45 protein-coding genes, 1 tRNA gene, 1 other RNA gene and 3 riboswitches are annotated in these 52,969 nt (G+C 61.1%); of the genes, 20 read left to right on the top strand and 27 right to left on the bottom strand.

Annotated features, from left to right (window positions below; genetic code table 11):
• Positions 1-427 (top strand): PKD domain-containing protein (locus HMPREF3160_RS02420; RefSeq protein ID WP_370977371.1); only part of this gene is annotated, 427 nt, incomplete at its 5' end.
• Positions 428-864: 437 nt separating this feature from the next.
• On the opposite strand, the gene HMPREF3160_RS02415 is transcribed toward HMPREF3160_RS02420, so the two are convergent.
• From HMPREF3160_RS02415 to HMPREF3160_RS02395, 5 genes are all read right to left on the bottom strand, one after another.
• Positions 865-2,001 carry a DUF8083 family protein gene (locus HMPREF3160_RS02415; RefSeq protein WP_070506877.1) on the bottom strand — a complete coding sequence of 379 codons (1,137 nt, stop codon included), beginning with the start codon at positions 1,999-2,001 and terminating at the stop codon, positions 865-867.
• A 24-nt stretch (positions 2,002-2,025) separates the two neighbouring features.
• Positions 2,026-2,829 (bottom strand): exodeoxyribonuclease III, encoded by an 804-nt coding sequence (locus tag HMPREF3160_RS02410; protein WP_070506874.1) that lies wholly within the window; start codon positions 2,827-2,829, stop codon positions 2,026-2,028.
• Between the two features lie 67 nt (positions 2,830-2,896).
• Complete coding sequence (locus HMPREF3160_RS02405; RefSeq protein ID WP_070506871.1) at positions 2,897-4,627, bottom strand: AMP-binding protein; 1,731 nt, start codon at positions 4,625-4,627, stop codon at positions 2,897-2,899.
• 224 nt (positions 4,628-4,851) lie between these two features.
• Complete coding sequence (gene nadE, locus HMPREF3160_RS02400) at positions 4,852-5,679, bottom strand: ammonia-dependent NAD(+) synthetase (RefSeq protein WP_070506869.1); 828 nt, start codon at positions 5,677-5,679, stop codon at positions 4,852-4,854.
• A 53-nt stretch (positions 5,680-5,732) separates the two neighbouring features.
• On the bottom strand, positions 5,733-6,431 hold the full coding sequence (locus HMPREF3160_RS02395) for a hypothetical protein (protein WP_141739792.1): 699 nt from the start codon (positions 6,429-6,431) through the stop codon (positions 5,733-5,735).
• 126 nt (positions 6,432-6,557) lie between these two features.
• Between HMPREF3160_RS02395 and pyrE the strand changes: the two genes are divergently transcribed.
• Complete coding sequence (gene pyrE, locus HMPREF3160_RS02390; RefSeq protein ID WP_035756624.1) at positions 6,558-7,112, top strand: orotate phosphoribosyltransferase; 555 nt, start codon at positions 6,558-6,560, stop codon at positions 7,110-7,112.
• 305 nt (positions 7,113-7,417) lie between these two features.
• Here pyrE and HMPREF3160_RS02385 read toward each other — a convergent pair whose 3' ends face one another.
• The 4 genes from HMPREF3160_RS02385 to HMPREF3160_RS02370 are packed head-to-tail and all read right to left on the bottom strand — an operon-like array spanning position 7,418 to position 11,008.
• Entirely contained in the window at positions 7,418-8,188 is a 771-nt protein-coding gene (locus tag HMPREF3160_RS02385; protein ID WP_070506864.1) for a hypothetical protein, read from the bottom strand.
• Positions 8,189-8,956, bottom strand: coding sequence for an ABC transporter permease (locus HMPREF3160_RS02380; protein WP_070506861.1), 768 nt, complete (start codon positions 8,954-8,956; stop codon positions 8,189-8,191). It abuts the gene before it with no gap.
• Positions 8,953-9,912, bottom strand: a complete 960-nt coding sequence (locus HMPREF3160_RS02375; RefSeq protein ID WP_070506859.1) for an ABC transporter ATP-binding protein — start codon at positions 9,910-9,912, stop codon at positions 8,953-8,955. Before HMPREF3160_RS02375 ends, HMPREF3160_RS02380 begins: the two co-directional genes overlap by 4 nt.
• A 16-nt stretch (positions 9,913-9,928) precedes the next feature.
• On the bottom strand, positions 9,929-11,008 hold the full coding sequence (locus HMPREF3160_RS02370; protein WP_141739791.1) for a hypothetical protein: 1,080 nt from the start codon (positions 11,006-11,008) through the stop codon (positions 9,929-9,931).
• A gap of 495 nt (positions 11,009-11,503) precedes the next feature.
• Here HMPREF3160_RS02370 and HMPREF3160_RS02365 point away from each other — a divergent pair, with 495 nt between their 5' ends.
• The 5 genes from HMPREF3160_RS02365 to HMPREF3160_RS02345 all read left to right on the top strand — a co-directional run bounded on the left by HMPREF3160_RS02365 (position 11,504) and on the right by HMPREF3160_RS02345 (position 16,157).
• A complete protein-coding gene (locus tag HMPREF3160_RS02365; protein ID WP_070506854.1) occupies positions 11,504-12,667 on the top strand; it encodes a CE1758 family FMN-dependent luciferase-like monooxygenase in 1,164 nt (387 codons plus the stop codon).
• Between the two features lie 27 nt (positions 12,668-12,694).
• Entirely contained in the window at positions 12,695-13,378 is a 684-nt protein-coding gene (locus tag HMPREF3160_RS02360) for an FMN reductase (RefSeq protein WP_070506851.1), read from the top strand.
• 423 nt (positions 13,379-13,801) lie between these two features.
• Complete coding sequence (locus HMPREF3160_RS02355; RefSeq protein ID WP_256173826.1) at positions 13,802-14,479, top strand: TrmH family RNA methyltransferase; 678 nt, start codon at positions 13,802-13,804, stop codon at positions 14,477-14,479.
• Between the two features lie 242 nt (positions 14,480-14,721).
• On the top strand, positions 14,722-15,744 hold the full coding sequence (gene fbaA, locus HMPREF3160_RS02350; RefSeq protein WP_070506849.1) for a class II fructose-bisphosphate aldolase: 1,023 nt from the start codon (positions 14,722-14,724) through the stop codon (positions 15,742-15,744).
• The gene (locus HMPREF3160_RS02345; protein WP_070506846.1) at positions 15,744-16,157 is read left to right on the top strand and encodes a DUF3151 domain-containing protein; all 414 of its coding nucleotides are present in this window, start codon (positions 15,744-15,746) and stop codon (positions 16,155-16,157) included. The genes fbaA and HMPREF3160_RS02345 overlap by 1 nt, the downstream gene beginning before the upstream one ends.
• 172 nt (positions 16,158-16,329) lie before the next feature.
• On the opposite strand, the gene HMPREF3160_RS02340 is transcribed toward HMPREF3160_RS02345, so the two are convergent.
• Positions 16,330-17,556, bottom strand: coding sequence for an acyl-CoA dehydrogenase family protein (locus tag HMPREF3160_RS02340; RefSeq protein WP_070506844.1), 1,227 nt, complete (start codon positions 17,554-17,556; stop codon positions 16,330-16,332).
• Between the two features lie 324 nt (positions 17,557-17,880).
• Here HMPREF3160_RS02340 and HMPREF3160_RS02335 point away from each other — a divergent pair, with 324 nt between their 5' ends.
• The 4 genes from HMPREF3160_RS02335 to HMPREF3160_RS02320 all read left to right on the top strand — a co-directional run bounded on the left by HMPREF3160_RS02335 (position 17,881) and on the right by HMPREF3160_RS02320 (position 22,840).
• The gene (locus tag HMPREF3160_RS02335) at positions 17,881-19,041 is read left to right on the top strand and encodes a CaiB/BaiF CoA transferase family protein (RefSeq protein ID WP_070506840.1); all 1,161 of its coding nucleotides are present in this window, start codon (positions 17,881-17,883) and stop codon (positions 19,039-19,041) included.
• Positions 19,013-20,434 (top strand): MFS transporter, encoded by a 1,422-nt coding sequence (locus tag HMPREF3160_RS02330; RefSeq protein ID WP_070506838.1) that lies wholly within the window; start codon positions 19,013-19,015, stop codon positions 20,432-20,434. Before HMPREF3160_RS02335 ends, HMPREF3160_RS02330 begins: the two co-directional genes overlap by 29 nt.
• A gap of 158 nt (positions 20,435-20,592) precedes the next feature.
• Entirely contained in the window at positions 20,593-21,894 is a 1,302-nt protein-coding gene (locus HMPREF3160_RS02325) for an adenylosuccinate synthase (RefSeq protein WP_070506835.1), read from the top strand.
• A gap of 145 nt (positions 21,895-22,039) precedes the next feature.
• Complete coding sequence (locus tag HMPREF3160_RS02320) at positions 22,040-22,840, top strand: carbon-nitrogen hydrolase family protein (RefSeq protein WP_070491551.1); 801 nt, start codon at positions 22,040-22,042, stop codon at positions 22,838-22,840.
• 42 nt (positions 22,841-22,882) lie between these two features.
• Here the strand turns inward: HMPREF3160_RS02320 and HMPREF3160_RS02315 are convergent, their stop codons facing one another.
• The 3 genes from HMPREF3160_RS02315 to HMPREF3160_RS02305 all read right to left on the bottom strand — a co-directional run bounded on the left by HMPREF3160_RS02315 (position 22,883) and on the right by HMPREF3160_RS02305 (position 25,985).
• Complete coding sequence (locus tag HMPREF3160_RS02315) at positions 22,883-23,989, bottom strand: magnesium and cobalt transport protein CorA (protein ID WP_035756584.1); 1,107 nt, start codon at positions 23,987-23,989, stop codon at positions 22,883-22,885.
• A 167-nt stretch (positions 23,990-24,156) separates the two neighbouring features.
• Positions 24,157-24,669 carry a CoA-binding protein gene (locus HMPREF3160_RS02310; protein WP_035756582.1) on the bottom strand — a complete coding sequence of 171 codons (513 nt, stop codon included), beginning with the start codon at positions 24,667-24,669 and terminating at the stop codon, positions 24,157-24,159.
• Positions 24,669-25,985 (bottom strand): O-acetylhomoserine aminocarboxypropyltransferase/cysteine synthase family protein, encoded by a 1,317-nt coding sequence (locus tag HMPREF3160_RS02305; RefSeq protein ID WP_070506834.1) that lies wholly within the window; start codon positions 25,983-25,985, stop codon positions 24,669-24,671. Before HMPREF3160_RS02305 ends, HMPREF3160_RS02310 begins: the two co-directional genes overlap by 1 nt.
• Before the next feature lie 12 nt (positions 25,986-25,997).
• Positions 25,998-26,102: riboswitch (SAM riboswitch) on the bottom strand.
• A 111-nt stretch (positions 26,103-26,213) separates the two neighbouring features.
• Between HMPREF3160_RS02305 and HMPREF3160_RS02300 the strand changes: the two genes are divergently transcribed.
• On the top strand, positions 26,214-26,903 hold the full coding sequence (locus HMPREF3160_RS02300; protein WP_256173830.1) for a histidine phosphatase family protein: 690 nt from the start codon (positions 26,214-26,216) through the stop codon (positions 26,901-26,903).
• 76 nt (positions 26,904-26,979) lie between these two features.
• Positions 26,980-28,269: a M20 metallopeptidase family protein gene (locus tag HMPREF3160_RS02295; RefSeq protein WP_083285309.1), complete on the top strand. Its 1,290-nt coding sequence runs from the start codon at positions 26,980-26,982 to the stop codon at positions 28,267-28,269.
• Between the two features lie 40 nt (positions 28,270-28,309).
• Here the strand turns inward: HMPREF3160_RS02295 and HMPREF3160_RS02290 are convergent, their stop codons facing one another.
• The 3 genes from HMPREF3160_RS02290 to acs form a co-directional block, all read right to left on the bottom strand.
• Positions 28,310-29,251 (bottom strand): HpcH/HpaI aldolase/citrate lyase family protein, encoded by a 942-nt coding sequence (locus tag HMPREF3160_RS02290; RefSeq protein ID WP_052048547.1) that lies wholly within the window; start codon positions 29,249-29,251, stop codon positions 28,310-28,312.
• Positions 29,252-29,260: 9 nt separating this feature from the next.
• Complete coding sequence (locus HMPREF3160_RS02285) at positions 29,261-30,718, bottom strand: amino acid permease (protein ID WP_083285308.1); 1,458 nt, start codon at positions 30,716-30,718, stop codon at positions 29,261-29,263.
• 186 nt (positions 30,719-30,904) lie between these two features.
• Positions 30,905-32,947, bottom strand: coding sequence for an acetate--CoA ligase (gene acs, locus HMPREF3160_RS02280; RefSeq protein ID WP_083285306.1), 2,043 nt, complete (start codon positions 32,945-32,947; stop codon positions 30,905-30,907).
• An 8-nt stretch (positions 32,948-32,955) separates the two neighbouring features.
• A riboswitch (SAM riboswitch) is annotated at positions 32,956-33,053 on the bottom strand.
• A gap of 58 nt (positions 33,054-33,111) precedes the next feature.
• On the opposite strand from acs, the gene HMPREF3160_RS02275 reads away from it, so the two are divergent.
• Together HMPREF3160_RS02275 and HMPREF3160_RS02270 are read left to right on the top strand one after the other, a co-directional pair.
• Positions 33,112-33,384, top strand: a complete 273-nt coding sequence (locus HMPREF3160_RS02275) for a hypothetical protein (RefSeq protein ID WP_070491557.1) — start codon at positions 33,112-33,114, stop codon at positions 33,382-33,384.
• A 5-nt stretch (positions 33,385-33,389) separates the two neighbouring features.
• Positions 33,390-33,503, top strand: a riboswitch (SAM riboswitch).
• Positions 33,504-33,533: 30 nt separating this feature from the next.
• Positions 33,534-34,964: an LLM class flavin-dependent oxidoreductase gene (locus tag HMPREF3160_RS02270; protein ID WP_070506828.1), complete on the top strand. Its 1,431-nt coding sequence runs from the start codon at positions 33,534-33,536 to the stop codon at positions 34,962-34,964.
• A 183-nt stretch (positions 34,965-35,147) separates the two neighbouring features.
• Here HMPREF3160_RS02270 and purL read toward each other — a convergent pair whose 3' ends face one another.
• The 5 genes from purL to HMPREF3160_RS02245 all read right to left on the bottom strand — a co-directional run bounded on the left by purL (position 35,148) and on the right by HMPREF3160_RS02245 (position 40,792).
• Positions 35,148-37,454, bottom strand: coding sequence for a phosphoribosylformylglycinamidine synthase subunit PurL (gene purL / locus HMPREF3160_RS02265; RefSeq protein ID WP_070506824.1), 2,307 nt, complete (start codon positions 37,452-37,454; stop codon positions 35,148-35,150).
• Positions 37,451-38,212: a phosphoribosylformylglycinamidine synthase subunit PurQ gene (gene purQ / locus HMPREF3160_RS02260; RefSeq protein ID WP_070491560.1), complete on the bottom strand. Its 762-nt coding sequence runs from the start codon at positions 38,210-38,212 to the stop codon at positions 37,451-37,453. The genes purL and purQ overlap by 4 nt, the downstream gene beginning before the upstream one ends.
• Positions 38,212-38,469 carry a phosphoribosylformylglycinamidine synthase subunit PurS gene (purS, locus tag HMPREF3160_RS02255; protein ID WP_035756569.1) on the bottom strand — a complete coding sequence of 86 codons (258 nt, stop codon included), beginning with the start codon at positions 38,467-38,469 and terminating at the stop codon, positions 38,212-38,214. The genes purQ and purS overlap by 1 nt, the downstream gene beginning before the upstream one ends.
• A gap of 112 nt (positions 38,470-38,581) precedes the next feature.
• A complete protein-coding gene (gdhA, locus tag HMPREF3160_RS02250) occupies positions 38,582-39,922 on the bottom strand; it encodes an NADP-specific glutamate dehydrogenase (RefSeq protein ID WP_070506822.1) in 1,341 nt (446 codons plus the stop codon).
• A gap of 132 nt (positions 39,923-40,054) precedes the next feature.
• Positions 40,055-40,792, bottom strand: coding sequence for a DUF3159 domain-containing protein (locus tag HMPREF3160_RS02245; protein WP_070506819.1), 738 nt, complete (start codon positions 40,790-40,792; stop codon positions 40,055-40,057).
• Positions 40,793-40,862: 70 nt separating this feature from the next.
• Here HMPREF3160_RS02245 and HMPREF3160_RS02240 point away from each other — a divergent pair, with 70 nt between their 5' ends.
• Positions 40,863-42,338, top strand: coding sequence for an FAD-binding oxidoreductase (locus HMPREF3160_RS02240; RefSeq protein WP_083285304.1), 1,476 nt, complete (start codon positions 40,863-40,865; stop codon positions 42,336-42,338).
• A gap of 29 nt (positions 42,339-42,367) precedes the next feature.
• Here HMPREF3160_RS02240 and HMPREF3160_RS02235 read toward each other — a convergent pair whose 3' ends face one another.
• On the bottom strand, positions 42,368-43,270 hold the full coding sequence (locus HMPREF3160_RS02235) for a 3-methyladenine DNA glycosylase (RefSeq protein WP_070506816.1): 903 nt from the start codon (positions 43,268-43,270) through the stop codon (positions 42,368-42,370).
• A gap of 146 nt (positions 43,271-43,416) precedes the next feature.
• On the opposite strand from HMPREF3160_RS02235, the gene HMPREF3160_RS02230 reads away from it, so the two are divergent.
• Entirely contained in the window at positions 43,417-44,859 is a 1,443-nt protein-coding gene (locus HMPREF3160_RS02230) for an aspartate ammonia-lyase (protein ID WP_070506814.1), read from the top strand.
• A 181-nt stretch (positions 44,860-45,040) separates the two neighbouring features.
• Here the strand turns inward: HMPREF3160_RS02230 and HMPREF3160_RS02225 are convergent, their stop codons facing one another.
• Positions 45,041-46,486 (bottom strand): ATP-binding protein, encoded by a 1,446-nt coding sequence (locus HMPREF3160_RS02225; RefSeq protein WP_070506811.1) that lies wholly within the window; start codon positions 46,484-46,486, stop codon positions 45,041-45,043.
• A 126-nt stretch (positions 46,487-46,612) separates the two neighbouring features.
• Positions 46,613-47,899, bottom strand: a complete 1,287-nt coding sequence (locus HMPREF3160_RS02220) for an aspartate kinase (protein ID WP_070506809.1) — start codon at positions 47,897-47,899, stop codon at positions 46,613-46,615.
• Between the two features lie 378 nt (positions 47,900-48,277).
• Between HMPREF3160_RS02220 and HMPREF3160_RS02210 the strand changes: the two genes are divergently transcribed.
• On the top strand, positions 48,278-48,574 hold the full coding sequence (locus HMPREF3160_RS02210; protein ID WP_035756554.1) for a hypothetical protein: 297 nt from the start codon (positions 48,278-48,280) through the stop codon (positions 48,572-48,574).
• Between the two features lie 95 nt (positions 48,575-48,669).
• On the opposite strand, the gene recR is transcribed toward HMPREF3160_RS02210, so the two are convergent.
• Complete coding sequence (gene recR, locus HMPREF3160_RS02205) at positions 48,670-49,269, bottom strand: recombination mediator RecR (RefSeq protein WP_070491574.1); 600 nt, start codon at positions 49,267-49,269, stop codon at positions 48,670-48,672.
• A gap of 33 nt (positions 49,270-49,302) precedes the next feature.
• Positions 49,303-51,888, bottom strand: coding sequence for a DNA polymerase III subunit gamma and tau (locus HMPREF3160_RS02200; protein WP_070506806.1), 2,586 nt, complete (start codon positions 51,886-51,888; stop codon positions 49,303-49,305).
• Between the two features lie 179 nt (positions 51,889-52,067).
• On the opposite strand from HMPREF3160_RS02200, the gene HMPREF3160_RS09570 reads away from it, so the two are divergent.
• Positions 52,068-52,238, top strand: coding sequence for a CsbD family protein (locus HMPREF3160_RS09570; protein WP_083285302.1), 171 nt, complete (start codon positions 52,068-52,070; stop codon positions 52,236-52,238).
• Between the two features lie 198 nt (positions 52,239-52,436).
• Here the strand turns inward: HMPREF3160_RS09570 and ffs are convergent.
• An RNA gene (gene ffs / locus HMPREF3160_RS02195) (signal recognition particle sRNA small type) lies at positions 52,437-52,533 on the bottom strand.
• 131 nt (positions 52,534-52,664) lie between these two features.
• On the opposite strand from ffs, the gene HMPREF3160_RS02190 reads away from it, so the two are divergent.
• A tRNA-Ser gene (locus HMPREF3160_RS02190) sits at positions 52,665-52,749 on the top strand.
• The last annotated feature ends 220 nt before the right edge of the window (positions 52,750-52,969 follow it).

Below are 52,969 nucleotides of genomic sequence, written 5' to 3'. Positions count from 1 at the left end.
TGGTGGTGTGGTGCGGGAAACCATCGACGTCCTCGACGAAAACGTCACCGTCGAGCTGACCCCGATCAAGTATCGGTGGAAATACGGAGACGGGGAAGCCCGTACTTCCAGAACCGCGGGGAAAATGCTGCCCACTAAAGCGGATGTGTGGGAGAAAGAAACCCCGACCTCTCACATGTACCAGAAACGAGGAACCTACCGGGTGGAAGCCACCGTGACCTATGCCGGGAAGTACTCCCTGGATAACGGTGAAACCTGGGACACCATCCCAGGAACCTTAGAAACCCAAGCCACACCCCTAGACATACGGGTGTGGAGCATGAGGTCCGTCAACGTCTCCGGCCCCTGCCAACCAGGCAACCCCAACAACGATCCGACCTGCAAAATACAAGACTTCACCATCTTCAAACCCCGCCAAACACGCTAACCCCCACCACAACACGACACGGACGAAATGAGGCACCTTCATGCCAGAAAGAATTCTGGGACATCACCTCACCAAAGTGTCAATACTGTAAAGCCGAGGACGAAGTTTTCTCGCGCATGAAGAAAGACAAAGCCTGGGTGGTCGGCGGAAAGGTGCGTTTAGAAGACGTGCGCATACCAAATAAAAGCTCAAGAACGGGAACTATTACGTGACGTTCACTTGGCCTGTCGAGAAACAATCCTTCTACAGGCCCGGGAAAACAAAACCAGTCCAAAAAATAGAGGCGGCTTGGACTGACGATGCCGCTCTGGTCTTGGAGCGCAAAGCAGACGGTTGGAGAATATGCGGGTTTTACGCAATCGAAGATTTGCCGCGAGGGAAGTAAGCATACCTCGCAAGCGTGGGGTAGCGACTAGCCCTACACAATGTGGGGGTCGCTAACCCGCGTGCGCCCACATCGAAATCGAATCCCACCGCCGCCGCAAACGGAAATAAGCAGCCACGGCACCAGCCATGTCCGCGTCCATCAACGCATCCAACCCATCGGCGACATCCAAAACCGAATCATCCGGCCACGCCCTAGCCGTCAACAAACCATAATCCAACTCAACAACCGAATCCGGATGGAACTGCTGCAACCAGTCATGCAACTCCACAGCCGAAGCCAACAACCCAGTCGGGTCCACCGCATCGACATCATCCATGCCAGAACCGTCGACGAAACCAGTGGCATCGACGTCCTCGTCCGCTTCCCCGTCCTCTGCAGGACTGCCGCCCCATGGATCACCCTCGCCGAAGCCATCATCGTCGGTGACCATCGAAATCGAAGACAACGCGGCAACGGCATACGCCGCCCGCTCCAGAGCCAACACCAAAGGAACCCGAACCGCAACCGAGAGCGGCTGCGAATCCTCGCCCTCGACGACCTCCTCCTCATCGCCGGAACGGAACAACGCGAACCAACTCAACGGGATCCGCCACGTAGACATCCGCGTGTACAACGGCGACTCAGCAAGCCACATCCCGTGTTCCTGCAAACGCTCACTATGCGCCGCGGCCGAAGCCGGAGGGAACCACACATCTAAAGCGTCCTCAGGCACGTAGTCCTCCAGCAAAGACGCAGCGATACCCGCACGCAACGGCTCCTGCGCCGGGCAAAACATCACGACATCGCCATGCTCCCTATCGAGCACAATCATGCGATACTGCTCAACAGTCCCATGCGGAAACGGATCCACCCGCGGACGCGAAATACGCGCCAAAGAACGCCACAACGTAGCCTCGTCATCAGACGATGCATCCAACGTGTGCCCTGGCGTAGCAATCAACAACTGCTCAGCATCATCAAAACTAGCCAACGGCGAATACACGCGCAAATATGCGGTGGGAGGCATGTTGCGACGCGCGCCCACCGGCATACGCGGAAACCCGCCCGCGCCGCCGTTGTCGCCAGAGTTGCCGGCGCTATCAGTGCCGCCAGCACCAGCGCTGTTGCTCGCGCCGGCCCCGCTGGCGCCGTTCCCATCCATGCCGCCAGTGCCGCCGCCCGCATTGTCGTCTGAGAAAGTCCCCATCAGAGAGCTAGACCTAGCAGGACCTCAAGCCAACGTCACGACGACCGGCGCGTGGTCCGATGGGCCCTTGCCTTTGCGTTCTTCACGGTCGACTGCCGCATCCGTCACCCGCGCCGCCAAGGCGGGGGAGAGCAGCTGGAAGTCAATCCGCATCCCCTCACCTTTAGGGAAACGTAGCTTCTGGTAATCCCAGTAGGTGAACACGCCGGGGCCGGGGTGGCGCTTCCGCATCGGATCAACAAACCCCGTGTCCAGGAACGCATGGAAAGCGTCGCGTTCAGGCTGTGACACGTGCGTCAACTGGTTGTCGAGGAAATACTGCATATCCCACACGTCCTCATCACGCGGGGCGATATTCCAGTCGCCCGTCAAAGCGATCTGAGCCTGCGGCTCCTCCGCCAGCCAGCCGGCCGCTTGACGGTTCAGCTCCGCAAGCCACTCCAACTTATACGGCATGTGTTCATCGTCCAGGGCGCGCCCATTCGGCACGTACAGGCTCCACACGCGCACACCGTTACAGGTCGCGGCGATCGCACGAGCCTCCTGAACAGGATCCACCCCACCCTTACCGAAAGCGGGCTGGCCAGGGAACGTCCGCTCAACATCCTCGAGCCCCACACGGGACGCGATCGCAACACCATTCCACTGCGAAAAACCGAAATGCGCCACATCATAGTCGAGCGACTCGAACAGCTCCCATGGGAAGTTCTCGTCCTTGCATTTGGTTTCCTGGATGGCCAGAACATCAACATCATTCTGCTCAAGCCACGCCTCAACACGGTCAGCGCGGGCCCGCAGCGAATTCACATTCCACGTTGCAATCTTCACGCACACAACCGTATCAACGCCCGCGCGTGGCGCGCCCGACTTTCACCGGGCGCGACCGCATCGGCATCTACTTAGACCGGACCGACTTTAGCGCCGGGAAGTCTCGTTCGGTGTATTCGGTGCCTTGCGCGTCAGGTAGCAGCTGCCCGTCGGGGCCGCGTTTCTCGGACTCTTCGTTGCGCAGGTCAACGCGGCGGATCTTGCCGGACACTGTCTTCGGTAGATCCGCGAACTCGAGGCGGCGGATCCGGCGGAACGGCGGCACGTTTTCCTTGCAGTAACGGAAGATCGCCTCCGCGGTTTCCGGGGTCGGTTCATGCCCGGCAGCGAGGATGATGTAGGCCTTCGGGACGGACAAACGGATCGGGTCCGGCGACGGCACTACCGCGGCTTCTGCGACGGCCGGATGCTCAACCAGGACAGACTCCAGTTCGAACGGTGAAATACGGTAGTCCGAAGACTTGAACACATCGTCAGCGCGCCCCACATACGTGTAGATGCCGCGCTCATCGACCTCAGCGATGTCGCCCGTATGGTAGATGCCGCCGCGCATCGCCCGCTCGGTGCGTTCCGGCTCGTTATAGTAGCCGGCCATCAAACCGCCGGGGCGGGGATCCAGCCGCAGGCACAGCTCACCCAGCTGCGCCTCTTCACCGGTGGTCGTGTCGATCAAGACCGGCTCATAGCCCGGCATCGCACGCCCCATCGCGCCGATCTTGACCGGCATACCCGGAGGGTTCGCCACCTGGACCGTGGATTCGGTTTGCCCGAAGCCGTCGCGGATCGTCTGACCCCACGCCTTCGCGACCGTATCGATCACTACGGCGTTGAGCGGCTCACCCGCGGAAACCAGCTTCTTCGGCGGGTTCGTCAGGCGCGTCAAATCAGCCTGGATCAGCATGCGCCACACGGTTGGCGGTGCGCAGAAACTCGTGACCGACTCCTCCGACATGTGCTCCATCAACTTGATCGCATCGAAACGATCATAGTTATAGATGTACACAGTTGCTTCGCCGATCCACGGCGCGAAAACATTCGACCACGCATGCTTACCCCAGCCCGGGGAGGCCACGTTCAAATGCACATCGCCCGGCTCAATCCCGATCCAATACATCGTGGATAGATGCCCCATCGGGTATGAATAGTGCGTGTGCTCAACCAGCTTCGCTTGCTGTGTGGTGCCCGATGTGAAGTACAGCAGCATCGAATCGTCACGGGTGGCTTTGTGTTCCGGAACGAACGATTCCGGCGCGGCATCCGCATCGGCCCAATGATGAGCCCCAGCGAACACCGAATCAACATCGATCAGTGAATACTCGCCCTCGATGTCCGCGAACTTCTCCAAATCGTTGTGGTCAGCGATGACCCAACGCGCACCGCCACGCGTAATACGGTCCTGAAGATCAGCCCCCACCATCTGGGTAGTGGTCGGGATCAAAACCGAACCGAGCTTCACCGAAGCCAAAACCGACTCCCACAACTCGACCCGGTTCCCGAGCATCAAAATGATCTTGTCGCCAAACTTCACACCCAGCTGCGCCCACCATGACGCCACCTGATTCGAGCGTGCCGAAAGCTCAGCCCACGTGCGCGTGGTGCGCGTCTCATCGTCCTCAACGATGATGAGCGCTGGGTCATTCGCGCGCTCGCCGGACGCGATCTGATCGAACCAGTCGAACCCGAAGTTGAAGCCCGGGATGTCCGGCCACGTGAACGTTTCACGCGCTTTTTCGTAGTCCTCCCGGTAGGTCAGCAACTGGTCGCGTGCGGCCTTGTACTGCTCAAACGGTTGCGACATGGGTTCCTCCCGGGTGGTTCGTCTATGCCTGCTGCCGCATATGTGGGTGGTTGCCCTGCGCGGCTGGCAGTTGACGAGGTTGGTATTGATTGGATTGTTGTTGTTTAGATTATCGATAAAAACAGTACTGGGGGTGGAAAGATACGGTCCATGACGGGGCTCAGTTTCGCCGCCGCTCTAGTTCCACTAGAGGTTCAGTCCTGGACCGGCTGAGTCCCGCCGCCTCATTCCTTCCACCATGTGTCCGATGGGGTGGTTGGGGTGCGGCGCTTATGTCGGCTACGTAGGTAGGCGGCCTCGATGCGTTCCGCGGTCTCGTCGGGGACGGTTTCGCCGCGTAGATAGGCGTCAAGGTGGGCGTAGGAGACGCCCATTTCGTCCTCGTCGAGCCGGCCCGGCTGGCCGTCCAAGAGGTCAGCGGTTGGGACCTTGTCCACCACGCGTCGCGGGGCACCCAGGTGGCGCAACAGTTCACCGACCTGCCCCTTCGTCAGCCCCGCCAACGGAAGCACATCGGCACTGCCGTCACCGAACTTAGTGAAGAACCCCATCGTCGATTCAGCCGCCTGATCCGTACCGACCACCAGCTGGCCGCGCTCACCCGCGAGCGCATATTGGGTCGCCATCCGCATGCGAGCCTTCAGATTGCCGCGGTTGAAATCCGTGAGCGGGACGCCCGTGGTGGCTTTGATCTGCTCCTCAAGACCAACGACCCCCGGCGCGATGTCCACTGTGTGAGGGTCATCGGGCTGTATGAAATCCATCGCCGCTTGCGCATCAGCCTCATCAGCTTGAACCTCGAACGGCAACCGAACCGCAGTGAAGGTGGCGTCAGTGTTGTGCTCGGCGCGAAGCCGCTCCACCGCGAGCTGCGCTAGACGGCCCGCGAGCGAGGAATCAACCCCGCCTGAAATACCTAGAACATAGCCGCGCGCATGAGCCGAGCGGGCATAATCCACCAAAAACTGGACGCGATCCTCAACCTCCTGAGCCGCATCAATCTTCGGCTTCACACCCATTTCAGCGATGATTTGTTGCTGCAGAGACCTCATAAACCCAGCTTAGTCCGTGGGGTGCAGGTGTGGATGGGGTGGCGGTGCTGGGTTTACGATGCCGGTGGCGCCGGTGGCGGCGGCAGGAAGCCGCGCGGGGCTGAACCTTCCTGTGCAGTGTTCTCTGGCGGTGTTGTGTTTTCTGCTGGCTCTGCGACCGCGGATGTTGCGGTGTCCGCTTCCGGTGTCGCGTTCTCTGGCGGGGCCGGCGGAGGAGGCAACGTGACGGGCGATGCGGGCGCTGGGTCCGGAACGTCAGCTTGGTCCGAGTGAGGGACCGCGGGGGCTGGGTCCGCATCGGGAGCCGCTGGCGCATCGGGAGCCGCTGGCCCATCAACCGAGCCGGCGTCAGACCCAACTGTGCCGTGGGCGATCTCCTGCCCAACCTCGGCAGCGGCGGCCTCAACCACGCCGCGCATCGAAACCTTCTCCGAAACCGGGGCATCCAGGCCGACCTCGTCGGGAACCTGCGGCGCGGGAATCACCGGTTCAGCCGCGCGAACATGCGGATCCGCGATCGCATCAGCCTGCTGCTCAGCGGCACGAACAGCCGCATAAATGTCCTCAGAATCCACACCGAGACGTTTCGCGATAGCGGCATCAACCGCATCGGAATCAGGTTCCCAATCAGTCGGTTCCCAGTCCGTGGGCTCCCACGAAGACTGCGGCGCAGGAACATCAAGCTCGGCAGGAGCCGCGTCAAACGGTTCCACATCCTGACCGGCAGGCCCAGGAGGAGTAGGAAGAGACATCGAAGACCCCCAAAAACGGAACGAATCCCAGAATCGACTAACCCAAGAAACAACTAACCCCAGAATACGGGGAATAAGGCGTGAGGGAAATGAGCAAAAACCGGTGCAGCACCTAAACTAAGGAACATGACCAGCAACGAACGCGCACGCCTGCAGCAGCTCATCAGCGACCTCGCCGTGGTGCGAGGCAAAGTGATCCTCTCTTCCGGGAAAGAAGCCGACTACTACGTCGACCTACGCCGGGTGACGCTGCATCACGAAGCCTCGATCTTGATTGGCCGCCAACTGTTGGCAGCATGCGACGACGCCGGTGTGAGCTTTGCGGCAGCCGGTGGGCTCACCATGGGTGCTGACCCCGTAGGTACCGCGATCATGCACGCGGCACGGGAAGCCGGGCGTGAGATTGATGCGTTCGTGGTGCGGAAAGCCGCGAAAGACTACGGCATGGGTCGGCAGGTTGAAGGGCCGGGCGTTGAGGGGCGCGACGTGCTGATCGTCGAAGACACATCCACGACCGGCGGCTCCGCCCTCACGGCAGTGGAAGGGGTGCGGAAAGCGGGCGGCAACGTGGTCGCGGTAGCGGTGATCGTTGACCGGGACACCGGCGCGGCCGAACGCATCAAAGAAGAAGCCGGCGTGCCGTACATTGCGCTGTTCAGCAAACACGACCTCGGCCTCTAAACCTTTAGCAACAAGAGTGTCGAAAAACGTTAAGACCTGTAAGTGCTGAATAACCTTTAGCATCGAGAGTGTCGAAATAAAACGTGGCTGCCGCCCCTTTGCCGGGGCGGCAGCCACGTTTTATGTGCCGGTTATATGCGCGGATGGTTACGGCAGAAAAATAACAGCACTCACGATGCCGAAGGTTAAACACGGGGCGGGGCTGGCCGTGGAATAACAGCACACATGTTGCCGAAGGTTATTTCGGCACTCAGTCGGCTTGATGTTATTTCAGCAATTTCGTTGTCCAAGATTAAAAGGCTGGGCTAGATGACGCTGAACTTATGGCCTCCACGCAACCGCGAACGAGCGATCTGCACCATCAGCAAACCTAAAACAGCCCACGCCAAGCCGCGAGCCACATCGAACGCAAGCACAGACCACGCCACACTCGAGTTCAAGCTGCCTACCGCATCGACCACACCAGTCAGCGGGATCACCGCACTCAACGGTGCCAGCCATTGCGGGAACAACGCGACTGGCACAATCACACCCGCCAAAACCGGGACAACGGCGCCCGCGAACGCAGCACCTTGATACGGGTCAGACAACGCCAAGCCAACACCCGACATCGAAATCCCCAACAAGCCGCCCACCAGCACAGCGCACACCACCAACAAGGCCAGTCGCGCCACCACCGCAAAGCTAGCGTGCCCGGACATCACGGTGATCACCGCAAGAGAGGCCACACCTGCCGGCAACGCGAGTAGTACCGGCATCACCAGCGACGCCAGCCAGTACGCGAGATCCACCCGCCGGTATTCATGCACAACCTGGAAGACTCCGAGGTTCCGGTCGGTCGCGGTTTTGGAAACCACCCCGGAACACACGCCCAAACCGATGCCCACCAGCGTGGACGCATACGCGGTACGCAGCACATCCATGGACCCGACGTCTTTGGCGAGCAGAACACTGAACAGAATCTCTAGCAACGGGATCGCAAGCATCGAGACCAGCAAGGTTCCGACGGTCGCGTACGCAATCGATGACGCCAAAGAAACCCGGAACGCGGCTCCAAAACGAGATGTGAAACTCATCTAGATCACCGCCAATGTGCCAGCGGAACGGGCCTTGCGGATAGCTGATTTGCCGAGCCAGTGCGATGCGGCGAACCAGCACGCTGTCACGCCCAGGCCAATCAGCAGACGGATCATGACCTCACCTTCCGGGATTTGGCCCAACAAAACCTGGGTTGGTGCTGACAGCGGAATGATGTAGCTCAGCTCGTGTAATACCGGTGGCGCGTCTGTAGAAGTGAAAACAAGACCGGAAAGAATGAAAACAGGAATCAGAAGAAGTTCCTCATATGCAATGGCGTTCGGAGTTAGCACGAAAAGCGCTGCAATCACAAAAGAAATACTGAGGCACGAAACCCACAGCAACAGGATGCTGACCGCAACTGACGCCCCTGAAACCGGGGGAGTGCCGTGGCCTACGTCAGTCGCAATCCACAGTAGGCCCCACGCGAGCCAAGCGACCGCGAAGGATAAAAGCCCGAAAACCGAGGCCGCAGACACAACCGCGGCCGCCGGGGAAAGAACGCTGATGCGTGCACTGAATAGGTGGACAAGCGTGCCTTTGAACCGTTCGAATCCAAGGATTCCCGCGGCAACAGTTGTTGTGGTCCACATGCCAACGATGCCGCTACGCATCCACGCAACCCACGCGTCGCCACCCCACGCATAGTATGCAAGCGCTTGAATAGCGAGAATGCCGAGGGTCGATGTGGCCATGAGTGAAACGAAAAACGGAACCCGAGCGAACTCGCCCAGGTGGAAAGCAACCATACGGAAGTAGCGCATCATGGGCGTTTGAGCTCACCTGCCAATGACAAATAGGCTTCCTCAAGCGTGGGTTGCCTCGTTACTAAATCGTTCGGTATTTCGATGCTGTGTTCCCGGAAAATACGCTGCACTTCAGCTTGAATCTGTGCGGGCGTTTGGCTGCTTTCCCAGAAAACAGTGAGTCCCCAACGTGCACCTTTCGGGGACTGACGCAGCTCCTTCACATGCGGCTGGGAGCGCAGCGTCTCAACAATGTCCTTGTTGCGCGCGTGGATCGTTGCAGTGGTTGTAGCGGTGACACCTGCGTAATTCACGACTTCCGTGAGTCCGCCCGTGAAGTGGATGCGGCCGGCACCGATGACCGAAATGACATGGGACACGTCCTCGATTTCAGACATCGTGTGGCTGGTGAGAAAGACGGCGTGCCCGTTGTTCGCGAGATCCTTCAGTAGGGTACGGATGGAAAGCGCGATGTCTGGGTCGAGTCCGTTCGTTGGCTCATCCATGACAAGCAGGGCCGGGTGCCCCAGAAGTGCGCGGGCGATATGAAGACGCTGCACCATTCCTCGCGAGAATGAATTGACTTTCTGGTTACCATTTTTAGATAAACCGACAGCCTCAAGAACTCTTTCAGTCTCTGCAGGAATGTTTTTCGATGGGATGCCTGCGACGTTGGCGAAGAAACGCAAGTTCTTGATAGCGCTCGCCCTAGGGTAGAAGCCGAGTTCGCCGCCGAGGGCGAGTCCGACGTCGCGGCGGGCCTGCTGTGAATGTGTTGTGGCGTTGTGGCCGTTGACGATGACCTCACCCTGGCTTGGGTCCAGGATGGAAGCGGCCATCTTCACCAAGGTGGTTTTTCCTGCGCCGTTCGGCCCGATGAGTGCATGGATCTGGCCAGGTTCAACGGTGAGTGAAACCTCGCTGACCGCAGTGAACTTCCCCTTGTCATACGTCCGCGAAACGTTGCGGAACTCCAGAGCGGGAACTTTTGAATCAGTAGAAATGTTCTTCTCCTATGTTTACTTCGCCAAGCCCAAAATCTAAGAAACCCAGAGGGTCTCTTTCTAGTGTTCGTGCGACTGCCTCTGCAGCTTCTTCGGCGCCAAGGGAATGATAGGATGCGACGACGATCTTCCGTAAGGTGTTCATTGAGTTGACTGCACCAAGGAAGAAAAGCCTACCGAATGCATGTCCGGCGACAGATATCGCGCCGCGGTAATCTCCCGAGTAGTAGAGGGCGCACGAAAGTTCAGATAATGCCTCTGCGAGATACTCCGGAGCCGTTTTCGCGACGAATCCGCAGTTATCTCGAAGTTTCTTGACTGCGCCAGCAAAGTCGTCCTGCAGCACACGAATTTGAGCGGCGTTGATGGCTATTTGGCTTGCATAGCGGGCACCCATCGACACTTCAAGTGGGCTGGCCGCACTTGTTGAGAGAAATTGCTTGAGTAACTCCTCCGCTTCTTGTAAAAGCGAAAGAGATTTCGAGTAGTCAGGTCCTTTCAGTTCGACCAGCGCTAATAGGTTCAGCTTAAGAGCTCTCTCCAGAGGCCGAGGCCGCTCTGGAATGCCTTCCACGGCTAGGGACATGTCTAAAGCTTCGGTAGCTTTATCGACATGGCCAAACCTTTTGAACTGAGAAGCGGCTAACCGGTGGTTTGCCAAGTAGCGTTGGGTTGAGTCTTCCGCTCTCCGTGCGCTTAGTGCAAAATAGTCGGTTGACTCCGCTTCGCTTAATGCTGCAAGTATGGTTCCGGACAGTAGGAGGTCATGGTACGACCCGTGCTCTTTGAGCCACTCGCCAATATCAGTTATCGCTTTTGCCACGCAAGCGTAATCGCCGAAAAATGTAATAGCCGCATCTGCTCGAGTGCTAAATCTCTTCCTGTCTTCCGTTATCCATGAAGTGATTGTGTCACCCTCTATCGGATCAACGGAAGCGATTTTGCAATGTTCTAAATAGAAAATCCTGAAGTCACTGAACCGCCGGACACCCAGATCATTACTGATTACTGGCGTTGCAAGACTCCTCCATTGAGGTGCACGCGGTTCCGGCGGTTGCAGTGAGTCCAAGATGAGATTTGAGCGCTCGAGGAAAGCGGGTGAATGGCGTCGATATTTGAGGGCTTGCCTAAGTTCCGCAATGTGATCGGAAATGCTAATCAACGTTTCACCGCGGCTTTTACTGAGGGCTATTTGATCCGTGGTTCCAAGCTGTCATTAGTTGCGCAAAAGTGCGGAGCTTGTTGTTTGCAAGTTGTGCTGCAATTTCTGCTGGTTTGCTCATTTGTATTCTCCTCAAGATTACTGCCACATAAATCGACTGTGCTATGTCTCACAGCGATAAGTAAATAGTTGCATAGGGGGCATCTCAGGTCAAGGTTTTATTGCCATGGTTTGAGAAAAGTTGTCCGGCCCCTCGGGCTGACCCGAGGTAGCCTCCTTGGTTGTGCTGCCGTTGACGTGAATCTGAGCGTAGCGGGAATGAAAAGGGATGCCCGACGGTTGATATATTTGACACGTCAACAAAGTTCGGGGTTTGAACCCCGGCACCTAGGAGAAACCACCATGGAATTCGGTATCTTCACCGTCGGAGACCTCACCCCGGACCCAACCACCGGCACAACCCAAACCGAGCACGAACGGCTCCGGTCCATCCAGAAATACGCAATCAAAGCCGAAGAAGTCGGCCTCGACTTCTTCGCACAAGGCGAGCACCACAACCCACCCTTCGTCGTGTCATCACCAACCACCACCCTCGCCTACATCGCCGCGAAAACCGAACGCATCAAACTCACCACCTCAACAACCCTCATCACCACCAACGATCCCGTCCTCATCGCCGAGGACTACACGATGCTGCAGCACGTCTCCGGCGGCCGCATCGACCTCATGATGGGCCGCGGCAACACCGGCCCCGTCTACCCGTGGTTCGGTAAAGACATCCGACAAGGCATCCCACTCGCGATCGAGAACTACCACCTGCTACGCAAACTCTTCCGCGAAGAAACCGTGAACTGGGAAGGGAAATTCCGTACACCACTCCACGGCTTCACGCTCGCGCCCCGCCCGCTCGACGACACCCCGCCGTTCGTGTGGCACGGCTCCATCCGCTCCCCAGAAATCGCCGAACAAGCAGCCTTCTACGGCGACGGTTTCTTCCACAACAACATCTTCTGGACCATGGAACACACCGCCTCCATGGTCCAGCTCTACCGCGAGCGCTACGAACACTACGGTCACGGCGGAGTCGAGCAAGCCATCGTAGGCCTGGGCGGCCACATCTTCGTAGGCGAAACCGAGAAGAAAGCCAAAGAGTTCTTCCGGCCATACTTCGACAACGCGCCGGTTTACGGGTACGGGCCGTCCCTTGAAGAGTTCACGCGGGATACACCGCTGACCGTCGGCACCGTGGAGCACGTGATCGAACGGACGCTCGGATTCGCCGATGCGGTGGGCGACTACCAGCGGCAAGGTTTCCTGATCGACCACGCAGGCCTGCCGGAAGAGGTGGTCCTGGAGCAGATCGAGATCCTCGGCCGCGAGATCGTGCCCGTGCTCCGCCGTGAATTCGAGACGCGCCGCCCCGCCGGTGTTCCGTCCCGCGCGCCAAGCCACGAAGAGCTCGCCGCCCTACCGAAGGATCATGACTACCACCAGGTGATTTCCTCGCCGGTGGCCCGCGCGGCGGAAGCTGCGAAGCGGGAACACGCGGCAGAGAACGACAGCTAGGAAGACAGACGTGGCAGAGGGGGAGACATGGCACTGAAACTCGTTGCAGTAACAGCTGGGCTATCGCAGCCATCGAGCACCAGGCTTTTGGCCGATCAGATCGTCAACGCCGTCCGTGCCGCGGTGACCGCGCGCGGCGAGGACGTTGAGGCGGAGGTCATCGAGGTTCGTGAGATCGCCCAAGACCTCACGCAGACGATGCTGACCGGCGGGATGCTGACGCCGAAGCTGGCTGAAGTTCGCGAAAAGCTTGCTGCGGCCGATGGGGTTGTTGCGGTGACGCCGGTGTTCACCGCGAGCATGTCGGGGCTGTTCAAGATGCTGTTTGATTCGCTCGATGTGGATACGCTGCGGGGCGTGCCGGTGCTGGCGGCGGCGACGGCGGGGACGCCGCGGCATCAGCTGGTGATCGACCACGCGATGCGCCCGATGTTCGCCTACCTGCACGCCACAGTGGTCCCGACCGGTGTGTTCGCGGCGACCGAAGACTTCGGGACGGAAACGGGGAAGGGCCTTGCCGGACGTATTGCGCAGGCAGCGGATGAGCTCACCCAAGCGATGATGAGTTTCGGCAACACAGTTGCTGGTTTCACGGCAATGCAACAGCCAGCTGGGAAGCGCGGACGTCAACGGACATCCGGGAATGAGCTGACCCACGTGGTGGACTTCGCGACCCTGCTCGAGGGGCACGACGGTAACCCCAACGTCTAAGGCGTAACGGACGAACATCTAAGGCTTAACGACCGAGAGATTAACCTTCGGCACAAGAATTGTAGTTATTTCGCCAGACGGTGTGTGCCAGCCGGCGCCGGAAGGGTGGCGGCTGGGGCGGCCGCCACGGCCGCTGGTGGCAGCGGTGCCGGAGGGCAACGGCAGCGGAGGGCAGGGCGACGCAACCGTGGGGGAGCGCGACGGGCGCACCGCAACGGAAGCGGCCGCGAGAAATAACAACACTAGTGATGCCGAAGGTTAAACCATGCGGGCAGGGGCATCGAAATAGCAACACTGGTGTTGCCGAAGATGCAAATAGCAGCACTCACGTTGCTAAAGGTTATGTCAGTAGCTGCGCCGGGGAACGTTATTTCAGCAATTACGTTGCCCAAGATTAAAACTGGGGACGTACAGTTGTGTTTCGTGAGCGAGAACCAAACCCCGAGCGAAAACAGCACCCCGAGCCAGAACAACAGCCCCGAAACACCTGAGCACGTCGTCGGTGTCGGCCCGTGGGAAGGTCCCCACCCTAAAGGCGCCCACTGGGACCCCGAACTCCTCGCTCACGGCGACCGCCGCAACGTTCTCGACCAATACCGGTACTGGAAGCACGACGCGATCGTCGCCGACCTCAATTCTCGCCGCCACCCACTCCACATCGCCATCGAAAACTGGCAGCACGACTTCAACATCGGCACCGTGGTACGCAACGCCAACGCGTTCAACGCGGCCGCCGTGCACATCGTAGGCCGCCGCCGCTGGAACCGCCGCGGCGCCATGGTCACCGACCGCTACATGACCGTCATGCACCACCCCACCGTCGAAGACTTCGTGACCTGGGCCCGGCAAGAAAACATCCCGATCCTCGGGATCGACATCTTCCCCGACTCCGTCCAACTCGAAACCTACAGCCTCCCGGAACGATGCGTGCTCGTGTTCGGCCAAGAAGGCCCGGGACTCTCCGAAGAGATGCGCACCGCCGCGGTCGACACCCTCTCCATCGAACAATTCGGTTCAACCCGCTCCATCAACGCCGGAGTCGCCAGCGGTATCGCGATGCACGCCTGGATCCGCCAACACGTCTTCAACCAACACCCCTAACCGCCAGCCCGTGCCGCAAACAGTAACCCGCCCCGCGGTGCGGCACCTGCCCCCGCACCGCGGCCGCAACCCCTCAACACAGCGCACGCAACACCGCGGGTCGGTAGCATAGAGGAAGACGGCGGCACCGCCTACCAGCGGAACCGTTACGTGCGCGCACGCTAGCCGGCACGCAAGACCACGCTGGCCTGCGCATCGCACGCCGAACCAGCCGCGCCAGCCCCTATATAGAAGGAGCCCACATGGGTGTTGCAACACCGGACCAGTACAACCAGATGCTCGACACCGCCAAAGCCGGCGGATTCGCTTACCCTGCGTTCAACGTGACCAGCTCCCAGACGGTTTCCGCGGCGCTTGCCGGTCTCGCGGAAGCAGGTTCTGACGGGATCCTGCAGATCTCCACCGGTGGCGCGCAGTACTTCTCCGGCTCCACCGTGAAGGACCGCATCGCAGGTTCCCTCGCTTTCGTCGCGTACGTGCGTGAGGTTGCGAAGAACTATCCGATCACCGTCGCGCTGCACACCGACCACGCGCCGCGTGAGCAGATCGATTCGTGGGTTATGCCGCTCATCGAAGCCTCCAAGGCAGAAGTTCAGGCCGGCCGCGACCCGCTGTTCAACTCCCACATGTGGGACGGCTCCGCTGAGATGCTGAGCGAAAACCTGCGCATCGCGCGTGAACTGCTCCCGTTGACCGCCTCGAATAAGCAGATCCTCGAAGTTGAGATCGGCGTTGTTGGTGGCGAAGAAGACGGCGTTGAAAACGAGATCAACGAGAAGCTCTACACAACCATCGAAGACGCCGCAGAAACTGTTGAAGCGCTCGGCTCCGGCGAATACGGCCGCTACATGACGGCGTTGACCTTCGGTAACGTCCACGGTGTTTATAAGCCGGGTAACGTCAAATTGCGCCCTGAGCTGTTGAAGGAAATCCAGGACGAAATCGGCAACCGTCTGGGCAAGGATAAGCCGTTCGACCTCGTGTTCCACGGCGGTTCCGGCTCCACCGAACAGGAGATCGCTGACGCGGTGTCCTACGGCGTGATCAAGATGAACATCGACACCGACACCCAGTACGCGTTCACTCGCCCCGTGGTTGAGCACATGTTCCGCAACTACGATGGCGTGCTCAAGATCGACGGCGAGGTCGGCAACAAGAAACTGTATGACCCTCGCTCGTGGGGTGCCGCGGCAGAGAAATCGATGGCGGCCCGCGTGGTTGAGGCGTGCCAGGACCTCGGTTCCGCCGGGAAGGCGATCAAGTAATGATCGGCCGTAACTTGCTGGGGATCCCGGAGACGCGGATCCCTGAAAACCCTGAGCTGGTTGCCCGCTACGATGCCGGCGATGAGGCCGAGGATTTGGTGCGTCAGTTCCCTGCCGAGCAGCTTCCGTGGGCTTTGCTCGCTGAGGATGCTGCTGCCGATGGCCGCGATATTGAGGCGTATGCGTTCGCCCGGGTGGGTTATCACCGTGGCTTGGATGCGTTGCGTCGCGCTGGCTGGAAGGGTCAGGGCCCGGTTCCTTATGAGCATGAACCGAACCGTGGATTCTTGCGCTGCTTGTACCAGTTGAAGCTCGCTGCCGAGCGGATTGGCGAGGTGGACGAGGTTCAGCGTATCGGTGACTTCTTGCGGGATGCCGACCCCGAAGCGGAAGCGAAACTCGCCGCCGAATAACCGCCTTTCTCACCTTCGGCACCGAAATTGCTGCAAATTTATGCGATGGCATTAATTTTTTTACAGCAATTTCGGTGCCGAAGATGCTTAAACCAGGTGGGGCGGCGCCGTACAGCGCCGCCCCGCCGGCTACTGTCCCGGCCGCCCTGGTCCGGCCGCCCCGCTCAGCTCGCTAGTTCGCGAATGCGCTGATTCCGGTGAGCTTTTGACCGATGATGAGCGTGTGCACCTCGTCGGTGCCTTCGTAGGTGCGCACTGATTCGAGGTTGTTCGCGTGGCGCAGCGGCGAATAATCGAGCGTGATCCCGTTGCCGCCACACACGGTGCGGGCCTCGCGTGCGATCTCGATCGCGGTCTTGACGTTAGCGAGCTTCGCAACCGAAATCTGGTGGAACTCCAACGTCCCCTCATCCTTCGCCCGCCCCAACTGCAACGCCAGCAACTGGCCCTTATTCAGCTCGACCGTCATCCGGGCGAGCTTCTCCTGCGTCAACTGGAACGCCGCGAGCGGCCGCCCGAACTGTTCACGCTCCAACGCATACCCCAGCGCAGCCTCAATCGAATCCCTCGCGGCCCCCATCGCGCCCCACGCGATCCCGTACCTCGCCTCGTTCAGGCACGCGAGCGGGCCACTCAACCCCTGAGCGCCAGGCAGCAAAGCATTCGCGCCAACCCGCACCCCATCCAGGGTAATGTCGCACTGAAGTGAGGCGCGCATCGAAAGCTTCTGCGTGATCGGGGTCGCCACAAACCCATCGGAATCAGTCGGCACAATGAATCCGCGCACCATCGAGTCCACCCCCGGCTTCACGCGGGCCTCATCCAAAACGCCAGCGGCCGCGGCGTCCTCGTTGCTCACGTGCGCCCAAATCACTGCAACCTGCGCTAGGGATGCCAAACCGATCCACCGCTTAGCGCCATCCAGAACCCACTCGCCATCAACCCAGCGGGCACGGGTGAGCATCGAAACCGGATCAGACCCCGCGGTCGGCTCCGTCAACCCGAAGCAGCCGATCACCTCACCCGCGGCCATTCGCGGTAGCCACTGCCGTTTCTGTTCCTCGGAGCCGTGCTTATAGATCGCGGACATCGCAAGCGAACCCTGCACCGAAACCACAGTGCGCAAACCAGAATCCCCGGCCTCTAGCTCCTGCATCGCAAGCCCGTACTCGACCGCGGACCTCCCCGCGCACCCGTAACCGTTCAAGTGCATCCCGAACAGGCCTTCCGCCGCCATCTTCGGCAACAACTCCACCGGAAGCGTAGCCGAATCGAACCACTCAGCAATGTTCGGCCGGATCTCGGCGTCCACAAAAGCTGCCACGCGGTCGCGGGTTTCACGTTCGGTTTCACTCAGCATCCCGTCAATATTCATGAGGTCTGTCTGGTTGCGTGGCATGGGTTTCCTTCCGTGATGATGCCGATGCGGCACTTGCTGCGCCGCGGCGGTTGCGTTGATGGTTGGTTGCGTTGGTGGTCAGCGCACGATGCGGCCTCCCGCAAACTGTTATGTTGCGTGGGTCACATCTCAGGTTCCATCTTGCCACCGGATGCCGTGCGGCCGAAAGCCGGGGCTGGCTGTGCGCGGGTGCGGCTCGCCGCGCCGGTCGCGCTCCACCGCCCCCGCGCTCCGCCGCTGCGCTGACTGCCGTGCGCTCCACCGCCGCGCGGGCGACGGCTAGATGCTGGACAGCCTGGTTTCGCCCGTGATAATCATGTGACTATGGTCACAGCAGATGCGGGTAGGGTGAGCGGCCCCTTGGAGGGCTTGGTTGTCGCGGATTTCACGCGGATTCTTGCGGGTCCGTACGCGACGATGTTGCTCGCTGACCTCGGCGCCACCGTCATCAAGGTTGAGTCTCCCAGCGGGGATGACACCCGCACGTGGCAGCCGCCGGCCCGCGACGGCGAAGCGACCTACTATCTGGGCGTCAACCGCAATAAGCATGCGATCGCCCTGAACCTCAAAGACGCCCACGACCTCGAAATCGCCCACCGCATCGTGGCCAAGGCCGATGTTTTCATGGAGAACTTCCGCCCTGGCGGGCTCAAACAGTTCGGCTTGGACCCGCAGAGCGTCAGGGATAAGCATCCTCACGTAGTCCATGCGAGCATCACGGGTTTCGGCTCCCGCGGCGGCGCGGACATGCCCGGCTACGACCTGCTCGCTCAAGCGACCTCTGGGTTCATGTCGCTGACCGGGGAGCCGGATGGCGATCCGCAGCGCGGTGGCGTCGCGATCTTCGACATTATGGCTGGCCTTCACGCCGCCGTCGGCGTCCTCGCCGCCCTCCGCCAGCGAGAACAGACCGGCCGCGGCCAGCATATCGAAGTCAACCTGCTGAGTTCTGCGCTGTCTGGACTTGCGAATCAAACCTCGGGCTTCGTCGGCGCGGGCGCTGTCCCGTTCCGGATGGGCAACGACCACCCGAGCCTCTTCCCATACGGCCCGTTCATGTGCTCGGACCGGCACGTGGTGATTTGTGTTGGTAATGACCGCCAGTTCGCGCTCCTTGCCACAGCGCTCGGTGTGCCTGAGCTTGCGGAGAACGAGGACTACGCGACGATGCCTGCCCGCAACCGCAACCGGGATGCGTTGCGGCCCCTGCTTGAGCGGCAGCTCGCACGTGCCACGGCCGATGAGTGGGCCACACGACTGCGCGAGGTAGGTCTCCCGGCTTCGCCGATCCTCGGGGTCGATGAAGGTGTCGCTTTCGCTGAATCGCTGGGATTGGAGCCGGTCATGACTCCGGTGGGGGAGCCCGATGGGGTGCCTACGGTGCGCACGCCGTTGTGGCTTTCGGACGCGGAACCTGCGTATCGCAAGGAGCCGCCGGGTATAGATGAGGACCGTGATGCAATCTTGGCGTGGCTCGAAGACTAACCGCGCCACTGACAAGCCGGCGCTCCACCGCACGCGGCAGGCCCGTAAAGCAGGGTTCGCGGCGTTCATCGGCACGACCATCGAATGGTATGACTTCTATACGTATTCGACAGCGGCCGCGCTGGTTTTAGGGCCGCTGTTCTTCCCTGGCGAGCTCGGGGTCCTGGCCTCGTTCGCAACGTTCTGGGCTGGGTTCCTCGCCCGCCCGATCGGAGGGGTGATCTTCGGTCACTGGGGCGACACGTTTGGCCGCAGGAGCGCCCTCATCACCACCCTGTTGCTCATGGGCGGGTGCACCACCGCGGTCGGTTTGCTTCCCACCTACGATGTGGCCGGCTGGTGGGCGCCCGCCGCCCTGGTCGTGTTGCGGCTGGTGCAAGGTATCGCGATGGGTGGGGAATGGGGTGGGGCCGTGGTGCTCGCCGCGGAGCACGCCCCAAGCAACCGCGGGATCCTGTACGCCGCCTTCGCCCAACAAGGCTCCCCGGCCGGTAACTTGTGCGCCTCCGGCATGTGGTTGCTCGTCGCGATGTTGCCGGATGACGCGTTCTTCACGTGGGGTTGGCGCGTTCCGTTCCTGATCTCTGCGGCACTCGTAGCGATCGGGTTGTGGATCAGGGTCTCGGTCGAAGAGTCCCCGGAGATGATGCGCGGGAACCTCCACCGCCACGACGTCGCCACCCTCGCAACCGGCAACATCCCCGCCGCCAACCCAGCTACTGCCAACAGCAACACCCCCGCCACCGGCAGCGGCCGCGCTCGCCGTGAGACTCCCATCGTGACTTTGTTCCGTGAACATAAGGCGATGGTTTTGTGGGGTGTGGGCGCGAGTGTTTTGGCGACCACGGTCACGTACTTCAAGGCCACGCTCGCGTTGTCCTGGGCCACGGACGCTGGCTTGTTCACGCGGCAGGGTTTCCTCGCGATGGTCACGGCGGCGTTGGTCGTGCAGTTCTGTGTTCAGCCGTTGGGTGCGTTGCTGGTGCATCGCGCGAAGGAAAGCGGCAGGGTGCGGCGTGCGGTAGCTGGGATGCTGCTACCTGAGATCGTGTTACTTCCGCTCATGTTCGTTTTGATCAGCACGGGTAACCCTGTGCTCGCAGTCGCGGGGATTTTTGCGGTCACGATCCCGCACGCCCTGTATTTCTCAGCGCTCGCGGGATTGCTCTCTGAGTCTTTCCCGCCCGAGGTCCGCTACACGGGTATTTCGTTGAGTTACCAGGTCGCCTCCTCGGTGTTCTCTGGTTCGGCGCCGCTGGTGGGTTCCGCGATGATCACGATGGCCGGCGGGCACGTGTGGCCTGTCGCTGTGATGGGTTCACTATTTGCTGTGCTGACGTTGGTCTCCGCGCTCAAGCTGTGTGGGGGCCGGATTGATAGAATCAGCGAGTAAGGCCCTCATCGCGGGAAAGTGCGCGCCACAAGCTGGGTTGCTTGCGGCATCGTGTCTTGAGATGGCGGGTTCGCTTGAGGCGGGCCCCGGTGATGGGGGGGTTTCCCTGCCAACGCACTAGAGCACGCACTAGGAGACAGTGCGCGAGGAGTAGATGCATGCCGGCCGTCGTTATTGTTGGCGCCCAGTGGGGCGATGAAGGCAAGGGCAAAGCAACCGACCTTCTTGGTGGTCGTGTTGATTACGTTGTGAAGCCGAATGGCGGTAACAACGCGGGCCACACCGTTGTGGTGGGTGGTGAAAAGTATGAGCTCAAGCTCATCCCGGCAGGTATTTTGGCCCCGAACGTGATCCCTGTTCTGGGGAACGGTTGTGTTGTGAACCTTGAGGCGCTCTTCGAGGAGATCGACGCGCTTGAGGCTCGCGGCGCTGACACGTCTCGGCTGCGTGTTTCTGCGAACGCGCACTTGGTGGCCCCGTATCACCAGACACTCGATAAGGTCACCGAACGTTTCTTGGGCAAGCGCGCGATCGGCACCACTGGCCGCGGCATCGGCCCGACCTACATGGATAAGATCGGCCGCCTCGGCATCCGTGTCCAGGACATTTTCGACGAATCGATTCTGCGCCAGAAGATCGAGGGGTCACTACGGCAGAAGAACGAACTCTTAGTCAAGGTCTATAACCGCCGTGCCGTGACAGTCGAAGAGATTGTTGAATACTTCTTGAGCTTCGCTGACCGTTTGCGCCCGATGGTGATCGACGCTGAGCTGGAACTCAACAAGGCACTCGATGAGGGCAAAGTCGTGCTCATGGAGGGCGGGCAGGCCACCTTCTTGGATGTGGACCACGGGACCTACCCGTTCGTGACCTCATCGAACCCGACCGCCGGCGGCGCCTCGGTGGGTGCCGGCATCGGCCCGACCCGCATCCAGCGCTCGATCGGCATCATCAAGGCCTACACCACCCGCGTGGGTGCCGGCCCGTTCCCGACCGAACTGTTCGACGATATGGGCGAGCGCCTACGCACCGTGGGTGGCGAGTTCGGCGTCAACACGGGCCGTCCGCGCCGCACCGGCTGGTATGACGCGGTTATGGCTCGCTACGCGTCCCGCGTCAACGGCTTCACCGACTACTTCTTGACCAAGCTCGACGTTCTGACGGGCATCGAGAAGATCCCGGTATGCGTCGCCTACGACGTGGACGGGGTGCGCCACGACGAGGTACCGATGACGCAGTCCGAGTTCCACCACGCCAAGCCGATCTATGAATGCTTTGACGGCTGGACCGAAGACATCTCAGGGGCTCGGAGCCTCGATGACCTGCCGGAAAACGCCCGCAAATACGTTGAAGCGCTCGAAGCGATGTCGGGTTGCCGCTTCTCCGCGATCGGGGTAGGCCCGGACCGTGACGCGAGCATCGTGGTGCGGGATCTGATCGGCCCGGTTGAAGACAACTGAGCTCACTCATCCGGCCTTGAAAGAGACCGCTAGTAGCATCTGAAGCCAGCGTGCATAGAACCTTGTTTCTATGCACGCTGTGCTTTATCCGAAGGTGTGTAGAGTAGGGCTCACACCGCTTGTTGCAGACAGCAAGGAGAACGCGATGAAGATTTCCCTTGGCCAGTTCAGCCCGACCGCCGATGTCTTCGAAAACCTCGAAACGTTGGATAAGTTGGCGCGGCAGGCCGCCTCTGAGAAGGCGGACATGATCGTGTTCCCTGAGGAGTCGATGCTTTCGCTGGTCCAGGCTGGCGATGATTTCGCTGGGCTTGTTGAGAAAGGGTGGGAGCGTTTCGCCCGCCAGGTCGGTTTGATTGCGGCGAGCCACAGCATCGCGGTTGTGGTGGGTGGTTATGAGCCGAACGAAACCGGCAAGCCGTACAACACGGTCTTGGCAGTGGATGCGAATGGTCAGGAGCTTGAGACGTACCGCAAGATCCACTTATATGACGCGTTCACGTTCAAGGAATCCAACCGTATTTCTGCAGGCGACCCCAACCAGGTCGCTACGTTCACGTACGGGAACCTGACGTTCGGGATGATGACGTGCTACGACGTGCGTTTCCCCGAGCTCGCGCGCAACCTTGCGTTGGCTGGCGCTGATGTCCTGTTGGTTCCAGCGGCTTGGTATAAGGGCGAGAACAAGATCGACCACTGGCAGACGCTACTGAAGGCCCGCGCTGTGGAGAACACGGTATGGGTTGCGGCTGCCGGTACGGCCTCGAACCAGACGATCGGCTACTCGGTCATCCTGGATCCGCTGGCCCAGCCTGTCGCTTATCTTGAGGACGAGCCATTCGGTTTGGTCACAGGCAAAGTGGGCCGCAAGAAGGTCAAGAGCGTGCGAGAATACCTGCCGGTTCTTCAGAACCGCCGCGTAGGGGTCGACGCGCCAAAGGCCTGATCGCTGACCGCGGGCTAGCCGCGGCAGGGCTAGCCAGCGCCGCTACATCCAGTCTTTCTTTTTGAAGACGATGAACAGGAACAGAGCGAATCCAAACATGGCCGCGAGCGCGAGCGGGTAGCCGTAGGTCCATTCGAGTTCGGGCATGTTGGTGAAGTTCATGCCGTAGATCGCACCGATGAGCGTGGGCGCAAAGATGATAGCCGCCCACCCGGAGATCTTCTTCATGTCTTCATTTTGCCGCTGAGAGACCAAGGTCGCGTTGACCTGCAGGATCTGATTCAGCGCGTCCCGTAGCTCGGCGATGTCGGGGATGATCTGGGAGAGATGATCAGAGACGTCATCGAGGTACATACGCAACTCGGTGTCGGTCCCATAGCGGGTGGTTCCGATCAACAGGCGGCGGATCACGGTCGCTAACCCGTTGGACATTTGGCGTAGCTCGATGATCTCGCGCGACAAGCGGTAAATACGCTCGGCAGCCGCCGGGTCACCCGAGAACACCTGGCGTTCAATCTCTTCCTTATCGGTTTCCAGGCCACGCAGTACAGGCCCGTATCCGTCCACGACCGCATCGAGCACTGCATGCAGCACGGCTTCCGGGCCGTGCTTGAGTAGCTCGTTCTGTTCGCCGAAGCGGTGTTCGAGCCGGAAACCTTTCGCCTGCCAGGCTCGCACCGCGGCCTGATCCTGGCACAAAACCGCTACCTGGTTCCCTCGCATCAACAGGTTGAATTCGCCGAAGACGACCTCTTCGATGTCATCCTGATAGGCAACAGAGTGAGTCACGACGAACAGGGTGTCGCCCTGACGTTCGGCTTTAGCGCGCCGCGATGGGGCCTGTAGGTCTTCGAGCAGCAGCGGGTGAAGATCCCAGGCTTCTGCGAGGTCTTCAATCTGCTGATCAGTCGGCTTATCCATCGAGATCACGACGACCTGGTCAGGGTGTTCTTCCGAATACCTGCCAGCTGTTTCGATGGTGTGACCGCCGGTGAGCGGAAACGCGCCTTCGTTATCGAATGAGACTGCGCGGATGTTGTCTTTCACCACGTGCAGGGTCGGCGGCGCAACGGGGGTTCGCTTATGACTGGCACGTCCCGAAACGAGGGGGAGGCCGAGTTTGGAGCGGATCTTGTTGCGAGCAGACATGCCTCTATTCTGGCACCAGTTCCGCCCGTTCCCGGCCACCGCGACGCGCTGGACGTTCAACCCCGCGGCGCCGCGGTGAGACGGTCACGCGGTCGCCACCGCGCCGCCGCGCAGGCGCCTCAAGCGTCGGTGCGCGATCGTGCCGCGCAGCGACGCAACAGCAACCGTTATGCGCGCAGTTGGCGTTTGGAGGAGATGACTCCGGTGTCGAAGCCTGCAAGGTGGAGGCCGCCGTGGAAGCGTGCGTGCTCGATTTTGACGCAACGGTTCATGACCGCGGCGAGCCCGCCGGCTTCAGCGATGCGCGCGGCTTCTTCGTTCCACAGGCCCAACTGTGCCCAGAACACCTTCGCGCCCACACGCACGGCGTCCTCAGCGACGCTCGGGAGGTCCTCGTTACGGCGGAACGCAACCACGATGTCGGGCACTTCCGGCAGGTCATCGAGGCTCGGGTACACGGGCTCCCCGAGTAGCTCAGTGGCTCGCGGGTTGATGAAGTACAGCTTGTAGGGGGCGGAGGACTGCAGGTAGGTCGCCACGAAATACGCGGCACGCGCGGGGTTCGTGGAGGCGCCCACGATCGCGATGCTCTTGGCGGCACGCAGCAGGTTCAACCGTTGCGGGGCTGATGGGCCAACCCACGCACTGTTGGCCTCTGTTGTGGTGGTTTCGTTGCTCATTACGCTTCCTCCCCGTTCGCAGCACCGTTCACGGCGGCTTCCAGGGCCTGGTCGAGGTCCCAGATGATGTCCTCAACATCTTCAAGGCCCACCGAAATACGGATCAGGTCTTCGCCGATCCCGCCCGCAATCAGCTGTTCTTTACTTAGCTGCTGATGCGTTGTGGATGCCGGATGCAACACGAGGGTCTTCGCGTCACCAATGTTGGCTAGGTGGCTTGCCAGCTGCAGGTTCGCGATGAACTCAGCCCCGACGTCGCGCCCACCCTTGACACCAAAGCTGAACACGGAGCCCACGCCCTTCGGCAAGAGCTGCTTGCCGCGCTCGTGGTAGGCGTGGTCTTCCAGGCCGGCGTAGGAGACCCACTCGATGCGGTCATCGTTAGCCAGCCAACGCGCGACCTCGCGGGCGTTGGCGATGTGCGCATCCATGCGCTGCGGCAGGGTTTCGATGCCGATAAGCAACTGCCACGCGGACTGAGGGGCGAGCGATGCGCCGATGTCACGCAACTGTTCGTTGCGCAGCTTGGTGAGGAAACCGTATTCACCGAAGTTGCCCCACCACGACAAGTCACCGTAGGAAGGCACCGGCTCCGTCATGGATGGGAAGTTGCCGTTGCCCCAGTTGAAACGGCCTGATTCAACGACGACGCCGCCCAGGGTGGTTCCGTGGCCGCCCAGGAACTTGGTCGCCGAGTGGATCACGATGTCCGCGCCGTGTTCCAGCGGACGGAAAATATATGGCGGGGTCAGGGTTGAGTCCACAACCAGTGGGATCCCGTGTTCGTGGGCGAGAGCGCCGAGACCTTCGATGTCGGTGATCACACCGGACGGGTTGGCGACCACCTCGGTGTAGAGGACCTTGGTGTTCGGTTGGATCGCGGCCGCGAAGTCCTCGACCTCGGTTGAGTCGATGAACGTGGTCTCCACGCCGAATCGGCGCAGCGTGACATCCAGCTGCGTCACGGTCCCGCCATAGAGCTTCGAGGAAGCGACCACGTGATCGCCCGCCTGGCATAGCGCGGCGAACGTGATGAACTCAGCGGCCATACCCGAAGACGTCGCGACCGCGCCGATACCGCCCTCAAGGGACGCGACGCGTTCCTCGAACGCCGCAACCGTAGGGTTAGCGATACGCGAATACACGTTCCCGTACTTCTGCAGCGCGAACAGCGTTGCCGCATCGTCCGCGTTTTCAAACACGAAAGACGTCGTGTTGTACAGCGGGACGGCACGCGAACCGTGCTCCGAATCAGGGGTGGCACCCGCATGCAGGGCGCGGGTACGGAAACCGAATTGACGGTCGGCAGAAGACATGGAACTCCTTCAACTCCATCGATCCCGGCATGAGCACCATTCGCTGCAGCGGTGGTGCTGCGTCGATGGTTGCTGCGGCGTCACAGGGCCAGGTCCCTCGACCGCTCTAGATGGTCAGCCACCATTATGCGCACTCGACTCGAGCCAGGGCAAACGCATGTGACGTACTAAGGCGCGCCGTGGGCCGGCGGTGGCGGTGTGAGAGACAGAGGAAAGCGGGCTGTGTCGATGCACGACGCGAGCCCTAAGCTGGGGGATATGAGCACCAGCCCTCACCACGTCCCGTCTCTCGCTTTGGTCCGCCACGGGCAAACAGACTGGAATAAAGAACGCCGCTTCCAAGGAAGCGCGGACGTCCCCCTCAACGCGACCGGCATCGAACAAGCCCGCGCCGCGGCGGAAACCCTGGCGGCTGACGCGACATCACGATGGGGTAGCCCGTGGGACGTCATCCTCACCTCCCCGCAACTCAGGGCGCGCGAAACCGCGGAGATCATCGCTGAACACCTCGGACTTGAGGCGCCGCGCGTCGTCGCTGGGCTCAAAGAACGCTCCTACGGCCCCTACGAAGGCCGTGCCTACGGCGACCTCGACAAAGAAACCTTCACCTACCTCTTCCCGGCACACCTCCCCAACGTCGAAGAGGTCGAAGCCCGCGGTAAAGAGCTCGGGATCCTCGAAGGCGTCGAAAGCTCCAAAGACGCCGGCCGCCGTAGCGCTACAGCGCTCGCCGAAGCGCTCCAGCGCAACCCAGGCCAACGCGTCATCGCCGTATCCCACGGCTCGACCACCCGCTGCCTGCTCAACACCCTGGACGAGTGGAACATCAGCAATCCGGGGTTGCGCAACTGCGACATCCGCTACCTCACCCCAGCCCAAGAAGCGCACCTGCACCACATCCGCAGCGCACTTCCCTAACCCTGCGCTGCATCACAGCCACCCACTACACTGACTGTGACGCCGTTCACGGACACCAGCTAAGCCAAGGACACCCATGATGAGCACCGCCAGTACATCAGCGAGAAACACGTCAACACCGGGGCAACAGCTTCCGGCGGTACATCCGGCGGCGCAAGAACCGATCCCGGCGGAACTCAACGGGCACATCGTCCGGTTGCGCCGTTATTTGCACGCGAATCCCGAGCTGGACCGGCACCTACCCACCACTCAGGCGGCGGTGCTGGACGCCCTCGAGGGAATCGAGGGGATCGAGCTGCACACCGGGAAGGCGCAGTCCTCTGTGACCGCTGTTCTGCGTGGTGCTGCTCCGCTTCCTGAAGGTACGCGCCGCCCCGTAGTCCTGTTGCGTGGAGACATGGACGCGCTACCGGTCACCGAAGAAACCGGGCTTGAATATTCGCCCACCGAAACCGGGAAGATGCATGCGTGCGGCCACGACATGCACACCGCGGGCCTGGTGGGCACGCTGCTGTATCTCGCACAGCGCCGCGATGAACTTACCGCCGATGTTGTAGGCATGTTCCAGCCTGCCGAAGAAACCGCTGGCGGCGCGAAAATCATGATCGAAGAAGGCCTACTGGAAGCCGCAGGCCAGCCGGTCGACGAAGCGTACGCGATCCACGTGTACGCCGACCGCTATCCGCACGCGACGTTCGTCTCCAAACCGGGAACCATACAGTCCGGATGTGATGACCTCGTCATCACCGTCCACGGCCAAGGCGGCCACGGATCCGCCCCGCACCAAGCCGCGGACCCGGTGCCAGTCGCGGCAGAGATCGTGCTCGGCCTACAGACCATGGTGACCCGCCAGTTCGACCCGTTCGACCCCGTCGTGGTGACTGTCGGCTCGATCAAGGCGGGCTCTGCGCCGAACATCATCCCGTCCACCGCAACCATCCAGGTCACGCTGCGTTCCTTCAGCCCGGCGTCACGTGAAAAGCTCGTGCCGGCCGTGCAGCGCGTCGCCAAAGGCATCGCGGAAGCACACGGGATGAGTGCAAGCTACAGGGTCGAATGTGACTTCCCTGTAACCGTGAACTCGGCCGAACACGTGGACTACGTGGCCGACACCGTGCGGGACCTGTTCGGGGATACCGCCTACCGAGAGCTGCCGCGCACCGAAGCCGGTTCAGAAGACTTCTCCGAAGTGCTCCAGCGCGTACCGGGCGCCTACATTTTCCTCGGTGCCGTCCCGGAAGGTGAAGACCCCACGAAAGTTGCGGGCAACCACTCGCCACACGCGATCTTCGACGATCGCGTGCTGGGCCGTAGCGTGCGGCTTTTCGCGGAACTTGCGCTACGCCGCGGGCCTCTCGCACAGTAACGATCAGCCCGCGGCGGCAAGCCCGTAGCGGCTACGCGTGTCAGTAGTGGTAGGTGTCCGATGGCGCAGGGGCCGGGTCGGATGCCTTGCGCCACTGCACGTTGTAGGCCTTCGCAAGGGCGAGGATCTTGTTCGCGCGAGAGAGGCGCGGCAGATCGGAGCCGTTGCGGATCTCTCCGCCGGCTTCCTCGAATTCTGTGAGGAACTCATGTGCCCATGCGACGTCCTCGCTGGAAGGGGAGAGGCCTTCGTTGACGGTTGCGGTCTGTTCTGGAACTAGGCACAGTTTGCCGGTCATACCGAACTCGCTCGTGACCGCGGCGGCTTCGGCGAGTTTGACGCCCGTGGTACCCACGGTCGGGCCGTCGATCGCGCCCGGCAGGCCTGTTGCGCGGGATGCGATCGTGAACTGTGAGCGGGCATAAGCCAACGCCATCGGGCCGTCCCCCATCCCGGTGTCACGGCGGAAGTCACCGATACCGAACGCCAAACGATAGGTCCCCTTCGCCGCGGCGATCGAATCGATGCGCTGCAAACCGCGCGCGGTCTCAACGAGTGCAATCACGGGAATCCCAGGCAAACGGCGTGCGGTCTCATTGACGTGGTCGGTGGATTCGACCATCGCAAGGATCACACCGGCCAAACCACCCTCAGCCACAGGCCCACCCACAGCAGACGGCAACGCGGCAGCTAAAGCCTCAACGTCGTCCTCCCAATACTTGGTCGCATAACCGTTCATACGAACCCACGCGGTGTGGCCGCTAGTCATCCACTCAACCGCGGCTTCACGGGCAGCAACCTTGTCTTTCGGCGCCACCGCATCTTCGATATCCAAAACCACCACATCGGCGGCAGAATCTTCAGCCTCAGCGAAACGGTCAGGATGCGCCGCGTTCGTCAAAAGCCACGAACGCGCAAGGTCTGGGCCGATCTTCTGACCGGCCGCCGTAGGGATCTGTGCAGGGTAAAACGTAGGAGCCATGACCACACGTTACTGACTCTGGCGGCGCTTGAGCCACGTTGTGACAACATATATCACCGAAATCAGGGCGATCCACACGGCACCCGCGATGAGTGAGACGCGCGTGTTCGGGAACCACGCCATCAACACGATCACCAGAACCAGGAAGGAACCCGCGAAGATCGGGGTGATGGGCCACAACGGCACCGGGAACTCAAGCCCTTCCTTAGGCACGCCTTCGCGGCGTAGTTTGATGCGCATCGCGGTGTGGGACAGCAAAACCATGCACCACAGCCACGTGATCGCAAACGCACCGACCGAGGCAACCACGGCGAAAGCGGACTCCGGCATCAGGAAGTTCAACACCACACCCACCGTGAGCGCGCACATCATGAGCAGTGCCGCAGCCCACGGCACGCCCTTGCCCGTGGTCCGGGTGAACGCGCGTGGGGATTGCCCCAGGTGTGCCATCCCGAACAGCATGCGGCCGGCACCGTACGAGTTCGCGTTGATCGCAGAGATCGCGGCCGTGAGCACCACGATATTCAAAATATGTTGCGCCGCCGGGATTCCTAGCGTTGCGAAAATCTGGACGAACGGGGAAGTGTCCGAGCTCATGTGGTTCCACGGAACCAGCGTCATGATCACACCCAAAGCCAGAACATAGAACAGCAGGATGCGGATCGGAACCGAGTTCACGGCGCGCGGGATCGCGGTGTGCGGATCGTTAGCCTCGCCCGCGGTCACGGCGATGGTCTCGATGCCACCGAAGCTGAACACGACCATCGTCAAGCACGCCAGAATACCGACCCAGCCGTTAGGCGCCAAACCGCCGTGATCGAAAAGATTATGCAGACCCGGGGTCGCCTCACCCGGCACGCTCATACCGATAATCAGGATCGCGATGCCGCCGAGGATCATCGCGATTACGGCGCCGACCTTGATGATCGACATCCAGAACTCCATCTCACCGAATACCTTGACATGCCGGGTGTTGATGCCCGCGATGAGCAAAACGACCGCTGCCGCCCAGACCCACTGCGGCGCGTTAGGGAACCATAACCCCATATACACGGACACCGCGGTCACGTCCGCGATCGAGACGACGAGCATGCAGAACACGTACGTCCAGCCGGTCGTGAACCCCAGGTAGCGGCCCAGATAGCGGGTCGCGTAGTCAGAGAACGCGCCAGCAACCGGGTTGCGCACCGCCATCTCACCCAGTGAACGCATCACGATGAACACCGCGGCACCGGCCACGATGTAGGCGAGCAGAACGATGGGTCCGGCTGCCTTGATCGCATCCGCTGACCCATAGAAAAGCCCGGTCCCGATTGCCGAACCCAGCGCCATGAACTGGATGTGGCGCCCGGTCAAGCCTTTATCGAGGGACTCCTTCTCAACCCGGGGCGAGGCGTCGGCGCTGGAACCCGTGCCGCTACTGGAACCCGTGCCGCTGCCGGAAGCCGTGTCTTTGCTAGAACGCATGCATCGAGACTAGGACGATGCGTGACCCAATGCACATTCGCGATAAGGCTTGGGCGAGCCGGCCGCCTAAGCCTGGACGAACTGACTTCAAATCAACTCAAAGTACGCATTTTCTCTTGCGGGCACGGCCTCCCGCCGTAGCCGCCGGTCAGTTCTCCGGTGGGTACGGCCTAGCTACGGATACAGCTAGCCGCGGGCGGCAGCGAGCACGTCCGGGATGCATTCTTCGTTGCGCAGGCTCGTTGTGTCGCCGAGCTGTTCGCCGGTGTAGGCCTGGGTGAGGATGCGGCGCATGATCTTGCCGGAGCGGGTTTTCGGTACGTCGGGGACAAGGATGATGCGGGCCGGTTTTGCGATGGGCCCGATTTCCTTGGTCACGGTGGCGCGTAGCCGTTGCGCGAACTCGGCGACGGCCTCATCGCTCGCGTCAGCGCCAAGCAGGGACTGGTCGCCGGGGACCACGAACGCGATCGCGGCGTGCCCGGTCTTCGCATCCGGTACCGGGCACACGCCGGCTTCGACAACACCCGGGTCGGTCACGAGCGCGGACTCGATCTCGATGGTCGAGAGCCTGTGGCCTGAAATGTTGATGACGTCATCGGTGCGGCCGAGGATCCAGGTGTCGCCGTCGACATCCACTTTCGCGCCGTCGCCTGCGCTGAACCAACCGTATGTGGCGTAGGCCTTCCAGTAAGAGGTGTACCAGCGTTCCGGGTTGCCCCACACGGTGCGCGCCATCGAGGGCGGGAACTGGGTGAGCACGATGTTGCCTTGGGTTCCAGCCGGTGTCGGGTTGCCCTCGTCGTCGACAACCGCGGTCGCTACCCCTGGCATGTCGCGGCCTACGCTGCCGGGCTTGACGGTGGTTGCGCCGGGTAGGGGAGTGAGTATGGTGGAGCCAGTTTCTGACTGCCACCAGGTATCGACCATGCTGATGCCGCGCTCGGGTTCCCCGGTTTCAGGGTTGGCGGGCTGGTAGGTGTCGCGGCCGATCTGTTCGCGTAGCCACCGTGCTGCTTCAGGGTTGACAGCTTCACCTACGGTTCCGCCGAGGCGGATGCTGGAGAGATCGTATTCGGCTGGGATCCCTTCCGGGAACCAGCCCATGAGCGAACGCACGAGCGTTGGCGCGGTGTAGTAGGAGGTCACACCATAACGCTGGATGACTTCGAAGTGCCGGCCCGGGTGCGGGGCGTTCGGCACGCCTTCATAGATGACTTGGGTCGCGCCGGCCCCGAGCGGCCCATAGATCTCGTAGGTGTGGGCGGTGACCCACGCGAGATCTGCAGTGCACCAATGCACGTCGCCCGCGCGTTGAGCTGGGTCCGGGTGGGCGAAAATCTGGTTATAGGTCGCTACAGCACCGGTGAGGTAGCCGCCGGTCGTGTGCACCAGGCCCTTCGGTTTCCCGGTGGTCCCGGAGGTGTACATGATGAACAGCGGATTTTCCGCATCGAACGCTTCCGGTGTGTGCTGCCGGGGCTGGCGGGGCACAATCTGGTCCCACCAGATGTCACGGCCTTCGGTCCACGGGATGTCTCGCTGGCCGGTGCGGTCGATCACGAGCACATGCTCGAGCTGGTTCTCCCCGGATGCGGCCTCGTCCGCGATGTCCTTGACGGGCACGGCCTTGCCGCGGCGGTACTGGCCGTCGCTGGTGACCAGCAGCTTGGCGCGGGTGTCTTCAACCCGGAAACGCAACGCTTCTGCGCTGACCCCGCCGAAAACAAGCGAGTGGATCGCGCCGATGCGTGCGCAAGCCAGCGTGATGATGATCGTCTCAACGAGCACCGGAAGATAGATCACGACGCGATCGCCGCGGGTGATGCCCAGTTCCGTGAGCGCGTGGGCGGCCTGCGAGACTTCCTCGGTGAGTTCGCGGTAGGTCACGGTGCGACGGTCGCCGGGTTCACCTTCGAAGTAGAGCGCTACTTTGTCCCCGTTGCCCGCCGCTACGTGGCGGTCTGCGCAGTTGACAGCGGCGTTGAGCGTGCCTCCCGCGAACCAGGTTTGCTGCAGACCTTCCTGAGTTTCAGGGTTAGGCGGGGTTAGCGTGTGCACCGTATCCCACGGGGTCTCCCACGTGAGCTGCCCGGCCTGTTTGGCCCAGTACGCGCTGTGCTCTTCATCGCTAAGCAGCGCGTCATCGCTAGGCTGCGCGCTGCTGAGGTTTGCGTTGCTGAGCTGAGCCTGGGCGGCCTGGTGCGCGGGTGCGGACGTTGCGGTCATGCGTTGTCACTCCATCGATCCTGGCGTGAGCACCATGCCCGGTAAAAACCCGGGGTGGTTGCTGCGGCGTCGTAGAGCCAGATCTCTCAGCCGCTCTGGATGGTTGTGCTGTCCATAGTGGGTGACGAATGCGGTTGCACGCAAATCGGGTCAGCGTGTGTGTCATGTTGCTCAACACGGCTGGCGAAGCAAAGGCGTCCGATGCGGCGGGCGATCACCCCACCCATGATCCCGTTGATGATCAGCGCGATGATATCGACGGTAAAGAACACTTCTGGCCGCGCAAATTCCACGTCGCTGTAGCCCTTTCACCTGCAGAAACCCGTGTTATGGCTTGGGGTAATACTTTCGCAAGTGTAGCCGCCGATGCGTGCCGTCATTCTTTGTCATCGGTCACGAGCGATTTGCGTGATGCCCATGGTGTGCCTCTATGCTGAATCCGTATCCATCCAGAGCGGCCGAGAGATCTGGCTCGTTGACGCCGCAGCAACCATCCTGAAGGGTTCCGTAGCAGGAATCGTGAGGGAAAGGTGCTCCCGCCAGAAGACGATGGCGCAGCGTTTGAGGGCTGCGGGAAAGGGTTAACATGTCGTCTGAAAAACCGATTCTTCTCAACGCCTTCGCGATGAACACGATTGGCCACCAGTCCCCGGGTTTGTGGAAGCATCCGGAAGATACCTCGCGGGATTACAACAAGCTCTCGCACTGGGTTGAGCTCGCCAGGATCCTGGAAGAGGGCCGTTTCTCCGCCCTGTTTTTGGCCGATGTGATGGGTGTGTATGACGCGTATGCGAACTCCCCGGAAACGGCGTTGCGTTCCGGTGCGCAGATCCCGTTGGCTGATCCGGCGGTGATCGTGGCGGGGATGGCTGCAGCGACGAAGAACCTCGGTTTCGGTGTCACTGCGGGCACTGCGTATGAGCATCCGGTGGGGCTCGCGCGCCGCATGGCGACCCTGGATCACATCACGGGCGGGCGAGTCGGCTGGAACGTTGTGACCGGCTACCTCGAGTCCGCGGCGAAGAACTTTGGCCAGACCAGCCAGATGGAGCACGACGAACGCTACGATCACGCGGATGAATACCTCGAGGTCGTGTATAAGCTGCTCGAGGGTTCGTGGGAGGACGACGCGGTTGTAGCTGACCGCGAATCCGGCTTGTTCGTTGACCCGGCTAAGGTGCACCCGATTGAACACGAAGGCACGTGGTTCAACGTTCCAGGCATTGCGATCACGGAGCCTTCCCGCCAACGCACCCCGGTGATCTTCCAGGCCGGCGCGTCCTCGCGCGGTATGGCTTTCGCGGGGAAGCACGCTGAGGCTGTGTTCGTTTCGCAGGCAACCAAGGAAGGCCTCGCGAAGACCGTGAAGAAGATTCGTGAAGCAACCGTGGCGGAGGGCCGTAACGCTGATGACGTCAAGATTTTCGCGATGATCACCCCGGTTGTGGGTAAGACGAACGAGGAAGCGTGGGAGAAGTTCCGCGAATACCAGTCTTATGCCGATGAGCAGGGCGCGTTGGCGTTGCTCGCAGGCTGGACGGGCATCGACTTGTCCGAATACCCGCTGGATGCGGTGATCGGTGAAGACGTGGAGTCCAACGCGATCCAGTCCGCGGTGAACATGTTCCAGGCGGCTTCAGGTGATTCTGATAAGCCGTGGAACGTGGGCCAGTTGGCGCGCTACATCGGCGTGGGTGGTTTCGGTCCGGTTGCCGTGGGTACCGGCCGCGAAGTCGCCGAACAGTTCCACGAATGGGTGCGTGACACCGGGGTGGATGGCTTCAACGTCGCCTACGCGGTCAAGCCTGGCACGTTCCGTGACGTCGTGGACTACGTGATTCCAGAACTCGAAGCGCTCGGCGTGTACCCGAGCGCTGAGGAAGCCGCCGACGCCACGGTTGCGTGGGATGCCGACCGCCCAGTGGAAGACCAGACGGGTTCCTCCTTGCGCCACGCACTGTTTGGTCGCGGCGACCGGTTGCCGGAAAACCATCCGGGCGCGGCTGTCCGCCGCTAGGTTGCCACGCTGGCGGGCAGGAGACAGCGCCCGCCAGCCAGGGTAGGCCGTACAATTCACGGCCGCGAATACGACATGGCTGTGGGCGCCAGGATGAACCTGGCGCCCACAGCCATGTCATATTTTTGACGGTGCCTGCTAACGGTGTGCTGTAGCCGTACGGCACACCGCTAGCAACGGGAGTTAGCCGAAGTGGCGTTGCATGGTTGTGCCCCAGCCTTCGCGGATTTCGTCGAGGGTAGCGGAGAACTCGCCTTGAACTTCGATCGCGTTCGAGGAAGCGTCCACGACACCCAGGCGGACGTGGGCGAAGCCGCGTGCCGCGGCCATCGCGGTGAAACGTTCCTCCTCGGAACGCGGCAGGCACACCAGCGCGCGGGCCTGCGATTCAGAGAACAGAGTGGTGAAAGCGTCAATGCCGTCACGCTGCTTGAGTTCATCCAGGTTCACGCGCACGCCGACGCCGTAGCGCATCGACATCTCGACCAGCCCGGCTGCGAGGCCGCCTTCGGAAAGGTCGTGGGCGGCATCGAACATGCCGTCGCGGGAACCGGAAACCAGAAGCTGGCCCAGGGTGCGTTCCGCATCGAGGTCGACCTTCGGCGGGACACCGCCGAGGTGGTCACGCATCGCGGCGAACTCGGAGCCATCCAGCTCATCGCGGGTCACACCAAGCAAATAGACAGCGTTGCCGTCGTGCTCTTCACGCCAACCCGAAACCGTGCGCGCGGTGACGTCATCGAAGCGACCCATCACGCCCACAACCGGGGTCGGGTGGATCGGGGTCTCGCCGGTCTGGTTGTAGAGCGAAACGTTACCGCCGGTCACCGGAACCTGGAGTGCAAGGCACGCATCCGAAAGCCCCTCGATCGCCTGGACCAGCTGCCACATCACATTCGGGTCCTCAGGGGAACCGAAGTTCAAGCAGTCAGTCACAGCCATCGGGGTAGCGCCGGAGGTCGCGACGTTGCGGTACGCCTCGGCCAACGCCAGCTGCGCGCCAGCGTAGGGGTCGAGGTAGGCGTAACGGCCGTTCGCATCCGTCGCGAAACCGACACCCATGCCGGTGTTTTCATCAACGCGGATCACGCCGGCGTCGTCAGGGGAAGCCAACGCTGTGTTGCCTCCAACGTTGGAATCGAACTGCTGGGTGACCCACGTCTTATCGCACAGGTTAGGCCGCGCCATGAGCTCCAGCATCGCCTGCTTGAGGTCCTCGCCCTGCTCCGGCAGGTTCTTAGCGGCCTCGGAGCCGCGGAACGAGTCAGCCTGCAACGCATCCTGGTAGTCAGGGCGGGCGTATGGGCGGTCGTATTCAGGTCCCTCTTCAGCGGCGGTCTGCGGATCGATGTCCACAATGACCTCGCCGTTCCACGTGATGATCAGGCGCGGATCCTCGGTGATCTCACCGATCCAGGAGTATTCGACACCGTAGTGCTCCAGGACCTTCTCGAACGCCTCAGCGTTCTCAGGGGTTACCACGGCCATCATGCGTTCCTGAGATTCGGACATCAGGATCTCGGACGGGTTGAGGCTCGGATCACGCAACAGCACGTCCCTGAGCTTAACGTTCATGCCCACGCCACCGTTGGAGGCGAGCTCGCTGGTCGCGCACGAAATACCTGCCGCGCCGAGGTCCTGGATCGCCACAACAAGCTCGTCACGGAATAAGTCGAGGCAGCATTCGATCAGGACCTTCTCAGCGAACGGGTCACCCACCTGGACCGCTGGGCGCTTGGATGGCTTGTCTTCCTCGAAGGACGCCGAAGCCAGAACGGAGGTTCCGCCGATGCCGTCGCCGCCGGTGCGCGCACCGAACAGGACCACACGGTTGCCTTCGCCTTTCGCGTTGGCGAGGTGGATGTCCTCGTGACGCATCACGCCCACAGCGAGTGCGTTGACGAGCGGATTGCCCTGATAGACGGGATCAAACACGGTTTCGCCGCCGATGTTCGGCAGACCAAGCGAGTTACCGTAGCCGCCGATGCCCGCGACAGCCCCGTGCACCACGCGGGCAGTGTCCGGATGATCGATCGCGCCGAAACGCAGCGGGTCCATGACCGCTACAGGGCGGGCACCCATCGAGATGATGTCGCGGACGATACCGCCGATGCCGGTTGCGGCACCCTGATACGGCTCAACATAGGAAGGTGAGTTGTGGGATTCGATCTTGAACGTCACAGCCCAGCCGTCACCGAGGTCGGTCACGCCAGCGTTCTGGCCCATACCAACCAGAGTGTGCTTCTTCATCTCATCGTCAACCTTCTTACCGAAGGAGCGGAGGTGAATCTTGGAGGACTTATAGGAGGCGTGCTCGGACCACATCACGGAATAGATCGCGAGCTCGGAATCCGTGGGGCGGCGGCCCAGGATCTTCTTGATGTCCTCGTATTCGTTTTCCTTCAGCCCCAGTTCAGCCCACGGCTGCTCAACGTCTGGGGTGGATTCGGCATCAGCGACGGTATCAAGGGTGAAATCTTGGGTGGTCACTTGGCGTCCTCCACAAAGTTGCTGATCAAGGAAGTGAACACGGTCAGGCCGTCACGGCCGCGGCCATCGTCTGGTCCGAAGCCCAGCTCGACTGCGTGCTCTGGGTGAGGCATCAGACCAACCACGTTGCCGGCCTCGTTCGTGATGCCGGCGATGCCGCGGCGGGAACCGTTCGGGTTCCAGCCCTCGTAACGGAACACCACGCGGCCCTCGGCTTCGAGCATGTCGAGGGTCGCCTCGTCTGCGACGTACTGGCCGTCCTGGTTCTTCAACGGATAGACCACGCTCTGGTTCTTCTCATACAGGCGGGTCCACTTGGTTTCGTTGTTCTCAATCGTCAACGGCTGATCGCGGCGAATGAACTTGAGGTGATCGTTCTTGATCATCGAACCGGGAAGCAGGTGCGCTTCGGTGAGGATCTGGAAACCGTTACAGATACCCAGTACCGGCAGCTTCTCATCCGAGTTCGCGGCAGCGATGATGCTGTCCATCACGGGCGCGAAACGAGCGATGGCGCCCGGGCGCAGGTAGTCGCCGTAGGAGAAACCGCCAGCGATTACAACAGCCTGAACATCCTTCAGATCAGCGTCGGCGTGCCACAGGTTCACCGGCTCGCCGCCAGCCAAACGCACCGCACGGCACGCATCGCGGTCATCAAGGGTTCCGGGGAACGTGACAACACCGATCTTGACACCCGAATCCGGGTAGGTGTCCACGGAATTATCAACCAAGAAAGGGAAATCAGTGGTGCGCGGCATTACTGACCGTCCTCAACCACAGCCACGTTGACAACGTCTTCGATGACCGGGTTGGACAGCAGGGTCTCAGCGGCTTCGCGAGCTGCTGCCAAAGTATCTTCTGTCACTTCACCGTCCACGGTCAGTTCAAAACGCTTGCCCTGACGGACTTCGCTGAACTGGGTGAAACCGAGGCGAGGGAACGCACCGAGAATAGCTTTACCCTGCGGGTCCAGAATCTCGGGCTTGGGCATGACGTCAACGACGATCCGGGCCATGATGTGGGATCTCCTGAGATGGCAGTTTCTTGCCGCGAGCACACAGAAATGGTGCTTGCGCACTTGCCTCTCTATCTTATCCGTTTAGGAACACGCGTGGGGTGGGCTCCCGCTAGATGATGCCTTGGTTGAGCATCGCGGTTGCGACACGGCTGAAACCGGCTACGTTCGCGCCGAAAACATAGTCGCCGTCGCGACCGTACTTATCCGCTGATTCGAGGCAGGTTTCGTGGATGTCTTCCATGATCTCGGTGAGACGCTGGACCGTGTAGTCGAACGTCCAAGAGTCACGGGAGGCGTTCTGCTGCATCTCAAGCGCGGAGGTCGCAACGCCGCCGGCGTTCGCGGCCTTACCTGGGCCGAAGAGCACCTTCGCGTCACGGAAAGCCGCCACCGCATCGGGGGTTGACGGCATGTTCGCGCCCTCGGAAACCGCTTTGACACCGTTACGGATCAGGGTGTGGGCGTCACGGCCGTTGAGCTCGTTCTGGGTTGCGCACGGCAAGGCGACGTCGGTCGGCAGGTCCCAGATGGAGCCGTCAGTGACAACGCGGGCGCCGTTGCCGCGGCGTTCGGCGTAATCAGAGATGCGGCCGCGCTCCACTTCCTTGACCTGCTTGATCAGGTCAACATCGATCCCGTTCGGGTCATAAACATAACCCGAGGAATCCGAGCATGCCTGCACGGTGGCACCCAGCATCTGGGACTTCTGCATCGCATAGATCGCGACGTTACCGGAACCGGACACGGTCACTTTCGCGCCGTCGAAAGATTCACCACGGGTTTTCAGCATGGACTCCGCGAAGATCACGGCACCGTAGCCGGTCGCCTCGGTGCGGGCGCGAGACCCGCCCCACAGCAGCGCCTTACCGGTCAGCGCACCGGATTCATAAGCGTTAGTCATGCGGCGGTACTGGCCGAACATGTAGCCGATTTCGCGGGCACCCACACCGATGTCACCAGCCGGGACGTCAGTGTACTGTCCGATGTGGGAAGCCAGCTCAGTCATAAACGACTGGCAGAAACGCATGACTTCCGCATCGGACTTACCGTGCGGATCAAAGTCAGAGCCGCCCTTACCGCCGCCGATAGGCATACCGGTCAGTGAGTTCTTGAAGATCTGTTCGAAGCCCAAGAACTTGATGATGCCGATGTTCACCGACGGGTGGAAACGCAAGCCACCCTTATACGGGCCAAGTGCCGAGTTGTATTGGACGCGGAAGCCACGGTTGATCTGTACCTGGCCGTTGTCATCAACCCACGGCACACGGAAGATGATCTGACGTTCCGGCTCGCACAATCGCTGCATGATCCCGTACTCCATGAGCTCGGGGTGCTGTTTGACGACTGGGCCGAGGGAATCGAAAACCTCTGCAACTGCCTGGTGGAACTCTGGTTCGCCAGGGTTACGGCGAAGTACGTCAGCGTATGCATCCTCTAGCTGTGGTTCCACAGTTCCTCCTGAAATCGTGTTGCGGCTTCCCAGTCTAGAAAAGTTTGTGCGCTCGCCGGTTTTTTATTTCTTAACGTCTGGGAATGTGAAGGCTCAGGACAAACCGTCTGGGAATCGTGTATGGGGCAGGGGTTAGGCCTCGGTTTCCGACCCGGTTTTGTTGCTGTTTCGCGGCTCAGATTGTTCCGTGTTCTCTTCCGCGGTTTGTCCAGGGTGCGCCACTTGTGGGTGGCGGATCCCGGGATGGGTTTTGGGGATGGAGCCGAACAGTGCCCAACCGGATGCGATGAGGCTCACGGCAAAGAGCGGGTAGCTCAGCAGGATGTGGGCCACCGAGAGCCCGATGACGTGGCCGGTAGCCCAGAAGTAGCCGAGCACGATGACGCGGACACCGTATTGGGCGACCCAGAACCATGATGCGCGGTTGTAGGCGCGTAGGATCACGGGGTCCTTACGCCACGTGGTTTTGGTTCCGAGCAGTGCCCCGAGCACGATCCCAAGGAACGGCCAACGGACCATGATGGAGGCTATCCAGGCCAGCATCGAGGCCGCGTTGGAAAGCAGCCGCAACAGGAAGAAGTCCACGGCGTTGCCGGTATAGACCGCAACCGCGGCGGATGCGACCACGGCGAGCAACCCGAAAATGACGGAGGTCAGTCTGCGGCGTTGGTAGAGCGCGAAGCCGGCGATGATGAGGCCGGACAGGGTCGCCGCCGCGCCCCCGATGACGATGTCGTTGCCGCCGAGCATCCACGCGAGCACGAACACAACCGGCGGGATGGTCGCCTCGATCGCAGGGCGCGCACCACCGAGCAGCTGAAGCAGGGACTCTGAGTTGGCGTGTTCGGCGCGCTCTGGTGGGGTGGGCATAAGCGCTAGTCTAGTTTCCGACCATTATGTGTCCTGGCTCATACCCAAGCTGTGGGGAAGGTGAGGTTTCATGGCTGAGGTGGCTCCGGCATCGGAGGCAACTGTTTCTGCATCTGCAGCTGTTTCGCAGGCGCCGCTGGTTTCACAGACGGCCCTGGACTCGCTAAGGGAGGCGATGCGCGGCGGCGTCGCGACGGACGAGCCGACTTTGCGTGCGTACTCGATTGACCGTTCGGGTGTTGAGCCGGATGGTGTTCCGGTTGCGGTGGTGTGGCCGGAGACCACGGAGCAGGTTCAGGCGGCGGTGCGCTGGGCCTCGGAGCATGGTGTGAGTGTGGTTCCGCGGGGTGCTGGCACGGGCCTGGCGGGGTCTGCGACGGCGGGCGCGGGATCGCTCGTGGTGTGCCTGGAGCGCATGAATAAGGTTCTGGAGGTTTCGGCGGATGACCGTTTGTGTGTGGTCCAGCCGGGCATCTTGAACGATGAGCTTAACGCGGTGCTACACAAGGATGGCCTGTGGTGGCCGCCGGATCCGGCGTCGAAAGCGATCTCCACGGTGGGCGGGAACATCGCGGCGAATGCTGGCGGGTTTTTGTGCGCTAAGTATGGCGTGACGCAGCAGTGGGTTTTGGGGCTCACCGTGGTTTTGGCGGATGGCCGCGTGATGTCGATGGGTCGGCGCACCGTGAAGGGTGTTTCCGGCTATGACGTCACCTCGATGCTGATCGGCTCCGAGGGCACGCTGGGGATCATCGTCGAGTGTGTTTTGAAGGTGCGGCCGTTACAGTCCGCTGAGGTTGCCACGCTGGTTGCGGTGTGTGACTCCGCGGTGGATGCCGCAGCTGCCGCGAGCGCTGTGACGGCGGCGCATCTTCAGCCGGCGATGATGGAGCTGCTCGATGAAGTGACCTCGGCCGCGGTGGTGGGGCACTTGGTTGCTACGGATGAGACGTTCGTGGACCCTACCGAGGGCAGGGCGGCGTCGTTGCTTTTGGTGCAGACCGATGGCTTGGGTGCCGCGGCAGAGTTGGCCCAGGTGCACGATGCGGTGGCTGGTTTCGCCCGTCACGTGCGGGTTGCCGAAAGCGTTGAAGAGACTGAAGCGTTGATCGGTATGCGGCGGGCCGTGTTCCCTGCGATTGAACGCATGGGCGGCAGTGTTCTGGTTGAGGACATAGCTGTTCCGCGGACCCGGATGGCGGAGGCGTTCACTCGGATGCGTGAGATTGAACGGAAGTATGGGGTTGCGTTGCCGAGCGCGGCCCACGCCGGCGATGGCAATATGCATCCGGTGTTCGTGTTCGAACCGGTCGCGGGTGAGACGGGGCTGGATGCGGTTCCGGCTCACGTGTGGGAAGCCGCCGACGAAGTGTTCAGTGTTGCCCTCGAGATGGGCGGAACGCTCACCGGCGAACATGGCGTGGGCTTGTTGAAGAAACGCTTCCTGCCCGAGGAGCTCGGCGCAGACCAGACGGAACTGCAGCAACAGTTGCGGAAGGTCTTCGACCCGCAAGGGATCATGAACCCCGGCAAGGTCCTCGACTAGGCAGGGCCAGGGCTAGCCGCGGCCGCGCGCTAAACCGCCGCGCTCGCGCGGATCGCGGCGACCGCATCGAGCCCCCGCTGACGTAGCCGCTGGGAGCGTTCAGAGAATGCGCGTTGCCGTTCAACATATTCGGCCTTGCCGTGCGCGGTTTCGATCCGGATGGGTTCGAAGCCCCATTCACTCAAGTCATAGGGTGAGGCCTGCATGTCCATGATGCGGGTCTCCCACGCGAGCTCGAAAGCGTCCATGATGAGCCCCGAATCCACGAGTGGCGCGAGCTTATACAGCCACTTATAAACGTCCATCCCGGCGTGCAAACATCCAGGCTGTTCAAGCTCAACCTGCCGCTCCCGCGTAGGCATGAGCTGGTTCAGCCCGCGAGCCTGCGGGGCATAAAACCGGAAAGCATCAAAATGCGTGCACCGGATCTGGTGGGTCTCAACCACCTCATCCGTACCGCTAGAACCCAGCCGTAGCGGAACATAGTCGTGGCGCACACCGTTCTCATCCGACTTATACGCCATAGCCCACTCGTGCAAACCAAAACACGAAAAACTCCCCGGCCGTGCCGCGACCGCACTGAAAATCGTGTCCGCGAAGTCCAGCATCCGTCCCCGAGCCGCCACGAATTCCGCGGTATCCACCGTAACGCCCGGCCTCCCGCTACCACCGGCATCCTCAACCACCGAATAAAACCGCCACCCAGACCGCTGCGCCACCGCATCGTCGCCTAACAACACCACGCCGGGGCCGGGATGCCAACGTTCCAGCTGCGCCGGAGGAAACGAGTAATACGTGAACAAGAAGTCATAGACCGGGTGGGTCTGCTGCCGCGCTCGCCGTTGCCGGAACGGCTCGGTGTATGCGCGGGCGCGTTCGGCGTGAGCGTGCTCGCGGGCACGCCACTGGTCAGGATAGAGCAAGGTGGGCATACATCCATTGTGGACGATGCGGCCCCGGCCAGCGCTCGCGGCAGCTACCAGCGGGTGCGGATGCGGCCGATCGCGTGGTGTCTGCGTAGACTCATCAGTTGGTATCAGTTGTTGCAAACCGTTGGTTTGCGGTTCTCAGGAGCATCATGTCGTTTTTGCCTCTGACGGCCCCTGCCGAGTTGCGGGCCGCGCTTGAATCCACCGAAACCCGTACCGAGAAGGACTCGCTGGGGACACGTGAAGTCCCGGCGGAGGTTTTGTGGGGTATTTCCACGTTGCGGGCGGTCGAGAACTTCCCGATCACGGGCCGCACCGTGGGCCAGATCCGGGAGCTTGTGTGGGCTTTGGGTGCTGTGAAGCTCGCGGCTGCCCGGGCTAATCACGAGTTGGGCCGGCTTGATGATGCTCGTTGCGAGGCGATCGAGGCCGCGGCCCAAGAGGTCATGGGCGGTAAGTGGGATTCGCAGTTTGTGATCGACCGTGTTCAGGGTGGTGCGGGAACCTCAACGAACATGAACGCGAACGAGGTTATTGCGCATCGTGCCCAGCAGATCATCGGGGACGAATCGATGGTGATCAACCCGATCGATCACGTCAACGCCGCCCAGTCCACTAACGATGTGTACCCGTCCGCGCTGAAACTTGCGCTGCATTGGGCGATGCGTGGGCTCATCGAAGAGGTTGGGTTGCTCGCCGAATCCTTCGGGAAGAAGGCTCAAGAGTTCGCGGAGATCACCAAGATCGGCCGCACCCAGCTCCAGGATGCCGTCCCGATGACGTTGGGCCAGGAGTTCGGTGCGTTCGCGGATGCGATGCGTGAAGACGTCGTGATGCTCACTAACTTTATTCCGCATCTGCTGGAACTCAACCTGGGTGCCACCGCGATCGGTACCGGGATTACGGCGCCGGTGGGGTATCGCGAGCTTGTGCTTAAGCACCTGCAGCAGATCACTAAGAACAACGTGATCGGTGCCCGTAACCTGGTTGAGGCGACCTCGGATACGGGTGTTTTCGTGCTCGTATCCGGTGGGTTGAAGCGTACCGCGATCAAGCTTTCCAAGATCTGTAATGACCTGCGTTTGCTTTCATCCGGCCCGCAGGCTGGCTTGAATGAGATCAACTTGCCGCCAGTACAGGCGGGTTCTTCGATCATGCCGGGCAAGGTCAACCCGGTGATCCCGGAGGTCGTGAACCAGGTTGCGTTCCGCGTGGTCGGTGCTGATACCACGGTTGCGATGGCGGTTGAGGCGGGTCAGATGCAGCTCAACGCTTTCGAACCCGTGATGGCTGATGTTTTGTTCGATGCGATCGATTCCCTGCGCGCGGCATGTGCGACGTTGCGGTTGCGTTGCGTGGACGGGATCGAGGCGAACGAGGACGTGCTTTCGCGGCGTGTGGCTGAGTCAGTGTCCGTGGTGACTGCGCTTTCGCCGCTGATCGGCTACGAACGCTCCGCTGACCTCATGAAACAGGCGCTCGAAGAGAACGCGTCCATCATCGACCTCGCGGTTCAAGAAGGCGTGCTCGATGAAGCCACCATTCGCCGCGCGATTGCTGACGCAACCGGCCACACCCAAACCGTGGAGTAAACCGCGCCCTCAACGACGATGCAGAGGCCATGTTCACGGATCGCGTTGAGGCTATGTGGAGCGACGCTAGGGGGCTCATGCTTGAGCTTCCCACCAACTTCCCACTCAACATAACACTGTGGGAAGTTGGTGGGAAGTTAAGTGGGAAGCTCGGTAGTGCCGGGCTTTCTTGGCTGAATGACTATGTTGTGATCCGGTAGCGTTGCCGCGGGCTTCGTAACGGTTCAGTGCGCTCGACGACACCTTCGGCGATGAGTTCGTTCACTGCTTTTTGGACTGCTGTACGGCTCAGTTTTGTGCTCTTGACGAGCTCAGCTGTGGAGGCAGAGACTTGGCTCTTGAGAGCGGTGAGCACTTGGTCAAAGGCGCTTGCATACCGCTCTTTCTCCGCGACTCTTCGCCGGTGGAAAATAATGGTGAAGCTGTCTAGCCGGTTGATGTACTCAGGTGGCGGCATGAGGGCATCAGCGAGTGAGCGTTGAATGACTGCGATTCCCGTGCCCCTGTTTTCAGCAACGGCACCTGCCGCGCCATCATCGTCGTGAAACTTCACGTCTTCGAGGAACGCAGAGAGCCGTTGGTTTCTAGTCGAGCTCACTCCTGGTTTCCCTAAGTTTCTAACGGTAACGCCTCCATATAGTCCTCCTGGACTGGTGATTTCGAGGCGATCAACGAACATGTTGATCTGTACCTGGCTACCTTGCGCGAGCGGTGAGTAATCGCGATGCATGAGTGCATTCACAAGAGCTTCGCGTACCGCGACAGGCGGATAGTCTGGCAAATCTGAGCGGTACTTTTCGCCGATGAGCGCGGCAGTGCGCATGTTTTTTCTGACGACTTCAATTCCTTCATCAACGAGCTCCGGAATGGTGCCGGTGAAAGTCTTGCTGTCTAGGAGACGGATCCCCTCGGTAACAGAGCCCTTGGTTGTTCCAGGGAAGTTAGCAAATGTCACCGTAAGGCGCGGATAAAATTCCTGCGGATATTCGCCCATGACAAGCAATGACGCCAGGGTTGGGTGTCCGTCTTTGAGGATACGCAAGCGTTTCATCGCGGTTTCGATGCCATCGTTGAAGGTTTTGGGACGACGCTTGCGTTGAACGCTCAGGTAGGCGTTCACGGTGCCCGAATGCAGGTCTTCAGGTTGCGCATCTGTGACTGACTGTTCGTCCCATTTAGGTTGGGTTCGCTCCTCAACGAGGCGGTCGACTTCGTATTGCGTAAGCCGTATGTCACCGTCGCCAACCCGTATATAGCTACCGCCATATTTTCCCTGGTCAGTTACGTAGCAAGGTTTGTCTTCGGAGGTCATTTCACTGACTTCCGCTACAACAACTAAGGAGTTCTCAAAGGGCACTGTGTCGATGAGCGGACGCACTGGGGGTGTGGTTTGGGCGCATCGGGTTTCTAGCGCGTCCTGAGCTTTTGCGGCATCGAAGCCCTCCACCGGCAAGAAGCCGTTTGACTCATCGAGCCCCAGGATGATGAGGCCGCCGTTTGCGTTCGCGAACGCGCTGAGAGTTTCGCGAATTGACTTGCCCACACTGCTCTTGACCTCGGTTGGCTGGTTGTCTGTTCCAACCAACCGCAGTGTGTGGACGATTGTCTCTAAGTGTTCGGTGTCCATCGAGTGCTCACTAACTTCCCACTTAACTTCCCCCTCAACATAACACTGTGGGAAGTTAAGTGGGAAGCTTCTGGGAAGTTCTTAAGAGCGCGCGAGAACCGAACCGCGCGGCGAGCGGCAGGGAGCTTAGCGGCCTGTGCCGCCGTAGACCGTGGCTTCCTGTTCGGTGTCGAGTCCGAATGCGGTGTGGATCGCCTCGACAGCTTTGGTGAGTTTGTCTTCGTGGGTCACGATCGAGATGCGGATCTCCGAAGTGGAGATCAGGTCAACGTTGATGCCGGCCTCGTGCAGGGCGCGGAAGAACGTCGCGGAGACGCCCGCGTTGGAGCGCATCGCTGCGCCAACCAGGGAGACCTTACCGATCTTGTTGTCTTGTTCGATGTCCTCAAAACCGATCTCGGTCTGGGCTTCACGCAACGCGCTCACCACGCGGTCGCCTTGAGTCTTCGGTACGGTGAACGTGATGTCAGTCTTGCCGGAGCCTGCGGTGGAGACGTTCTGGACGATCATGTCCACGTTCGTATCCGCCTGGGCGATGACCTCAAAAATGTGGGCGGCCTTACCCGGGATGTCTGGGACGCCGATCACGGTGACTTTCTCCTCGGAGAGGTCATGAGCTACGCCGGCAACAATCGGTTGTTCCAATGGTTCCCCCTCCGGGAGTTGGATCTTGTCAGAAGCGTCAGGGACAATCCAGGTCCCCTCATTGTGGCTAAAGGACGAACGCACGTGAATCGGGATACCGAAACGCCGCGCATACTCAACGCAGCGCAAATGCAGGATCTTCGAGCCGTGCGCGGCAAGCTCCAGCATCTCCTCGCTCGAGAGCGTATCGAGCTTCCGCGCATGGTGAACCACGCGCGGATCAGCAGTGAAGACGCCGTCCACATCCGTGTAAATCTCGCACACATCGGCATCAAGGGCCGCAGCGAGCGCAACCGCGGTCGTGTCAGAACCGCCGCGGCCCATCGTCGTAATGTTCTTCGATTCCTTCGACATGCCCTGGAAGCCAGCCACGATCGCGACTGAACCGAGCTCAACCGCGCGGCGGACACGCGCAGGGGAGACCTCGACGATGCGGGCCGAACCGTGCAGTGCGTCAGTGATCATCCCGGCCTGCGAACCGGTGAAGGAGACAGCTTTGCCGCCTGCCGCTTCGATCGCCATAGCGAGCAGAGCCATGGACATGCGTTCGCCAGCGGACAGCAACATGTCCATTTCGCGGGCGGGTGCCTTGTCAGTGATTTCGGCGGCCAGATCCAACAGCTCATCAGTCGTGTCACCCATCGCGGAAACAACAACGACAACATCGTTGCCGGCTTCGCGGGTTTCCAACACACGGGCGGCGACTCGCTTAATACCTGCGGCATCCGCAACGGAAGAGCCGCCGTATTTCTGCACGATCAGAGCCATGAGCGCCTTTCGCTAGTCGATGGGTGCGCCTAAGCCATGCCGGCACCCCAGGGAAGTGTTGTGTTTCAGCCTACGGTGCGCAGGCATGGCACACACAATAAGTGACGCGCGTTGCAGCGGGTATCGTAAGAACATCAAGTGTGACGCATGCAACAGAGGTTAAATGGGTGACGAGTCAAATATTTCGTGCCAGAGACTCTCAGATCCCAGGATTTACCCTATCTTTGACTATTATCTTTACCGGGGGACGCTTCAAAGGTGATTTGTTCCCGTGGATTAGGATTGGTTACGTCTTAGTTGCGGCCGATCTGTACTTCATTCGACACGACACGATCGACACCAGCAGGATCGACACAACAGGACAGGGGCGTAAACGCGATGGGTAGCAGGGAAGACCTTCCTCAGCCATTCGGTCTAGAAATCACGGCTAGCCGGCTCGACGGGCGAAACGTTGCGGGGCAACTCACGTTCGATCAACCCGCAGAACGCGTCTCAATCCAGGTAGCAAGCCTGCGCCACCGCAAAGACCACGTCTTAGTCACAGACACCGTGGGCCAAAGCTACATGTTGGATCCCGAGCAGATCGTGTACGCAACCCGACTGCAAGCGGACCAGCACCTGTTCCACATCCTGGCCGCTCTCAACAATATTCAAGACGAGCTCGAGCGCGGCTAGGCCGTCTCGCCGTGCGACCGGCCGGCTCGAGACCGGGCCGCACGGTGCTGGCTACCCGCTGGGCCCCATCGGCCGGTTAGTTGATCGTCGCCCGCTTAGTTGATCAGTGAGCGGCGGCCTTCAAGTGCTCGCCCGAGCGTGACTTCGTCCGCGTATTCCAGATCCCCGCCCACCGGTAGTCCGGATGCGAGCCGGGACACTTTGACGCCGATGCTTTTGAGGATCCTCACCAGGTACGTTGCGGTGGCTTCGCCTTCAAGGTTCGGGTCCGTTGCGATGATGAGTTCCTGGATCGCATCATCCGAGAGCCTGGTGAGTAGCTCCTTGATGTGCAGCTGATCCGGGCCAATACCGGCCATCGGGTCGATCGCGCCACCCAGTACGTGATACCGGCCGCGGAATGCGCGCGTCCGTTCGATCACCATGACGTCCTTCGATTCCTCGACAACACAAATGGTGCTGTCGTCCCGGTTAGGGTCGCGGCAGATCGCGCACTTTTCGTCTTCGGTGATGTTGAAGCACACTTCGCAGAAAGACACTTTGTCTTTGACAACCTTGATCGCGTCCGCGAGCCGCCGCATATCCTCTTTGTCTGCTTCCAGGATGTGGAACGCGATGCGTTGAGCAGACTTAGGGCCAATGCCGGGTAGACGCCCGAGCTCGTCGATGAGGTCTTGGACGGCGCCTTCGTACACGGTGCACTCTCCTGACGGTTGCGGTGAGGCGAATCAGCGACGGTGGGGTAGCGGATTGCCTTCGAGGTCTGTTTCTTCGATGAGCTTCGCGTTGAGGATGTTCTCGAACGCGGCACGCCCGAACGAGACCGAGTTCTCAAGCTGTTCATCATCCTCGCTCGGAACAAAGTCATGCTCTTCAACGGGCGCCGGCGCTTGCGGCGCCGGGGCACCCCAGCCGGGAGCTGGAGCCTGGCTGTTGTTCTTGCTTTGCGCGAGCAACTGTTGATAGCGGCTGAGCTTCCCGCCCGACGGCGGTGTTGGGGCCGCAGGCGCGGACGATGGCGCCGATGCTGCTGGGACCCGTGCTGCTGGTGACGTTGCAGGCGCTGGTGGCGTTGCAGGTGGTACTGGAGCAGCAGGTGCTGACGATGGTGGCGTGGGTGCTGCTGGGGCCGGGGTTGATGATGGGGGTGGCGCTACCGCAGGCGGAGTCGGTGCCGCTGGCGCCGCCGATGAGGTTGGCGCGGCGGGAGGCTCTGGTGCGGAAGCGGTCGGAGGTTCTGGCTGAGGCTTCGGCGCGTCCTCGTACTGCGGTTCTTCGTAGGGCGGTTCGTTGTGCGGTGCTTCGTGGTGCTGTGGTTCTTCCGCGGCCGGAAGGTTGTTCCGGCCGTCAGCTTTTGGGCTGGCATCGCCGCCTTCAGCGACGTCGATGTCCGGTGTCACTCCTATCACTGCACTGATGGAAGCCTTGAGTGTTTCGGCGGCATCGGCACGGTTGCGGAACGCGTTCATCGGGCCAGGATTGCTGAACCCGAGGGTGAGCGTCTTCCCGTCATAGCCTGCGATCGAGACGTCTTGCTGCAGGATCGACCACACGAATCTGCGGTTCTGTTTGACGTTCTCGAGGATCTGCGGCCACGCCCTGCGGAACATCTCAACGGAACCCTCGGAACCTGCCGCGGGCCGTTCGGGTTGCTGTGCAGGTTCAGGCTCGGTTGCCGGTGGAGTCTCCGGAGCAGGTTCAGGAGTATAAGCGGGCTCGGAGGCAGAGGCAGGTGCCGGCGTGGCAGCAGGTTCGGGAGTAGGTGCAGCTTCCGGTTCGCGTGCCGGGGCTTGTGCGGGCGTGGGCTCCGGCGTTGCTTCAGGTGCCTGCGCAGGTTCAGCCGAAGCTGGCGCGGGTGCGGCTGGGGTTGGTGCGGCTGGGCGGGGTGCAGCCGGTGTAGCCTGTGCAGCCGGTGCCGCTGGCTCTTGCATCTGGCGAGGCTCAGGTTTCTGTGATGGCTGAGGCGCGGCCGGAGCCGAGTCCCGCAGTGCGGCGCGCGCGGCGGCAGCGCCACGTCCCGCAGCCGGTGCCGCGTCAGCGGGTGCCGCTGCGGGTGCCGGTGAAGATGGGCCGGCTTGCGCATCGGACTGTGTGGTTTTCTTATCTGGTGCGGGTGCAGGGGAGGCGCTGCCGGCTTCCATGGGGCCGCCGCTGAAGCTCAAGTGGCGTTCCACACGGTCCATGCGGGCGGCGAGGCCACGCTCGGTGTCATCGGTGGACGGCAACAATAGGCGTGCGCACAGGAGCTCAAGATGCAGGCGAGGGCTTGTTGCGCCGGTCATTTCGGTGAGCGCGGCGTTGGTGATGTCGCCCCAGCGGGACAGCTCTGCCGGGCCTAGGCCGGAAGCTTGGGCTGCCATCCGTTGAATCTGGTCTTCGGGCACGCCGTGCAGAACATCGGAGGCGTTCTCGGGGACGGCGCGCACCAGAATGAGGTCGCGGAAGCGTTCCAGAAGGTCCTCAACAAAACGGCGAGGGTCCTGGCCAGACTGGATCACGCGGTCCACGGCCGCGAACACGGAAGCGGAATCGTGCGCGGCCAACGCATCCACCACATCGTCCAGAAGCTCACCGTGGGTGAAACCCAAAAGTGCGACGGCGAGGTCGTAAGAGATGCCGTCATCACCGGAGCCGGCCATGAGCTGATCGAGGACGGAGAGTGTGTCGCGGGCGGAACCGCCGCCGGCGCGTACCACGAGAGGCACTACGCCGGGCGCGATCGCTACATGTTCAACATCAGCAAGATGCTGCACATAGTCAGTCATGGGTTCCGGGGGGATGAGCCGGAAAGGGTAGTGGTGGGTGCGCGAACGGATGGTTCCGATGACCTTCTCAGGTTCGGTTGTCGCGAAAATGAACTTGATGTGCTCCGGCGGCTCTTCCACGATTTTCAGCAACGCGTTGAAGCCGGCCGAGGTCACCATGTGGGCTTCGTCGATGATGAAGATCTTGTAGCGGTCGCGTGCCGGAGCAAAGGATGCACGTTCGCGTAGCTCGCGGGCGTCATCGACACCACCGTGGGAGGCGGCGTCGATTTCGATTACATCAAGGGAGCCCGAGCCGCCCGTCGCAAGGTCGCGGCAGGACGGGCATTCACCGCACGGATGCGAGGTGGGGCCGTTCTCGCAGTTGAGGCAACGGGCGAGGATGCGTGCCGAGGTCGTCTTACCGCAGCCGCGAGGCCCAGAGAACAGGTACGCGTGGTTGACACGGTTTTTGTCCAAAGCCATTTGGAGCGGTTTGGTCACGTGATCTTGCCCGATGACGTCTTCGAACGTGTCGGGTCTAAACCGGCGGTATAGCGCTGTGCTCACCCCACCAGACTACCCAGAGACCACAGCAGACCCCTAGCAAAGGGTGCACGATGGTGGCTGAATATTCGTTCTAAGCAAACAAAGTAGCAAATACCTAGACATGGGCGGGTGAGTGTGGAAGTGTCACAGATAGAAGACCTCGGGGAGCTACCCCGGTCTCAGCGTGAAAGGAGTATCCCATGAGCTTGGGAGACAAGTTGGAAAACGCTAAGGACAAGGTAGTCGGCGCCGCTAAGGATAAGCTTGGCGATCTGCGCGATGACAAGGGCCAGCAGGCTGAAGGCAAGGCCCAGAACGCTAAGGGCAAGGCCGGCGACGCTGCAGAGGACGTCAAGGACAACCTCAAGTAAGCCTCGCGCTACACAAGTTTGAACGGTAGTTGCGGGCTTCGAATATTCGGCTAGTTGACTACTGGAATATACGGACGAAGGGTTCACGGCGATGACCGCCGTGGGCCCTTCGCTCGTTAAGTCATCGAGTGTATGCCTGGACTGTAAGCGAGTGTGTGCGGAGGACGGTGGTTCGTTCGGGCGGAGGGAAGAGTTAAAAGTAACGACCCCTCACGCACCTGCCAGAGCCCACTTACCCTTGCTGCCTTCCGGCCCTGGGGGAGTTCAGCGAGATAACACCACGTGAGGGGTCGCGTATCAGTCTAACTGAGAGGCTAATAGGACGCGAATCAGCCGTGTAGGTGGTCTCGATTGGCTCTTAGCTGTTTAGTTCGCTAAAGTATGTAAAGCCTTGTTCAGGCCTGAGGGTCTGACGTGGGTATCCGAGGAGGATTCGCCTAGCGGCCTATGGCGCACGCCTGGAACGCGTGTTGGGTTCACGCCCTCGGGGGTTCAAATCCCCCATCCTCCGCGTTTGTTAAGTCTCGGGACATCGGTTCATACGGTGTCCCGAGACTTTTTTATTTCCTCTCGCGTTGGAATGGCTACGCTGTTGTCGCTGCGCGAGTGGCGTTGCGGGACGGCTTAATCCTCGTAGCGTGAAACGCTGAAATCAATCGCTCCTTCACCGTGCTGTGAACCGAATTACACTCTCGGTTTTGTGTGTGTTTTACGCTCCTAGCTAGCTTCAG

Origin of the sequence: Arthrobacter sp. HMSC06H05 (assembly GCF_001807395.1) — a bacterium.
Lineage (GTDB): Bacteria > Actinomycetota > Actinomycetes > Actinomycetales > Micrococcaceae > Pseudoglutamicibacter > Pseudoglutamicibacter albus.
The sequence above is the reverse complement of the archived record's forward strand: the minus strand, read 5'-3'. Positions and strand labels throughout refer to the sequence as shown.

Bases quoted from the DNA above. Each gene is read 5' to 3' on its own strand.
- HMPREF3160_RS02360 (WP_070506851.1), top strand. From the start codon at position 12,695: ATGGCACTGAAACTCGTTGCAGTAACAGCTGGGCTATCGCAGCCATCG.
- HMPREF3160_RS02415 (WP_070506877.1), bottom strand. From the start codon at position 2,001: ATGGGGACTTTCTCAGACGACAATGCGGGCGGCGGCACTGGCGGCATG.
- HMPREF3160_RS02365 (WP_070506854.1), top strand. From the start codon at position 11,504: ATGGAATTCGGTATCTTCACCGTCGGAGACCTCACCCCGGACCCAACC.
- HMPREF3160_RS02295 (WP_083285309.1), top strand. From the start codon at position 26,980: ATGATGAGCACCGCCAGTACATCAGCGAGAAACACGTCAACACCGGGG.
- HMPREF3160_RS02320 (WP_070491551.1), top strand. From the start codon at position 22,040: ATGAAGATTTCCCTTGGCCAGTTCAGCCCGACCGCCGATGTCTTCGAA.
- purQ (WP_070491560.1), bottom strand. From the start codon at position 38,212: ATGCCGCGCACCACTGATTTCCCTTTCTTGGTTGATAATTCCGTGGAC.
- purS (WP_035756569.1), bottom strand. From the start codon at position 38,469: ATGGCCCGGATCGTCGTTGACGTCATGCCCAAGCCCGAGATTCTGGAC.
- HMPREF3160_RS02310 (WP_035756582.1), bottom strand. From the start codon at position 24,669: ATGAGCAACGAAACCACCACAACAGAGGCCAACAGTGCGTGGGTTGGC.
- HMPREF3160_RS02340 (WP_070506844.1), bottom strand. From the start codon at position 17,556: ATGCCACGCAACCAGACAGACCTCATGAATATTGACGGGATGCTGAGT.
- HMPREF3160_RS02335 (WP_070506840.1), top strand. From the start codon at position 17,881: ATGGTCACAGCAGATGCGGGTAGGGTGAGCGGCCCCTTGGAGGGCTTG.
- HMPREF3160_RS02220 (WP_070506809.1), bottom strand. From the start codon at position 47,899: ATGGCTCTGATCGTGCAGAAATACGGCGGCTCTTCCGTTGCGGATGCC.
- fbaA (WP_070506849.1), top strand. From the start codon at position 14,722: ATGGGTGTTGCAACACCGGACCAGTACAACCAGATGCTCGACACCGCC.
- HMPREF3160_RS02345 (WP_070506846.1), top strand. From the start codon at position 15,744: ATGATCGGCCGTAACTTGCTGGGGATCCCGGAGACGCGGATCCCTGAA.
- pyrE (WP_035756624.1), top strand. From the start codon at position 6,558: ATGACCAGCAACGAACGCGCACGCCTGCAGCAGCTCATCAGCGACCTC.
- HMPREF3160_RS02315 (WP_035756584.1), bottom strand. From the start codon at position 23,989: ATGTCTGCTCGCAACAAGATCCGCTCCAAACTCGGCCTCCCCCTCGTT.
- HMPREF3160_RS02405 (WP_070506871.1), bottom strand. From the start codon at position 4,627: ATGTCGCAACCGTTTGAGCAGTACAAGGCCGCACGCGACCAGTTGCTG.
- HMPREF3160_RS02395 (WP_141739792.1), bottom strand. From the start codon at position 6,431: ATGTCTCTTCCTACTCCTCCTGGGCCTGCCGGTCAGGATGTGGAACCG.
- HMPREF3160_RS02225 (WP_070506811.1), bottom strand. From the start codon at position 46,486: ATGGACACCGAACACTTAGAGACAATCGTCCACACACTGCGGTTGGTT.
- HMPREF3160_RS02285 (WP_083285308.1), bottom strand. From the start codon at position 30,718: ATGCGTTCTAGCAAAGACACGGCTTCCGGCAGCGGCACGGGTTCCAGT.
- HMPREF3160_RS02380 (WP_070506861.1), bottom strand. From the start codon at position 8,956: ATGATGCGCTACTTCCGTATGGTTGCTTTCCACCTGGGCGAGTTCGCT.
- HMPREF3160_RS02325 (WP_070506835.1), top strand. From the start codon at position 20,593: ATGCCGGCCGTCGTTATTGTTGGCGCCCAGTGGGGCGATGAAGGCAAG.
- HMPREF3160_RS02275 (WP_070491557.1), top strand. From the start codon at position 33,112: ATGTTGCTCAACACGGCTGGCGAAGCAAAGGCGTCCGATGCGGCGGGC.
- acs (WP_083285306.1), bottom strand. From the start codon at position 32,947: ATGACCGCAACGTCCGCACCCGCGCACCAGGCCGCCCAGGCTCAGCTC.
- nadE (WP_070506869.1), bottom strand. From the start codon at position 5,679: ATGAGGTCTCTGCAGCAACAAATCATCGCTGAAATGGGTGTGAAGCCG.
- HMPREF3160_RS02230 (WP_070506814.1), top strand. From the start codon at position 43,417: ATGTCGTTTTTGCCTCTGACGGCCCCTGCCGAGTTGCGGGCCGCGCTT.
- HMPREF3160_RS09570 (WP_083285302.1), top strand. From the start codon at position 52,068: ATGAGCTTGGGAGACAAGTTGGAAAACGCTAAGGACAAGGTAGTCGGC.
- HMPREF3160_RS02385 (WP_070506864.1), bottom strand. From the start codon at position 8,188: ATGAGTTTCACATCTCGTTTTGGAGCCGCGTTCCGGGTTTCTTTGGCG.
- HMPREF3160_RS02210 (WP_035756554.1), top strand. From the start codon at position 48,278: ATGGGTAGCAGGGAAGACCTTCCTCAGCCATTCGGTCTAGAAATCACG.
- HMPREF3160_RS02240 (WP_083285304.1), top strand. From the start codon at position 40,863: ATGGCTGAGGTGGCTCCGGCATCGGAGGCAACTGTTTCTGCATCTGCA.
- HMPREF3160_RS02300 (WP_256173830.1), top strand. From the start codon at position 26,214: ATGCACGACGCGAGCCCTAAGCTGGGGGATATGAGCACCAGCCCTCAC.
- HMPREF3160_RS02330 (WP_070506838.1), top strand. From the start codon at position 19,013: ATGCAATCTTGGCGTGGCTCGAAGACTAACCGCGCCACTGACAAGCCG.
- HMPREF3160_RS02305 (WP_070506834.1), bottom strand. From the start codon at position 25,985: ATGTCTTCTGCCGACCGTCAATTCGGTTTCCGTACCCGCGCCCTGCAT.
- HMPREF3160_RS02270 (WP_070506828.1), top strand. From the start codon at position 33,534: ATGTCGTCTGAAAAACCGATTCTTCTCAACGCCTTCGCGATGAACACG.
- HMPREF3160_RS02235 (WP_070506816.1), bottom strand. From the start codon at position 43,270: ATGCCCACCTTGCTCTATCCTGACCAGTGGCGTGCCCGCGAGCACGCT.
- HMPREF3160_RS02290 (WP_052048547.1), bottom strand. From the start codon at position 29,251: ATGGCTCCTACGTTTTACCCTGCACAGATCCCTACGGCGGCCGGTCAG.
- HMPREF3160_RS02245 (WP_070506819.1), bottom strand. From the start codon at position 40,792: ATGCCCACCCCACCAGAGCGCGCCGAACACGCCAACTCAGAGTCCCTG.